Annotated in this window: 44 protein-coding genes, 1 pseudogene and 1 riboswitch (1 of these 46 running past the window's edge); of the genes and pseudogenes, 12 read left to right on the top strand and 33 right to left on the bottom strand. The window is 69.0% G+C overall.

Annotation, left to right across the window (positions count from 1 at the left end; all coding sequences use genetic code 11):
* On the bottom strand, positions 1 to 453 hold the 5' portion of the coding sequence (locus tag ACFU8Q_RS02755) for a DUF5998 family protein (RefSeq protein WP_384446993.1). Its footprint begins 144 nt before the window's first position; only the first 453 of its 597 coding nucleotides appear in the window; the start codon lies at positions 451 to 453; its stop codon lies off the left edge, out of view.
* A 141-nt stretch (positions 454 to 594) separates the two neighbouring features.
* Positions 595 to 3,567 carry a GNAT family N-acetyltransferase gene (locus tag ACFU8Q_RS02750; protein WP_384446991.1) on the bottom strand — a complete coding sequence of 991 codons (2,973 nt, stop codon included), beginning with the start codon at positions 3,565 to 3,567 and terminating at the stop codon, positions 595 to 597.
* A gap of 173 nt (positions 3,568 to 3,740) precedes the next feature.
* Here ACFU8Q_RS02750 and ACFU8Q_RS02745 point away from each other — a divergent pair, with 173 nt between their 5' ends.
* Complete coding sequence (locus ACFU8Q_RS02745; RefSeq protein WP_266749172.1) at positions 3,741 to 4,022, top strand: HPr family phosphocarrier protein; 282 nt, start codon at positions 3,741 to 3,743, stop codon at positions 4,020 to 4,022.
* 154 nt (positions 4,023 to 4,176) lie between these two features.
* Here ACFU8Q_RS02745 and ACFU8Q_RS02740 read toward each other — a convergent pair whose 3' ends face one another.
* From ACFU8Q_RS02740 to ACFU8Q_RS02725, 4 genes are all read right to left on the bottom strand, one after another.
* Positions 4,177 to 4,890 (bottom strand): GntR family transcriptional regulator, encoded by a 714-nt coding sequence (locus ACFU8Q_RS02740; protein ID WP_384446990.1) that lies wholly within the window; start codon positions 4,888 to 4,890, stop codon positions 4,177 to 4,179.
* Between the two features lie 276 nt (positions 4,891 to 5,166).
* Positions 5,167 to 5,958 carry a M23 family metallopeptidase gene (locus ACFU8Q_RS02735; RefSeq protein ID WP_384446988.1) on the bottom strand — a complete coding sequence of 264 codons (792 nt, stop codon included), beginning with the start codon at positions 5,956 to 5,958 and terminating at the stop codon, positions 5,167 to 5,169.
* A gap of 12 nt (positions 5,959 to 5,970) precedes the next feature.
* Positions 5,971 to 6,138: riboswitch (cyclic di-AMP (ydaO/yuaA leader) on the bottom strand.
* 328 nt (positions 6,139 to 6,466) lie between these two features.
* Positions 6,467 to 7,849: a M16 family metallopeptidase gene (locus tag ACFU8Q_RS02730; RefSeq protein WP_384447021.1), complete on the bottom strand. Its 1,383-nt coding sequence runs from the start codon at positions 7,847 to 7,849 to the stop codon at positions 6,467 to 6,469.
* A 26-nt stretch (positions 7,850 to 7,875) separates the two neighbouring features.
* Entirely contained in the window at positions 7,876 to 9,258 is a 1,383-nt protein-coding gene (locus ACFU8Q_RS02725) for a M16 family metallopeptidase (protein ID WP_384446987.1), read from the bottom strand.
* 279 nt (positions 9,259 to 9,537) lie between these two features.
* Between ACFU8Q_RS02725 and ACFU8Q_RS02720 the strand changes: the two genes are divergently transcribed.
* On the top strand, positions 9,538 to 11,991 hold the full coding sequence (locus ACFU8Q_RS02720; protein WP_384446985.1) for a DNA topoisomerase (ATP-hydrolyzing) subunit A: 2,454 nt from the start codon (positions 9,538 to 9,540) through the stop codon (positions 11,989 to 11,991).
* 55 nt (positions 11,992 to 12,046) lie between these two features.
* On the opposite strand, the gene ACFU8Q_RS02715 is transcribed toward ACFU8Q_RS02720, so the two are convergent.
* Together ACFU8Q_RS02715 and ACFU8Q_RS02710 are read right to left on the bottom strand one after the other, a co-directional pair.
* Positions 12,047 to 13,183, bottom strand: coding sequence for a CobW family GTP-binding protein (locus ACFU8Q_RS02715; protein WP_384446983.1), 1,137 nt, complete (start codon positions 13,181 to 13,183; stop codon positions 12,047 to 12,049).
* 22 nt (positions 13,184 to 13,205) lie between these two features.
* The gene (locus ACFU8Q_RS02710; RefSeq protein ID WP_384446981.1) at positions 13,206 to 14,363 is read right to left on the bottom strand and encodes a citrate synthase/methylcitrate synthase; all 1,158 of its coding nucleotides are present in this window, start codon (positions 14,361 to 14,363) and stop codon (positions 13,206 to 13,208) included.
* A 151-nt stretch (positions 14,364 to 14,514) separates the two neighbouring features.
* On the opposite strand from ACFU8Q_RS02710, the gene ACFU8Q_RS02705 reads away from it, so the two are divergent.
* The 3 genes from ACFU8Q_RS02705 (at position 14,515) to ACFU8Q_RS02695 (ending at position 18,436) form a co-directional block, all read left to right on the top strand.
* Positions 14,515 to 15,816 (top strand): citrate/2-methylcitrate synthase, encoded by a 1,302-nt coding sequence (locus tag ACFU8Q_RS02705; protein ID WP_384446979.1) that lies wholly within the window; start codon positions 14,515 to 14,517, stop codon positions 15,814 to 15,816.
* 248 nt (positions 15,817 to 16,064) lie between these two features.
* Positions 16,065 to 17,756, top strand: coding sequence for an ATP-binding protein (locus ACFU8Q_RS02700; RefSeq protein ID WP_384446978.1), 1,692 nt, complete (start codon positions 16,065 to 16,067; stop codon positions 17,754 to 17,756).
* A complete protein-coding gene (locus tag ACFU8Q_RS02695; RefSeq protein ID WP_384446976.1) occupies positions 17,753 to 18,436 on the top strand; it encodes a response regulator in 684 nt (227 codons plus the stop codon). Before ACFU8Q_RS02700 ends, ACFU8Q_RS02695 begins: the two co-directional genes overlap by 4 nt.
* A 31-nt stretch (positions 18,437 to 18,467) precedes the next feature.
* Here ACFU8Q_RS02695 and ACFU8Q_RS02690 read toward each other — a convergent pair whose 3' ends face one another.
* The 5 genes and pseudogenes from ACFU8Q_RS02690 to ACFU8Q_RS02670 all read right to left on the bottom strand — a co-directional run bounded on the left by ACFU8Q_RS02690 (position 18,468) and on the right by ACFU8Q_RS02670 (position 23,602).
* Positions 18,468 to 20,060: a cation acetate symporter gene (locus tag ACFU8Q_RS02690; protein WP_384446975.1), complete on the bottom strand. Its 1,593-nt coding sequence runs from the start codon at positions 20,058 to 20,060 to the stop codon at positions 18,468 to 18,470.
* Positions 20,057 to 20,500 carry a DUF485 domain-containing protein gene (locus tag ACFU8Q_RS02685; protein WP_384447019.1) on the bottom strand — a complete coding sequence of 148 codons (444 nt, stop codon included), beginning with the start codon at positions 20,498 to 20,500 and terminating at the stop codon, positions 20,057 to 20,059. Before ACFU8Q_RS02685 ends, ACFU8Q_RS02690 begins: the two co-directional genes overlap by 4 nt.
* A 131-nt stretch (positions 20,501 to 20,631) precedes the next feature.
* Positions 20,632 to 20,760, bottom strand: a pseudogene (locus ACFU8Q_RS02680) (DNA-binding response regulator); the annotation flags it as partial.
* Positions 20,761 to 20,835: 75 nt separating this feature from the next.
* On the bottom strand, positions 20,836 to 21,150 hold the full coding sequence (locus tag ACFU8Q_RS02675) for a hypothetical protein (RefSeq protein WP_384446973.1): 315 nt from the start codon (positions 21,148 to 21,150) through the stop codon (positions 20,836 to 20,838).
* 331 nt (positions 21,151 to 21,481) lie between these two features.
* On the bottom strand, positions 21,482 to 23,602 hold the full coding sequence (locus ACFU8Q_RS02670; RefSeq protein WP_384446971.1) for a type IIA DNA topoisomerase subunit B: 2,121 nt from the start codon (positions 23,600 to 23,602) through the stop codon (positions 21,482 to 21,484).
* 436 nt (positions 23,603 to 24,038) lie between these two features.
* On the opposite strand from ACFU8Q_RS02670, the gene ACFU8Q_RS02665 reads away from it, so the two are divergent.
* A complete protein-coding gene (locus tag ACFU8Q_RS02665; protein WP_024489001.1) occupies positions 24,039 to 24,272 on the top strand; it encodes a hypothetical protein in 234 nt (77 codons plus the stop codon).
* Positions 24,273 to 24,373: 101 nt separating this feature from the next.
* On the opposite strand, the gene ACFU8Q_RS02660 is transcribed toward ACFU8Q_RS02665, so the two are convergent.
* The 6 genes from ACFU8Q_RS02660 to ACFU8Q_RS02635 all read right to left on the bottom strand — a co-directional run bounded on the left by ACFU8Q_RS02660 (position 24,374) and on the right by ACFU8Q_RS02635 (position 32,769).
* Positions 24,374 to 25,204, bottom strand: a complete 831-nt coding sequence (locus tag ACFU8Q_RS02660; RefSeq protein WP_384446969.1) for a S1 family peptidase — start codon at positions 25,202 to 25,204, stop codon at positions 24,374 to 24,376.
* Positions 25,205 to 25,358: 154 nt separating this feature from the next.
* Complete coding sequence (locus ACFU8Q_RS02655; protein WP_384446967.1) at positions 25,359 to 26,906, bottom strand: RNA polymerase sigma factor; 1,548 nt, start codon at positions 26,904 to 26,906, stop codon at positions 25,359 to 25,361.
* A gap of 324 nt (positions 26,907 to 27,230) precedes the next feature.
* Positions 27,231 to 28,118 carry a FadR/GntR family transcriptional regulator gene (locus ACFU8Q_RS02650; RefSeq protein ID WP_384446965.1) on the bottom strand — a complete coding sequence of 296 codons (888 nt, stop codon included), beginning with the start codon at positions 28,116 to 28,118 and terminating at the stop codon, positions 27,231 to 27,233.
* A gap of 159 nt (positions 28,119 to 28,277) precedes the next feature.
* Positions 28,278 to 30,041, bottom strand: coding sequence for an ATP-binding cassette domain-containing protein (locus ACFU8Q_RS02645; RefSeq protein WP_384446963.1), 1,764 nt, complete (start codon positions 30,039 to 30,041; stop codon positions 28,278 to 28,280).
* A gap of 111 nt (positions 30,042 to 30,152) precedes the next feature.
* Complete coding sequence (locus ACFU8Q_RS02640) at positions 30,153 to 30,917, bottom strand: NUDIX domain-containing protein (RefSeq protein WP_384446962.1); 765 nt, start codon at positions 30,915 to 30,917, stop codon at positions 30,153 to 30,155.
* A 559-nt stretch (positions 30,918 to 31,476) separates the two neighbouring features.
* Entirely contained in the window at positions 31,477 to 32,769 is a 1,293-nt protein-coding gene (locus tag ACFU8Q_RS02635; protein WP_384446960.1) for a DUF4192 domain-containing protein, read from the bottom strand.
* A gap of 110 nt (positions 32,770 to 32,879) precedes the next feature.
* Between ACFU8Q_RS02635 and ACFU8Q_RS02630 the strand changes: the two genes are divergently transcribed.
* Positions 32,880 to 35,051 (top strand): RecQ family ATP-dependent DNA helicase, encoded by a 2,172-nt coding sequence (locus ACFU8Q_RS02630; RefSeq protein WP_384446958.1) that lies wholly within the window; start codon positions 32,880 to 32,882, stop codon positions 35,049 to 35,051.
* Between the two features lie 217 nt (positions 35,052 to 35,268).
* Positions 35,269 to 35,907 (top strand): hypothetical protein, encoded by a 639-nt coding sequence (locus ACFU8Q_RS02625; protein ID WP_384446956.1) that lies wholly within the window; start codon positions 35,269 to 35,271, stop codon positions 35,905 to 35,907.
* Between the two features lie 67 nt (positions 35,908 to 35,974).
* On the opposite strand, the gene ACFU8Q_RS02620 is transcribed toward ACFU8Q_RS02625, so the two are convergent.
* The 6 genes from ACFU8Q_RS02620 to ACFU8Q_RS02595 all read right to left on the bottom strand — a co-directional run bounded on the left by ACFU8Q_RS02620 (position 35,975) and on the right by ACFU8Q_RS02595 (position 42,902).
* The gene (locus ACFU8Q_RS02620) at positions 35,975 to 36,595 is read right to left on the bottom strand and encodes a hypothetical protein (protein ID WP_384446955.1); all 621 of its coding nucleotides are present in this window, start codon (positions 36,593 to 36,595) and stop codon (positions 35,975 to 35,977) included.
* Between the two features lie 60 nt (positions 36,596 to 36,655).
* Positions 36,656 to 37,366 (bottom strand): ribonuclease HII, encoded by a 711-nt coding sequence (locus ACFU8Q_RS02615; protein WP_384446953.1) that lies wholly within the window; start codon positions 37,364 to 37,366, stop codon positions 36,656 to 36,658.
* A gap of 327 nt (positions 37,367 to 37,693) precedes the next feature.
* Positions 37,694 to 39,451 (bottom strand): DUF4153 domain-containing protein, encoded by a 1,758-nt coding sequence (locus tag ACFU8Q_RS02610; protein ID WP_384446951.1) that lies wholly within the window; start codon positions 39,449 to 39,451, stop codon positions 37,694 to 37,696.
* A 240-nt stretch (positions 39,452 to 39,691) separates the two neighbouring features.
* A complete protein-coding gene (locus ACFU8Q_RS02605; RefSeq protein WP_384446949.1) occupies positions 39,692 to 40,594 on the bottom strand; it encodes an ADP-ribosylglycohydrolase family protein in 903 nt (300 codons plus the stop codon).
* Between the two features lie 12 nt (positions 40,595 to 40,606).
* A complete protein-coding gene (locus tag ACFU8Q_RS02600) occupies positions 40,607 to 41,266 on the bottom strand; it encodes a histidine phosphatase family protein (RefSeq protein WP_384446947.1) in 660 nt (219 codons plus the stop codon).
* Positions 41,267 to 41,291: 25 nt separating this feature from the next.
* Positions 41,292 to 42,902, bottom strand: a complete 1,611-nt coding sequence (locus tag ACFU8Q_RS02595) for an ABC-F family ATP-binding cassette domain-containing protein (protein ID WP_384446945.1) — start codon at positions 42,900 to 42,902, stop codon at positions 41,292 to 41,294.
* Between the two features lie 168 nt (positions 42,903 to 43,070).
* Here ACFU8Q_RS02595 and ACFU8Q_RS02590 point away from each other — a divergent pair, with 168 nt between their 5' ends.
* Positions 43,071 to 43,745 (top strand): TetR/AcrR family transcriptional regulator C-terminal ligand-binding domain-containing protein, encoded by a 675-nt coding sequence (locus ACFU8Q_RS02590; RefSeq protein ID WP_384446943.1) that lies wholly within the window; start codon positions 43,071 to 43,073, stop codon positions 43,743 to 43,745.
* A gap of 119 nt (positions 43,746 to 43,864) precedes the next feature.
* Here ACFU8Q_RS02590 and ACFU8Q_RS02585 read toward each other — a convergent pair whose 3' ends face one another.
* Positions 43,865 to 44,470 (bottom strand): YdbC family protein, encoded by a 606-nt coding sequence (locus ACFU8Q_RS02585; RefSeq protein ID WP_327258682.1) that lies wholly within the window; start codon positions 44,468 to 44,470, stop codon positions 43,865 to 43,867.
* 89 nt (positions 44,471 to 44,559) lie between these two features.
* Here ACFU8Q_RS02585 and ACFU8Q_RS02580 point away from each other — a divergent pair, with 89 nt between their 5' ends.
* Together ACFU8Q_RS02580 and ACFU8Q_RS02575 are read left to right on the top strand one after the other, a co-directional pair.
* A complete protein-coding gene (locus ACFU8Q_RS02580; RefSeq protein WP_384446941.1) occupies positions 44,560 to 45,516 on the top strand; it encodes a DUF1152 domain-containing protein in 957 nt (318 codons plus the stop codon).
* Between the two features lie 170 nt (positions 45,517 to 45,686).
* Complete coding sequence (locus ACFU8Q_RS02575) at positions 45,687 to 46,223, top strand: TerD family protein (protein WP_384446940.1); 537 nt, start codon at positions 45,687 to 45,689, stop codon at positions 46,221 to 46,223.
* 143 nt (positions 46,224 to 46,366) lie between these two features.
* On the opposite strand, the gene ACFU8Q_RS02570 is transcribed toward ACFU8Q_RS02575, so the two are convergent.
* From ACFU8Q_RS02570 to nrdR, 4 genes are all read right to left on the bottom strand, one after another.
* Positions 46,367 to 47,128 carry a GNAT family N-acetyltransferase gene (locus ACFU8Q_RS02570; protein ID WP_384446938.1) on the bottom strand — a complete coding sequence of 254 codons (762 nt, stop codon included), beginning with the start codon at positions 47,126 to 47,128 and terminating at the stop codon, positions 46,367 to 46,369.
* A 145-nt stretch (positions 47,129 to 47,273) separates the two neighbouring features.
* Positions 47,274 to 47,561 carry a hypothetical protein gene (locus ACFU8Q_RS02565; RefSeq protein ID WP_384446937.1) on the bottom strand — a complete coding sequence of 96 codons (288 nt, stop codon included), beginning with the start codon at positions 47,559 to 47,561 and terminating at the stop codon, positions 47,274 to 47,276.
* Positions 47,562 to 47,807: 246 nt separating this feature from the next.
* On the bottom strand, positions 47,808 to 50,711 hold the full coding sequence (locus ACFU8Q_RS02560) for a vitamin B12-dependent ribonucleotide reductase (protein ID WP_384446935.1): 2,904 nt from the start codon (positions 50,709 to 50,711) through the stop codon (positions 47,808 to 47,810).
* A 159-nt stretch (positions 50,712 to 50,870) separates the two neighbouring features.
* Positions 50,871 to 51,383, bottom strand: coding sequence for a transcriptional regulator NrdR (gene nrdR, locus ACFU8Q_RS02555; protein ID WP_384446933.1), 513 nt, complete (start codon positions 51,381 to 51,383; stop codon positions 50,871 to 50,873).
* Positions 51,384 to 51,959: 576 nt separating this feature from the next.
* On the opposite strand from nrdR, the gene lexA reads away from it, so the two are divergent.
* Entirely contained in the window at positions 51,960 to 52,754 is a 795-nt protein-coding gene (gene lexA, locus ACFU8Q_RS02550; RefSeq protein ID WP_093898912.1) for a transcriptional repressor LexA, read from the top strand.
* Positions 52,755 to 52,865: 111 nt separating this feature from the next.
* Here the strand turns inward: lexA and ACFU8Q_RS02545 are convergent, their stop codons facing one another.
* The 3 genes from ACFU8Q_RS02545 to ACFU8Q_RS02535 form a co-directional block, all read right to left on the bottom strand.
* Positions 52,866 to 54,836 (bottom strand): ATP-dependent DNA helicase, encoded by a 1,971-nt coding sequence (locus ACFU8Q_RS02545; protein ID WP_384446931.1) that lies wholly within the window; start codon positions 54,834 to 54,836, stop codon positions 52,866 to 52,868.
* Positions 54,837 to 54,886: 50 nt separating this feature from the next.
* The gene (locus tag ACFU8Q_RS02540) at positions 54,887 to 56,956 is read right to left on the bottom strand and encodes an IucA/IucC family protein (RefSeq protein ID WP_384446929.1); all 2,070 of its coding nucleotides are present in this window, start codon (positions 56,954 to 56,956) and stop codon (positions 54,887 to 54,889) included.
* A 78-nt stretch (positions 56,957 to 57,034) separates the two neighbouring features.
* Positions 57,035 to 57,671, bottom strand: a 637-nt coding sequence (locus tag ACFU8Q_RS02535; protein WP_384446927.1) for a GNAT family N-acetyltransferase, incomplete at its 5' end; no start/stop codon positions are given.

Below are 57,671 nucleotides of genomic sequence, written 5' to 3'. Positions count from 1 at the left end.
GTGGTCGGCCTCGCAGTTGGGGTCGCCACAGGCGGCCGGCTCCAGGTCGATACGGGAGACCGCGCCCCAGCCGATGGTGAGGACGACCTCGCGGGGCAGCGTGCCCGGTACGTACTTCTCCGGGTTGGCGACGACGCGGCTGACCACGACCGACGAGATCCGGTCGAGCTTGACCGACTCCGTGGAGGTGGTGGCGTACGGCGTCGGGGAGCTGGTGTCCGCGTTCTGCTCGTCGGTGTGGCTGACGATGAAGCGGGTGTCGGTCAGGACCAGGACCGTGACGTGGCGGCGCACCTCGTTGGAGTCGAACGTGGTCTCCTGGTGCACCAGGTACGAAGCGACCGGCTCACCGCCCACGGCGGCCTCCACCGCCTCGGCCACGAGGGCCGGGTAGTAGCCACTGCGCTCGATCGCCGCGCGCAGCCCCTGGGTCGTCGTACCGGTCTTAGCCATGAGGACCATCCTACGGGGGGCGGATGACTGCCGGGGACGATGTTCGGCAGGGCGACCTGGGCCCGCGCGGAGGAAGGACCGGCGCCTTCGGGCTCGTCCGGCGGCCGGGGACGAAGCAGTGCCCTTCCGGTCGGTGGCCGGTCAGTAGTTGGGCAGGCGGCGGGGGCCGAGGTCGGTGCGGGCCGGCGGCGGCGAGAGCCGGACGCTCGCGCCGAGTACGGTCAGCCCCTGGGGGGCGACCACGACCGGTTCCAGGGCGATGGAGACCACCTCGGGGTGGTCGTCGACCAGCCGGGACACCCGCAGCAGCAGCTCTTCGAGCGCGGCGGTGTCCACGGGCGCCGCACCGCGCCAGCCGAACAGCACCGGGGCCGCCCGGATGGACCGGATCAGCTCCGCGGCGTCGCGGTCGGTGGCCGGAACCAGGCGGTGGGCGGTGTCGCCGAGGAGTTCGGAGGGCGCGCCCGCGAGCCCGAAGGAGAGGACGGCGCCCGCCGCCGGGTCGATCGTCGCCCGTACGACGGTGTCGACGCCGCGCGGTGCCATGGCCTGGACGACCGGCCGGAGTTCGGCGGGCTTGCCGAGCAGGTCGGTCAGTTCGCCGTAGGCCCGGCGCAGCGCGCTCTCGTTGGCGAGGTCCAGCCGGACACCGCCGAGGTCGGCGCGGTGGCGCAGATGGGGTGCGGTGGTCTTGAGCGCCACGGGATAGCCGAGCCGCGCCGCCGCGGCTACGGCGGCTTCGGAGTCGGGGGCCGGAAGCGTCGGTCGTACGGTGATGCCGTAGCGGCCCAGGAGTTCGCGCGCCTCGTCGTGTGCGAGCGGCCTGCCCCTCGGGTCGGGATCCGGGCCGAGCAGGGCGTCGATCAGGTCGGCCGCGCCCTGCTCGTCGATGGTGTCGTCGAGGAACTCGGGCACCTTGCCGGGCACGGCGGCTTGTCGTCGCCACTGCGCGTACCGCACCGCTTCGGCCAAGGCGCGCACAGCCCGCTCGGCGGCGGGGTAGGCGGGGATCCGGCCAGTACGGGGGCGGGAGCGGCGCGCGGGTTCGGGGTGGTCCTTGCTGTCCGTGCCCGTGGTTGCGGTGACCGCGCCGCTACCGGGGGCGGAAGCGGCGTGCGCCGGGGCGGAGCCGGTCGCTGAAGGGGTGTGCGCCGGGGCGGGGCCTGTCGTGGTGGCAGCGGCTCCGGCGCGCGGCGACGCCGCGGACGCGGAGGGCTGCTTCGAAGGGCGCGGCTGCGCGACCGTGCTGGTGGCCGCGGCGAGAGCCTCGGCCAGGCCGCCGATCTCCACGTGGACCACGGCCACCGGCTTGGCGGGACCGGCGGTCGCGGCCGCGTGCAGGGCGGTCGCCAGTACCTCTCCGTCGCCCGGTTCCGCCTCGCCGTCCTCGCCCACCCACGGGATCGCCGTCACGATCACGGAGTCGCAGCCCTCGTCGGCGAGGGCCTCGGCCAAGGCGTCCCGGAAGTCCTGCGGGGTCGCGGCGGTGGTGAGGTCGAGGGGCCGGCGCGGACGGAGCCCCTCGGCCAGGCAGGCGTCGTACGTGAGCAGGCCGAGCGACTCGGAGTTGCCGAGGATCGCGACCCGTGGGCCCGCGGGGAGCGGCTGGTCGGCGAGGAGGAGACCCGCGTCGACCATCTCCGTCACCGTGTCGACACGGATCACGCCCGCCTGCCGCATGAGCGCGGAGACCGTAGCGTCCGGGATCCGGCTGACCGGCACCGCGTGGCCGGGCGGGGTGGAACCGCTGTGCCGGGCGCCCTTCACGACGACCACGGGCTTCACGGCCGCGGTGCGCCGGGCAAGGCGGGTGAACTTGCGGGGATTGCCGAGCGATTCGAGGTACAGCAGGGCGACATCCGTGTCCGGGTCCTCGTACCAGTACTGCAGGAAGTCATTGCCCGAGATGTCGGCGCGGTTGCCCGCGGAGATGAAGGTGGAGAGGCCGGCGCCGCGCCGGTAGAGCCCGGAGAGCAGTGCGATGCCGATCGCTCCGGACTGGGTGAAGAGGCCGATGCGTCCGGGAGCGGGCGGCTCGGGGGCGAGGGAGGCGTTCAGCCGGACGGCCTCGGAGTTGTTGATGACGCCGAAGGCGTTCGGTCCGATGATCCGCATCCCGTACGAGCGGGCCTGGCGGACCAGTTCACGCTGCCGCTCCCTGCCCTCAGCACCCCATTCGGCATATCCGGCGGAGAGGACGACCAGCCCCTGGACACCGTGCTCGCCGCAGTCGGCGACGGCCTCGGGAACGCGGTCGGCGGGGACGGCGACGACCGCCAGGTCGACCGGTTCGTCGATCTCGCCGATCGAACGGTGGGCGGGGACCCCGTCGATCGTGCCCAGGTCGGCGGCGAAGGAGCGGTTCACGGCGTACGTACGACCGGTGAAACCGGCCCCGAGAACATTGCGCAGAACCGTGCGGCCGACCCCGCCGGGAGTGCGGCCGGCGCCGATGACGGCGACGGAACCGGGCGCGAGCAGCCGTTGTACGGAACGCGCCTCGGCCCGCTGCTCACGCGCGCGCTGGACGGCGAGGGACTCGGCGGTGGGTTCGAGGTCCAGGGTGAGGTGGACGGAGCCCTCTTCGAAGCTGCGCTGCTGGGTATATCCGGCATCCCGGAACACCTTGATCATCTTGGTGTTGGCGGGCAGCACCTCGGCCGCAAAGCGGCGGATGCCGCGCTCGCGGGCGACGGCGGCGATGTGTTCGAGGAGCGCCGAGGCCACGCCCCTGCCCTGGTGCGCGTCCTGGACGAGGAAGGCAACCTCGGCCTCGTCGGCGGGTGCGGAGGCGGGTCTGCCCCGCTCGTCGATCCGGTCGTAGCGGACGGTCGCGATGAACTCGCCGCCGACCGTGACCGCGAGCCCCACCCGGTCGACGTAGTCGTGATGAGTGAAGCGGTGCACGTCCCTGTCGGACAGACGGGGGTACGGAGCGAAGAAGCGGTAGTACTTCGACTCGTCGGAGACCTGCTCGTAGAAGCTGACCAGCCGTTCGGCGTCGTCCGTGGTGATGGGCCGGATCCGCGCGGTTCCGCCGTCGCGGAGGACCACGTCCGCTTCCCAGTGGTCGGGATACGCGTGATGCGGACTCTGCTGCGACGAGGGCTGCATGGGCAAAGACTACGGCTCCGTCAGCGGTCGCGTAGGTCCTGGGGCCGGGGCAGTCTGAGGGGGGCCGAGCGGCGCTGCAGCACGGGCTGCGGGCCTGCCGCGGGTCGGCCGGAGCATCGCGCACTGCGTGAGAGACTGGTCTAGACAACCATTGATTCCTGAAGGGCAGAACCATGGCTGAGCGCCGCGTCAACGTCGGATGGGCAGAGGGCCTGCACGCCCGCCCCGCTTCCATCTTCGTCCGTGCCGCCACGGCCTCCGGCGTCCCCGTGACGATCGCCAAGGCCGATGGCAATCCGGTGAACGCCGCCTCGATGCTCGCGGTGCTCGGTCTCGGCGCGCACGGCGGCGAGGAGATCGTGCTCGCATCCGAGGCCGACGATTCGGAAGCCGCCCTGGACCGTCTGGCGAAGCTGGTCGCCGAGGGGCTCGACGAGCTGCCGGAGACCGTCTGACCCTTTTCCCGCGAAATAGCCGCGCCCCCTTGACGGGGTCCGCGGCTCTTTCGATTTCCCGGGCGGAACTTCGTGAGAAATGAAGAGCGACGACAATTCGGACAGCCCGAAGGGCGCCGCACTGAATGACAACTCTTTGTATACGGCGTAATCATTAATGCCGGATGCCCGTGGTGTTTACGGAATGTTGCGAAGCCCTCACCGGGCCGGTGCTTGAGGCCGCGGGCCGGCGGTCCGGCCGGTCGACGCGGCGCAGCCGGTGCGCGGCCGCGGCCCGTTCGGCGTGCTGAGCGGTCAGCGCCCTGGCCCGTTCCGCGTCACCGCGCGCGACCGCGTCCACGACGGCTCCGTGCTCGGCCCAGGAATCCGCCGGGCGGGCCGGCTGTTCGACCGCGTACATCCAGGCGATCTTGTGCCGGAGCTGGGTGAGCAGCGCGATCAGGCCGGGACTGCCGGAGGCCTGCACCAACGTCTCGTGGAACCAGCCACCCAGCGGGCGCAGATCCTCCCCCTCGCCCCGCCTGGCCCGCTCCTGGCCGAGCCTGACCAGACCGCGCAGCACCTTGAGATGCGCCTCGGTGCGACGCTGCGCGGCGCGCGCGGCGGCCAGCGGCTCCAGCAGCATCCGGACCTCCAGCAGGTCGGCGGCTTCCTGCTGGGTGGGCTCGGCGACGCAGGCACCCGCGTGCCGCCGGGTGACCACGAAACCCTCGGACTCCAGGGTGCGCAGCGCTTCCCGTACCGGGACGCGGGAGACCCCGTATCGACGCGCCAGCAACTCCTCGGTGAGCCGTCCGCCGCGTTCGAAGACACCGGAGACGATGTCGTCACGGATTGCCGTGCACACCGAATGCGCGGGAATGCGCATGTCCGAACCTCCGCCTTAATCCCCGTGAAACGCGGCCGACCGACGCCTGTTCTGCGACTCTATTGCAATGAGGCCGAATTTCCGATGCCGGGCGGAAATTCATGAATATCTTTTGGCCACGGGGCGACTCGGCGGCCAGGTACTGCAGGTGGGCTCCACGGACAAACACGGAGGCCGGGCACGGAGGTCGGGCACGACGACGGCCGGGCACAGCGAAGGCCCCGGTGTGTGCCAGGGCCTTCGAAGAGGTGCTGCGGGTGTGACGGGTGGCGCCGGTCAGGCGTTGACGCCGTGGGCGCGCAGGTACGCGACGGGGTCCATGTCGGAGCCGTACGACGGCGTCGTCCGGGCCTCGAAGTGGAGGTGCGGGCCGGTGGAGTTGCCGGTCGAGCCGGAGAGGCCGATCTGCTGACCGGCGCCGACGCTCTGGCCGACGGAGACGCCGATCGAGGAGAGGTGGCCGTACTGCGTGTACGTCCCGTCCGTCATCCGGAGCACGATGTTGTTGCCGTACGCGCCGCCCCAGCCGGCCTCGACGACCGTACCGGCACCGACGGCGACGACGGAGCTGCCGGACGCGGCGTGGAAGTCGATGCCCGAGTGGCTGCCGGACGACCAGAGCGAGCCGCTGGACTTGTAGCCGGTGGTGACGTACGAACCGGCGACCGGGAGCTGGAAGACGCCCAGGCGGGTGCGCTCGGCGGATCGGGCGGCACGCGCCCTCTCCGCGCGCGCCTCGGCCTGCGCCTTCTTCTTGGCTTCGGCCCGCTTCTTGGCCTCGGCCTTTCGCTGGGCCTCCGCCTTCGCCTTCGCGGCGGCATCGGCCTGGTGCTGCTGTGCGGCGGCCTGGGCCGCTATCTGGTCGGCGAGAGCACTGTCGATGGCGATGACCTGGTTCAGGCCCGTCTCGCTGGCGGAGGTGACCCCGGTGTCCGCCGCGAGGGCCGGAGAGGCCGCTCCGCCGATGACGCCGGTGGTGGCCAGGGCCGCGACGCCGGCGATCTTCGCGCTCGTGCGCGTCAGTCGGCTCGGGGCACGATGCTTCCCGGTGGCACGGGTGAACGCCATGAAGTGGCTGGTCCTTTCCTTCCTTCTCGCCTACCGGGTTAGCTGACGGGTTCGGAGCAGGAAGGTCTCCTACGGATGTCCCGGCCCCGGGGAGGCTCAGGCATCCGATTCACCCCAGGGACTTCGTGGGTCCCCGGCTCCCCAGGCTCGCGCCTGACGGGGACTCGGCGATGACTGTCCGGTACGTCGCGGATGCGGCATACGAGTGACGGACAGCCCGGCCGACGCTAAGCGGGGTCACTTTCATTCACCAAACGGACAGGCCGTTTTGTAGCGCATCCCACAGGGCAGACAGGCAACCTCGCCGCCAGAACGGACAAAAAGGAAGACCCCGGCGAGATCTCGCTCACAGGGGTCTTCCTCTTGTCCCTTTATGTGGACACACGACGGGACTGTGGACCGGGTGACCGTTGGACGGTCAGAGGTGAACCGTCACAAGCGAACTGTCGCGGGCGATGGTTCTGCCGGCCTGCGAGGCCGCCTCCCGCGTCCGCGACAGGTACGCCTGTCAGCCGGCCACCACCGACACCTCTCCGATGTCCAGGGCCCGGACCGGCTCCTCGATCTGCGCCGCGTCACCGACGAGGACCGTGACCAGCCGGTCGCCCGGGAAGGCGTTGACCACTGCCGCAGTCGCCTCGACCGTGCCGGTCTCCGCGAGCCGGGCGTACAGGTGTGCCTGGTAGTCGTCCGGGAGGTGCTGCTCGACCTGGTCGGCGAGGGTGCCGGCGACGGAGGCCGCCGTCTCGAACTTCAGTGGTGCGACACCCACGAGGTTCTGCACGGCCGTCTCGCGCTCCTCATCGGTCAGCCCCTCGGCGGCCAGGGTCCGCAGGACCGTCCACAGGTCCTTCAGCGCCGGTCCGGTGGACTCCGTGTCGACGGATCCGCTGATGGCGAGCATCGCGGCACCGGTCGCCCCCGAGGCGGAATCCGGGGCCGACGACCGCAGCACCTGGGCGAAGGCCCGCACGCCGTACGTGTAGCCCTTCTCCTCGCGCAGCACTCGGTCCAGCCGGGACGTGAGCGTGCCGCCCAGGCAGTACGTGCCGAGCACCTGGGCCGGCCATACGCTGTCGTGCCGGTCGGGGCCGATCCGGCCGATCAGCAGCTGCGTCTGCACCGCGCCCGGACGGTCGACGATCACCACCCGGCCGCTGTCGTCGGCGGTGATCGGCGGGGCGGGACGGGGCTCGGCGGTGTCGCCCGACCAGTCGCCGAGGGTGTCGGCGAGCAGGGCGTCCAGGTCGATGCCGGTGAGGTCACCGACGACCACGACGGTTGCCGTGGACGGCCTGACATGGGCGTCGAAGAAGGCACGCACGGCCGACGAGTCGATCCGCTCCACCGTCTCCTCGGTGCCCTGGCGCGGGCGCGACATACGCGCCGCGGCCGGGAAGAGCTCCTTGGAGAGCTGCTTGGCAGCGCGCCGGGCCGGGTTGGCCTGCTCGTGCGGGATCTCGTCGAGCCGGTTGCGTACCAGCCGCTCCACCTCGCTGTCGGCGAAAGCGGGTGCCCGCAGCGCCTCGGCGACCAGCGCGAGCGCCTTGGCCAGCCGGGAGGCCGGGACCTCCAGGGAGACCCGGATGCCGGGGTGGTCGGCATGCGCGTCGAGAGTGGCGCCGCAGCGCTCCAGCTCGGCGGCGAACTCCTCGGCCGTGTGCTTGTCGGTACCCTCGGACAGGGCCCGCGCCATGATCGTGGCCACGCCGTCGAGGCCCTCGGGCTCGGCGTCCAGCGGGGCGTCGAGGAAGATCTCGACCGCCACGACCTGCTGGCCGGGGCGGTGGCAGCGCAGCACCGTGAGGCCGTTGGGCAGGGCGCCGCGTTCCGGTGCGGGGAAGGCCCACGGGCGGGCGACGCCAGGGGCCGGCTGCGGGTGGAACTGCATCGAAACTCCAGTCGCGGCAGCGTCAGTCACTTGTCCGCTCCTTCGTGCGCGTCGGTGTCGTCGGCTTCGGTCTCATCGGTGTCCGGTGATTCCGCGGGCTCCGCCGATTCGACCGGTTCGTAGACCAGCACCGCCCGGTTGTCGGGGCGCAACTGGGCCTTGGCGACCGCCTGGACCTCTTCGGCGGTGACATCGAGCACCCGCTGTACGGCGGTCAGGGCGAGCTGCGGGTCGTCGAACAGCACGGTGAACCGGCAGAGTTCGTCGGCGCGGCCCGCCACCGTACCGAGCCGGTCCAGCCACTCTCGTTCCAACTGGGCCTGCGCACGTTCCATTTCCTCGGGCGTGGGGCCCTCGGCGGCGAACCGGGCGAGCTCCTCGTCGACCGCGGCCTCGATCTGCGGCACCTCGACGCCGCCGGACGTCTTGACGTCCAGCCAGCCGAGGGAAGGCGCACCGGCCAGCCGCAGCAGCCCGAACCCGGCCGCCACGGCCGTACGGTCACGGCGGACCAGGCGGTTGTGCAGCCGCGACGACTCGCCTCCGCCGAGCACGGTGAGCGCGAGGTCCGCCGCGTCGCACTCGCGGGTGCCGTCGTGCGGCAGCCGGTAGGCGGCCATCAGCGCCCGTGCCGGGACCTCCTCGTGCACCTCTTCACGCAGCTGCTCGCCGATGATCTCGGGGAGCGTGCCGTCCCGGGGCGGCTGCTTGCCGTCGTGGGACGGGATGGAGCCGAAGTACTTCTCGATCCAGGCGAGCGTCTGCTCGGGGTCGATGTCTCCGACGACCGAGAGCACCGCGTTGTTGGGCGCGTAATACGTACGGAAGAAGGTGCGCGCGTCTTCCAGGGTCGCGGCATCCAGGTCCGCCATCGAGCCGATCGGCGTGTGGTGGTACGGGTGGCCCTCGGGGTAGGCCAGGGCCGTCAGCCTCTCGAACGCCGTGCCGTAGGGGACGTTGTCGTAGCGCTGGCGGCGCTCGTTCTTGACGACGTCGCGCTGGTTCTCCATGGACTCGTCGTCGAGCGCGGAGAGCAGCGAGCCCATCCGGTCCGCCTCGAGCCACAGGGCCAGCTCCAACTGGTGCGTGGGCATCGTCTCGAAGTAGTTGGTGCGCTCGAAGCTGGTGGTCCCGTTGAGCGAACCGCCGGCCCCCTGCACCAGCTCGAAGTGTCCGTTCCCCTTCACCTGGCCGGAGCCCTGGAACATCAGGTGCTCGAAGAGGTGAGCCAGACCGGTGCGTCCCTTGACCTCGTGGCGCGAGCCGACGTCGTACCAGAGGCAGACCGCGGCGACCGGGGTCAGATGGTCCTCGGAGAGCACCACGCGCAGGCCGTTGGCCAGACGGTGCTCGGTCGCTGTCAAGCCGCCGGAGCCGGCCTGGGCTGTGGCCGTGTGACCCATGGGCATGTACGTCCCTTCGATCGCGATAATGGAATTCCTGCGAGACCTGCCACTGTAAGCAAGCGCGCAGACACCTGGCGAAGTTCCCATACCGCGGAAGTTCGCGTGAAAGAGGGGCACGTCCCCCGCGGGACGGGGCGTGAAACCCCTCGGCAGGGGCCGGGAACGCCTCTTGGGACGGGTCGAGGTCGGCGATGTCAGTGCGGCGGTCCACAATGGTCGGCGTCAGAACCTGAGGTTGTCCGGACAGAATCCGTCAGAATCCGTGAAGGAGTCGCAGCAGCGATGGCCCGCCGCAGCACGAAGACCCCGCCGCCGTCGGACGATTTCGAGGAGAAGATCCTCGACATCGACGTCGTCGACGAAATGCAGGGCTCCTACCTCGAGTACGCGTACTCGGTGATCTACTCACGGGCCCTGCCGGACGCCCGCGACGGCATGAAGCCGGTGCACCGCCGCATCGTGTACCAGATGAACGAGATGGGCCTGCGCCCGGAGCGCGGCTATGTGAAGTGCGCCCGCGTGGTCGGCGAGGTCATGGGCAAGCTTCACCCGCACGGTGACGCGTCGATCTACGACGCCCTGGTGCGGATGGCACAGCCGTTCTCCATGCGGCTCCCCCTCGTCGACGGGCACGGCAACTTCGGCTCGCTCGGCAACGACGACCCGCCGGCCGCCATGCGGTACACCGAGTGCCGGATGGCCGACGCGACGTCACTGATGACGGAGTCGATCGACGAGGACACCGTCGCTTTCCAGTCGAATTACGACGGCCAGGAGCAGGAGCCGGTCGTCCTCCCCGCCGCCTATCCGAACCTCCTGGTCAATGGCACGACCGGGATCGCGGTCGGCATGGCGACCAATATGCCGCCGCACAACCTGGGCGAGGTCATCGCCGCCGCCCGCCATCTCATCAAGCATCCGGGCGCGGACCTGGAGACCCTGATGCGGTTCGTCCCGGGTCCCGACCTGCCGACCGGTGGCCGGATCGTGGGCCTCGGCGGCATCAAGGACGCCTACGCGGCCGGCCGCGGAACGTTCAAGATCCGCGCCACTGTCGCCGTGGAGAACGTCACGGCACGCCGCAAGGGTCTGGTCGTCACCGAACTGCCCTTCAGTGTCGGCCCGGAGAAGGTGATCGCCAAGATCAAGGACCTGGTCTCGGCGAAGAAGCTCCAGGGCATCGCGGACGTCAAGGACCTCACCGACCGTTCGCACGGACTGCGCCTGGTCATCGAGGTGAAGAACGGCTTCGTTCCGGAGGCCGTGCTGGAGCAGCTCTACAAGCTGACGCCGATGGAGGAGTCCTTCGGCATCAACAATGTGGCGCTGGTCGACGGTCAGCCGCTCACCCTGGGTCTCAAGGAGCTGCTGGAGGTCTATCTCGACCACCGCTTCGAGGTCGTACGCCGGCGCAGCGAGTTCCGCCGGACCAAGCGCCGCAACCGGCTGCACCTGGTCGAGGGGCTCCTCGTCGCGCTGATCGACATCGACGAGGTCATCCGGCTCATCCGGTCCAGCGACAACTCGGCGCAGGCGAAGGAGCGGCTCATCGAGCACTTCTCGCTGAGCGAGACCCAGACGCAGTACATCCTGGAGACCCCGCTGCGCCGGCTGACCCGGTTCGACCGGATCGAGCTGGAGAGCGAGCGGGACCGGCTCAACGCCGAGATCGACGAGCTGACCGCCATCCTCGAATCGGACACCGAGCTGCGCAAGCTCGTCTCCTCCGAACTGGCCGCGGTCGCCAAGAAGTTCGGTACCGACCGGCGCACGGTGCTGCTGGAGTCGGCCGGTTCGCAGGTCGCCTCGGTGCCGCTGGAGGTCGCGGACGACCCGTGCCGGGTGCTGCTGTCGTCGACCGGCCTGCTGGCCCGTACCGCCAATGACGATCCGATCGTCTTCGCCGAGGACGCGAAGCGTGCGAAGCACGATGTGATCGTGTCGGCCGTACCGGCGACGGCCCGTGGCGACGTGGGTGTGGTGACGTCGACGGGGCGGCTGTTGCGGCTCGCGGTGATCGATCTTCCCCAGCTGCCGGACACCCACGCAGCACCCAATCTGTCGGGCGGGGCGATGGTTTCGGAGTTCCTCACGTTGGAGAGTGACGAGGAGGTCATCTGCCTCACCACGCTCGACGAGGCCTCGCCCGGCCTGGCGATCGGCACCCTGCAGGGCGTCGTCAAGCGAGTGGTGCCGGACTATCCGGCCAACAAGGACGAGCTGGAGGTCATCACCCTCAAGGACGGTGACCGCATCGTCGGCGCGGCCGAACTGCGCACGGGCGAGGAAGACCTGGTCTTCATCACGTCCGACGCGCAGTTGCTGCGCTACCCGGCGGCGCAGGTACGGCCGCAGGGGAGGCCCGCGGGAGGCATGACGGGCATCAAGCTCGCGGCGGACGCCGAGGTGATCTCGTTCACCGCGGTGGATCCGGCGGTGGACGCGGTGGTGTTCACGGTGGCGGGCTCGCACGGCACGCTGGACGACTCGGTGCTGACGTGCAAGCTCACCCCGTTCGACCAGTATCCGCGCAAGGGCCGGGCCACCGGCGGGGTGCGCTGTCAGCGGTTCCTCAAGGGCGAGGACGTTCTGGTGTTCGGCTGGGCGGGCGCGACGCCTGCCCGGGCCGCGCAGAAGAACGGCACGCCGGCCGAGCTGCCGGAGGTGGACCCGAGGCGCGACGGTTCGGGGACGCCGCTGGCCAAGCCGGTCGCGGTGGTCGCCGGCCCCGTCTAGTCGCCCCCCGCCGGGCAGCGGTGCTGGAAGCCGACCGGGCCGACGGAGCCCGCCGCTATGCGTCGTCGTCGGGCTGTTGTACGTACCGCAGGACGCCCCACATGCTTCGCTCATGTGCGGCGTCCTGCGTCGTGTCCGGTGCCGGAGCGGTGGCCTCGCGGCAGTCGGCCAGCTCCTTGCCCAGCTGCTCCGGGTCGATGCCCGAGCCGATCAGCACCAGCTGGGTGAGTCGCGGTTCGTCGCGCGCCCACGGCCGCGGGTCGAACCGCAGGAATCTGCCGACCGCATGCAGGACGTATTTGTTGCCGCGGTCGCCCGCGCCGAAGTCGACGAACCCTTTGATCCGGTAGAGGCCCTGCGGCCGGGAGTCGAGAAACTCCATCAATCGGCGGGGATTCACCGGTACGTCCGAGGTGAAGGAGACGCTCTCGTACGCGGCATGCAGATGGTGCTGGTGCCCGGCGTAGGCCTCTTCCTCGGCCCGCTCCGCCAGGAGCAGATCCTCGAAGGTGAGCTGGCGCGCCCTCTCCTCACCGTCCGGCCGCAGCGCCGGGTCGAAGAGCAGCTCGGGGTCGATGCGCCCGTATGCGGCGCAGATGACGGCGGCCGCGTTGCCGCCCGCCGCCGCGCCGCCCGCCGCCGCGCCGCCGGTCGCGGCGATGACGTCCCGGATTCGGGCCTGTTCCTCGCTTCCGACCCGGTCGGTCTTGTTCAGCACGACCAGATCGGCGACGCCGAGATGGCGGTCGATCTCCGGATGGCGAATTCGGGTGGCGTCGAACTCGGCGGCGTCGACGATCTCCACCAGGCCCCCGTACACGATGTGCGGATTGTCGCTGGCCAGGAGCATGCGCACCAGCTCCTGCGGCTCCGCCAGTCCACTGGCCTCGATGACGATCACATCGAGGCGGGCGGCGGACCGGGTCAGCGTCTCCAGGAAGGTGTCGAGCTCGCTCGCGTCGACTGCGCAGCACAGGCATCCGTTGCCCAGCGAGACCGTCGAGCCGACCTGCCCCGAGACCGTCATGGCGTCGATCTCGACGGAGCCGAAGTCGTTGACGATCACGCCGATCCGGTTTCCCGCACGGTTACGGAGGAGGTGGTTGAGCAGTGTCGTTTTGCCTGATCCCAGGAACCCCGCAAGGACGATGACCGGGATCTGCTGCTTGCGGGGCGGGGACGACGGGTTCAACGGGGACCTTCCTCGGTGGACGTCAGGGCGCCGGGACCGGCTGCGGCGGGGGCGGACCGACGTAACGGGCCGCCGGGCGGATGATCTTCGAGTCCGCCGCCTGCTCAAGGATATTGGCGCTCCAGCCGACCACCCGCGCCGCGCAGAACGTCGGAGTGAACATCTCGCGCGGCAGCCCGCACAGCTCCATGACGACTCCGGCGTAGAACTCGACGTTGGTGTGCAGCTCACGGCCCGGCTTGAGCTCGGCGAGAATCGCCTCGACCTGACTTTCGACCTCGACGGCGAAGTCGACGAGCGGGCCGCCGAAGCCCTGGGCGATGCCCCGCAGCATGCGTGAGCGGGGGTCCTCGGTGCGGTAGACGGGGTGTCCGAAGCCCATGATCCTCTCGCCCGCGAGCACCCGTTCGCGTATCCAGCCGTCGATGCGGTCGGGCGTGCCGATGGCATCCAGGGTGTCGAGGGCGCGGCTGGGCGCGCCGCCGTGCAGCGGTCCGGAGAGTGCACCGACGGCCGCAACCAGACAGGCCGCGACATCGGCGCCGGTCGAGGCGACGACCCGGCTGGTGAAGGTCGACGCGTTGAAGCCGTGGTCGATGGTGGAGATCAGGTACTGCTCCACGGCCCTGCCCCGTGCGGTGTCCGGTACCGAACCAGTGAGCATGTACAGGTAGTTGGCCGCGTGGGGCAGATCGTCGCGCGGCTCGACCGGTTCGAGTCCCTGGCCGAGGCGGTGCAGGGCGGCGAGCACGGTGGGGACGGCAGCGCAGGCGGCCAGGGCGTCGCTCCGGCGCCGGTCGGCATCGATGTCGTACACCGGCCGGAAGCCGGCCGAGGCGCCGAGGAGCGAGAGGGCGGTGCGCAGTCCGGCCAGGGGCCCGGAAACGGATCCCGCGCGGGCTATGGCCGGCAGCGCCGCACGGACTTCCGCGGGCAGCCGACGCAGTGCGGCGGTGCGGGCGCCGAATTCGGCACGGGCCGCGGAATCGGGCAGTGTGCCCTCGGACATCAGGTACCAGACGTCCTCGAAGCTGCGGGTCCGTGCGAGGTCGATCGCCGAGTACTGCCGGTAGTGATAGAAGCCCTCGCGCCCGCGGACATCGCCGAGGGTCGTGTCGGTGACGACGACGCCCGCGAGCCCTCGGGGTACATCGAGCGGGGTTCGGGTTCCGCTGTTCATGGTCGGCACCGTCAGCACCTCTTTCCTCCGTGAGCGTCTCGAAGGCGCGTCGAAGCCGCCTCGATATCTGCTCATCAATATTGATTCGACCATCTATGATTGACTCCGATGTGTCAACGTTGATTGAATCAATATGGATACGGTTGGCGGCATGAAGGATCAAGCAGCATCCGGTGGCGGCACCGGTGCAACGGCCGCGCAGCGGCTCAGCACCAGGGAGACGGCCGAACGGCTCGGAGTGAAGCCCGAGACGGTGTACGCCTACGTCAGCCGGGGCCAGCTGAGCAGCAGGCGCGCTCCCGGGGGACGTGGCAGCACATTCGACGCGGCGGAGGTCGATGCGCTGGCCCGGCGCACCGGGCGCCGGGACCCCTCCCCCACCGCCGATCCGGTCTTCCGTACGAGCATCACGCTGATCGAGAGTGACCGGTACTACTTCCGTGGCGTCGACGCGACCGAACTGGCCAAGCGGTACACCTACGAGGAGGTTGCCGAATGGCTCTGGACCGGCGGCCTGCGGCCTGGCATCCGCTTCACCGCACCTGATGAGGCGCTGGCCGCGGCACGCCGGGCGGTCGACGCGCTGCCCGTGCACGCCGGCTCCACGGACCGGCTGCGGGTGGCCGTGATCGCCGCGGCGACCGTCGATCCGCTGCGCTTCGATCTGTCGCGCGAGGCGGTGCTCGCCAGCGCGCGGACCCTGATTCCGACCCTGGTCGAAGCGCTGCCCCTGACCGGCGGCACATCGTCGACGGGCGACGTGGCTGACGTAAGCGGGGCCGGGCTGGCCCGGCGACTATGGCCGAAGCTCACCGCCCAACCCGCCGACGAGCCGTCAATCGACGCGCTGGACACCGCCCTCGCCCTCCTGATCGACCACGATCTCGCGGCGTCGACACTGGCCGCCAGGGTCGCCGCGTCCGCCCACGCCCATCCGTACGCAGTGGTCTCCGCAGGCCTCGGAGTCCTGGAGGGCCCCTTGCACGGGGCAGCGAGCGGTCTGGCACACCGGATGCTGACCGAGGTCCTGGAGCGGGGCAGCGCGGTCCCGGTGATCGCGGACCATCTTCGTACCGGGCGCAGGGTGCCGGGGCTCGGCCATCGCCTCTACGTCGCCGAGGACCCTCGGGCGCGGACGCTGTTCGACCTCCTCGTTGACATTCCGCAGGCGGCTCCGGCGCTTGCCGCGGCCCGCGACGTCGTCACCACGACCGCCCGCCACGCGCCCTTGCACGCCAATGTCGACCTGGCGCTCGCCGTGCTCTCCGTCTCCTCCGGCATGGCCGCGGAGGCGGGCGAGACGGTGTTCGCGGTGTCGCGCACGGCCGGCTGGATCGCGCATGCGTTGGAGGAATACGGGGAAAGGCCGCTGCGCATGCGTCCCACCGGCCAGTACGGAGGCCCCCGGCCCCCTCAGCCGCTACCGACCGTCACGGGAGAACCACTGCGATAGAAGGTCCGCACGGCGCAAGATGGCGACGGTCCTCCGGAAGCGTCGCGTGGCGGCCGGGCCGAGGAGCCCCGCATCACCGGCTCAGGCTCGAAGAACCGCTCGTCGGACGGCAGATCGCGTTCCGCGACTCGGTGAGAACGAGGAGAGTCCCGGGGAGCGGAGGAGAATCACGGAGCAGAGGGGAATCACACAGAGAAATTGCAGAGGGAATTTCGGAAAGCACCGGAATGCCCTCTACCGTTCATACGATGAGTGCCCCACTGCCCGCCGTCAGAAGAGCGCGCCGGCTCGGCTGGCCGCAGCGGGTCTTCTCCCAGGTCCTGCTGATGCAGCTGGCCATAGCCACCGGCGTCACCGTACTCGCCACCGGCCTCTTCCTTGCGCCCCTCAGCGCCCAGCTGGACGACCAGGCGATGCGTCGCGCACTGGCCATCGCGCAGAGCACTGCGGCCCAGCCGCAGATCGCCGAGGCGCTGCTCGCCACGGCTCCGGCCCCCACCGGTCCCGTGCAGTCCGCGGCCGAGCGGATCAGACGCGCCACCGGCGCCGAGTACGTCGTCGTCATGGACCGGCGCGGGGTGCGCTGGTCGCACACCGACACCGACCAGATAGGCAAGGTCGTCTCCACCGACCCGAGCGACGCACTCGCGGGTCGGAACGTCATGGAGATCGACAGCGGCACGCTCGGCCGCTCGGCCCGCGGAAAAGTACCGCTGCGCGACGAGGCGAACCGGATCGTCGGCGCGGTTTCGGTCGGTATCGCCTACGACAGTGTCCACGCCCGGCTGCTCGCGGCGATCCCCGGACTGCTCGCGTACGCGGGCGGGGCGCTCGCCGTCGGGGCGCTCGCCGCCTACCTGATCTCCCGACGCCTTCAGCGGCAGACCCATGACCTCGCCTTCTCCGACATCTCCGCGCTGCTCACGGAGCGCGAGGCAATGCTGCACAGCATCCGGGAAGGGGTCGTAGCACTCGACGGTCACGGCCGCATCCGACTCGTGAACGACGAGGCTCAGCGGCTGCTCGGGCTCGGCCCCGATGCCGCGGGCCGCCCGCTCGACACCGTCCTCGGCGAGGGGCGTACCGCCGATGTGCTGGCCGGCCGGGTGGTCGGCGACGATCTGCTGACGGTGCAGGGCACCCGGGTCCTGCTCGCAAACCGGATGCCGACCGACGACGGCGGCGCCGTCGCCACCCTCCGCGACCGCACCGAACTCGAACATCTCGGCCGCGAACTCGACTCCACCCGTGGCCTGATCGACGCACTGCGGGCCCAGGACCACGAGCACGCCAACCGACTGCACACCCTCCTGGGGCTGCTGGAGTTGGACATGCACGAGGACGCCATGGAGTACGTCACCGAGGTCGTCGGCGTCCACCGGGCGACGGCCGAGCAGGTCACCGAGAAGGTGCGTGACCCGTTGCTGGCCGCGCTCCTGGTCGGCAAGGCCACGGTCGCTGCCGAGCGCGGCGTCGCCCTGCACGTGGCGCCCGGGACCCTGCTGCCGGACCGGCTCGTGGACCCTCGCGGGCTGGTCACCGTCGTCGGCAATCTCGTGGACAACGCACTGGACGCGGCGGCCGGAACGGACGGCGCCCGGGCCGAGGTGGGCCTCCACGTCGAGGGCCGCACGGTGGTGCTGCGGGTCCGTGACAGCGGCCCGGGGGTTCCGGCCGCGCAACGCGCGGCCATCTTCACGGAGGGCTGGTCGACGAAGGAACTCCCGGCCCACGGCAGGCGCGGCCTGGGACTCGCACTGGTGCGGCGGCTTGCGGAACGGCAGGGTGGCAGCGTGACGGTCGACGGGCCCACAGACGGCGGCGCCGAATTCACCGTCGTACTGCCGGAGGCCCTCGCCGATCCCGAGATGACGGAACTGGAATCGACCGAACCGGAATCGACTGAACCGAACACCGGCATCGCGGGAGAAACTCAGTGATCGAGGTCTTGGTCGTGGACGACGACATCCGGGTCGCGAAGGTCAATGCGGCCTATGTCTCCAGGGCGCCGGGGTTCCGGGTGACCGCCCTGGCGCACTCCGCCGCCGAAGCCCTCGCGATGATCGAGGCACAGCGTGTGGACTTGGTCCTGCTGGACCACTACATGCCCGGCCGCAACGGCCTGTCGATGGTGCGGGAACTGCGCAGGCTTGGTCACCACACCGATGTGATCATGGTAACGGCGGCACGCGACGTCGCCACCGTCCAGGAGGCCATGCGACACGGCGCGCTTCAGTACCTGGTGAAGCCCTTCACCTACGCCGGGCTGCGCACCAAGCTCGCGGCGTATGCGGCGCTGCGCCGCACCCTCGAACGCGGCGGAGAGGCCGAGCAGGGTGAAGTCGACCGGCTCTTCGGTGCCCTGTGGGCGGTGGGCGAACCCGACCTGCCCAAGGGGCACTCACCGACCACGGCGGAACTGGTCCGCCAAGCGCTCCGCAGCGCCGAAGAGCCGCTCTCCGCGCAGGAGATCGCGGAGAGCGCCGGGATGAGCCGACAGACCGCCCAACGCTATCTGAAGCTGCTGGAAAGGACCGGCAGAGTGCGACTGACGCTGCGGTACGGCGAGACGGGCCGCCCCGAACACCGCTATACCTGGTCCACCGGCGGTCAGGCCTGAATGCCCCGCCCGGTACGGCGCGGGCGTGCGGCTACACCGCCCCGGCCCCCGTCAGCGCACGGACCTCGATCTCCGCATGCTTGGCGGTGTCGGGCGGTTCGGTGGAGGTGACCGTGCCTACCCAGCCGGCCAGGAAGCCCAGCGGAATGGAGACCAGGCCGGGGTTCTCGAGGGGGAAGAGCTGGAAGTCGGCGCCGGGGAAGAGCGAGTTCGGGCTGCCGGAGACGACCGGGGAGAGCAGTACGAGCAGCACGGCGGGGATCAGCCCGCCGTAGACGGACCAGACCGCTCCACGGGTGGTGAAGTTCCGCCAGAACAGGGAGTACAGCAGCACCGGGAGGTTGGCCGAAGCGGCGACGGCGAAGGCGAGCCCCACCAGGAACGCCACGTTGAGGTCCTGGGCCACCAGGCCGAGCCCGATGGCGGCCACCCCGATCCCGGCCGCGGCGACCCGGGCGACTGCGACCTCGCTGTACTGCTTGGAGCCCTGGCGTCTGAGCGAGGCGTAGAGGTCATGGGCCACGGAGGCGGACGAGGCGAGGGTGATCCCCGCGACGACGGCGAGGATGGTCGCGAAGGCGACAGCGGCGACTACGGCGAACAGAACCGTCCCCCCGGTGGACCCTTCGCCGCCGCCGAGTTCCAGGGCCAGCAGTGGCACCGCGGTGTTCCCCGCAGAATTCGACGCCCGCACCTCGGCCGAACCGACCAGTGCCGCCGCCCCGAATCCGAGCGCGATCGTCATCAGGTAGAAGCTGCCGATGAGCCCGATGGACCAGACGACCGAACGGCGGGCCGCGCGGGCCGTGGGCACGGTGTAGAACCGCGACAGGATGTGCGGCAGCCCCGCCGTACCGAGTACCAGGGCCAGGCCCAGGCTGATGAAGTCGATGCGCGCCGTCCAGGTTCCGCCGTACCGGAGACCGGGCGAGAGGAACCGGCTTCCGTGCCCGCTCCGTTCGGCGGCGGAGTTGAGCAGGGCGTTGAAGTCGCCATGGAAGCGGACCAGGACGAGCACGGTGAGCACGACCGCCCCCACCATCAGCAGAACGGCCTTGATGATCTGGATCCAGGTCGTAGCGCGCATTCCGCCGAGCGACACATAGATCACCATGAGCGCCCCGACACCGATGACGGTCCAGGAACGAGCGGCACCGCTCGTACCGCCGAGGAGCAGCGCGACCAGGCTGCCCGCGCCGACCATCTGTGCCACAAGATAGAGCACGGAGACGGTGACGGACGACGTACCTGCAGCGATCCGGACCGGGCGCTCCGCCATCCGCGCCGCAACCACGTCGGCGAGCGTGAACCGGCCGCAGTTGCGGACCAGTTCGGCGACCAGCAGCAGGACGACCAGCCACGCGACGAGGAATCCGACCGAGTAGAGCATGCCGTCGTAGCCGAAGAGGGCGATCAGCCCGGAGATACCGAGGAAGGACGCGGCCGACATGTAGTCCCCGGCGATGGCGAAACCGTTCTCCATGGGAGAGAACAGCCGGCCTCCCGCGTAGAACTCCTCGGCCGAGCCGTGCCGGTCACGGCTCACCCAGGTGGTGATGGCGAGCGTCACTGCGATGAAGGCGCTGAACAGCAGGAGCGCCGGCGTCTGGTGGTTCCCGTTCAACGCCCGATCCCCCGCGTCATCTCCTGTGTCTCCCAGCGCAGATCGAGCGCGGCCCGGTCCCTGCGCAGCCGCGCGTGCCGCGCGTACGCCCCGGTGAGAAGAAACGTCGTGAGGAACTGCCCGAGCCCCGAGACCATCGCGACATTGACCGCTCCGGCCACCGGACGGGCCATCAGTCCGGGTGCGGCGATCGCGACGACGACGTAGGCGAGGTACCAGACGAGGAAGGCAATGGTGGCCGGAATGACGAATCGCCGGTACCGACGGCGCACTTCCTGGAAGGCCTCGCTGCGCTGCACCTCCAGATAGATCTCGGCCGCACTGTGGCCGCGCTGCGGGTCCGCCGGCCCCGGATGCCCGGCGGGAGCAAAGCTCCCCGCACCATCCAGCTCGCCCCAGCCGGAAGCCAGCGCGTCGTACCACGGGTCGTCGAGCCGCACCGCTGCGGCCTCACGCCCTGCTTCCTTCTCCACCGAACAACTCCCCTTGTCCACGGACCACTTCGGCCGCGTACCCAAGAATGGGCAGATCGGGAAGATCCCGGGCACTTCATTCGTCCGTCTTCACCTCTTCAGGTGAAGGTCGATCCGGGCGACTGTGCGAGGCCCCGAACGTACGCATAACGAACGGCCTGTGCCCGGTCGCGCACTCCGGCCTTGGCCAAGAGGTTGTTGATGTGGCTTTTCACGGGACCAGGCGATCAACGCCCGCGGGCGGGTGCGGTTCCCCGCGGAGAGAGGCTCCTGGGACGGCCGGCTCGCCCAGGTCGTGCCAGTCACACGCGGTCCTTCCACGTCGGCTGCGACGCCATCCCGTCGGCGGGGCCACCGTACGCCGGACGCATCTGCCCGGCCCGCCACATCAGCACATCGCTGCGCACCGCCAACGTCACCGCGAGAGCCGACATCAGTGCCGCGCTGCCGTGGTGTATGCCCACCAGCACGGCAGCCCCGAAAAGAGCCGCACGCAGCGCCAGTCCCCCTGTCCGGACAAAGACGGTTGCGCTGGTTCCCTTGGTCCACAGCGAACCATCCGCCTCGCGCCACAGCCGCGAGGTCCAGCCCCAGCCGGCCCCGGTTGCGGGCCCCACCGCCGTTCCGCGCCCAGGACGGCCCCCGACAGCGACTCGTGACGCGGATCCACAAGCCCGTGCTCGCGCAGTGAAGCGGCGAGGAGAACGCCCGGCAGGATCCGCCAGTACTCGTCATCGGAGATCCGCTGTGCCGAGCACTGGTGGACCACGACAGCAGCGATGACGGCGACGATCACCAGGACATTGAGGAGCCCGGACATGGCTGCCTCCGAGACGCGGGAAGATTGAACGCCTTCGACGCTACGGAAACGACCGGGGCAGGGGATCGGCTCAGGGGTTGATCACGGGTGGAGACGCCGTCTCCACCCACGGGTGGAGACGGCAACGCTCAGACGTCGATGCGCGAGCGGTCCAGGGTCGCGGCCGAGCTGGCGATGAACTCCTTGCGCGGTGCCACGTCATTGCCCATCAGCAGATCGAAGACATGCTCCGACGATTCCAGATCACCGATGTTGATCCGCCGCAGGGTGCGGTGCCGGGGGTCCATCGTGGTCTCTGCCAGCTGGTCGGCGTCCATCTCGCCCAGACCCTTGTAACGCTGGATCGAGTCCTTGTACCGGACGTTCTTCCGCTGGAGCTCCAACAGCCGTTGGCGCAGCTCATTGTCGGAGTACGTGTAGATGTACTTGTCCTGGCCCTTCTTGGGCTGGACCAGCTCGATCCGGTGCAGCGGGGGTACGGCGGCGAAGACCCTGCCCGCCTCCACCATGGGCCGCATGTAGCGCTGGAACAGGGTCAGCAGCAGACAACGGATGTGCGCACCGTCGACATCGGCGTCCACGAGCAGGACGATCTTCCCGTAGCGGGCGGCGTCGATGTCGAAGGTTCGCCCCGACCCGGCTCCTATGACCTGAATGATCGCACCGCACTCGGCGTTCTTCAGCATGTCCGAGACGGACGACTTCTGGACATTGAGGATCTTGCCTCGGATCGGCAGCAGCGCCTGGAACTCGCTGTTCCGCGCAAGCTTGGCCGTACCGAGCGCGGAGTCACCCTCGACGATGAAGAGCTCGCTGCGGTCCACGTCATCGCTGCGGCAGTCGGCGAGCTTCGCCGGCAGCGAGGAGGACTCCAGCGCTGTCTTGCGGCGCTGTGCGTCCTTGTGCTGGCGGGCCGCGATGCGCGTGCGCGCAGCCGCCACGGCCTTGTCCAGGACCGCTCTGGCCTGGGCCTTGGCATCGCGCTTCGTCGAAGTCAGGAACGCCTTGAGCTCCTTGGAGACGACGCCGGCAACGATCCGGTTGGCCGCCGAGGTGCCGAGCACCTCCTTTGTCTGGCCCTCGAACTGCGGCTCCGCCAGCCGTACGGTGACGACCGCGGTGAGGCCCTCCAGCGCGTCGTCCTTGACGATGTCGTCCTCGGCGACGCGGAGAAGCTTGGCCGACCGCAGTGCCTCATTGACCGTCTTGGTCACGGAGCGTTCAAATCCGGTCACATGAGTGCCGCCCTTGGGGGTGGCGATGATGTTGACGAAGGACTTGAGATTGGTGTCGTATCCGGTGCCCCAGCGCATAGCGATATCGACGACGAGTTCACGGGTGACCTCGGTAGCCGTCATGTGACCGCGCTCGTCCAGGACCGGGACGGTCTCCTTGAACGTGCCATGGCCGGTCAGACGCAGGACGTCACAGACCGCCTTGTCCTGGGCGAGGTACTCGCAGAATTCGCTGATTCCACCGTCGAAGCGGAAGGTCTCCTCGGTCTTGCCCTGGCCGTCGAGGCCGCGCTCGTCGCGAACGACGATCGTGAGGCCGGGGACGAGGAAGGCCGTCTGCCGCGCACGCTGGTGGAGCGTCTCCAGGTTGAGCTTGGCGTCCTTGAGGAAGATCTGCCGGTCCGCCCAGTAACGCACTCTGGTTCCGGTGCGCGCCTTCGGCACCCGCTTGCCCTTGAGCAGGCCGTTGGCCGGGTCGAAGGGGCTGTCCGGCCCCTGCTCGGTGAAGATGCCCGGGACTCCGCGGCGGAAGCTGATCGAGTGGGTCGCGCTGCTGCGGTCGACCTCGACGTCGAGCCGGGCGGAGAGCGCGTTGACCACGGAGGCGCCCACGCCGTGCAGACCGCCTGACGCGGCGTACGAGCCGCCGCCGAACTTTCCGCCGGCATGCAGCTTGGTCATCACGACCTCGACGCCGGACAGGCCCGTCTTGGGCTCGACATCGACCGGGATTCCGCGCCCGTTGTCCCGGACCTCCACGGAATTGTCGTCGTGGAGGACGACCTCGATGTGATCGCAGTAGCCGCCCAGAGCCTCGTCGACGGAGTTGTCGATGATCTCCCAGAGGCAGTGCATGAGGCCGCGACTGTCGGTGGACCCGATGTACATCCCGGGACGCTTGCGAACCGCTTCGAGCCCCTCAAGTACGAGCAGGTGCCGCGCGGTGTAGTTGGAACCGTCTCGGTCTGCTCCGGTCAGCAGCGCAGTGGACGGCACGGACGTATCGGCGGTCACGCGGTTCGCTCCTCGCTGAATTTCATTTGAGGCCCAAGTGGGTAATGGGCTCGGCTTCGGTCGCCGCTGAGAGGGTACCGAGGCCTGGTAGAGCGGTTGTAACGCCACCCTCCGAGAACCCTCACACTAGTCCAGCCTCGCATACACGTTCGATCCGTGGCAGGAGTGACGTGCACATCACGTTCCCTTCCAGGCATGAACCATTTAGGCTCCGGGCACGTCCTCATGAACAAACCGGCAAGCCAGCCGGGAGGATCCACACAAGACAAGCAACGCGAAACCGTAGCGCTACGCAATACGGCACATTCGCCGCCAACCGGCAACAGACAGCCATCTTGAGAAGAAGTTTCGAAGAAAAGCCACGAGCGGGAACGTTTTCGGCCTGGTTGGATGTTGACCCTGGTACGACAGCTCGTCGAGCTAGAGAAGAGGCGACGTGACTACTGTTCTGACCCCCGCGAGCCCGCTGACCGCAGCAGACCGCTGCGACCGTTGCGGCGCCCAGGCATATCTGCGCGTCGTCCTGATCAGCGGCGGTGAACTGCTCTTCTGCGCCCACCATGGTCGCAAGTTCGAGCCGGAACTCAAGAAGATCGCCGCGGAAATACAGGATGAGACGGACCGGCTGACGGCCGTGCAGGCCCAAGCCGCCGAAGAGGAACAACACTGACACCTCGCATCCACGACGAGCCAGGGCCAGGTTCCGGACCGGCCGATGGGCGGCTTCCCAAGAGGAAGCCGCCCGTTCTCGTACCTACGCGGTGTTGTCGTTCAGCTACCGACCGGCATCCAGTCGACGGCGGCCGAGATCCGGGTGTACACGCCGGGGCTCCCCACCCTGCCACAGCCGTTCCCCCAGGACACCAGCCCAATGAGCCGCCCACGGGCCACCAGCGGCCCTCCGCTGTCGCCTTGGCATGCGTCATGCCCACCCTGGAGTTCGCCCGCGCAGAGCATCGCTGAGGCGTCGTACGTGCCATTCCTGCCGCCCGGGTACGCCTGCGCGCACAAGCTGTCCGGCAGGACGCTCACTTTGGCGGCGCGGAGTGACGACGCATAGTCGCTGTTACCGGTCGTGTCACCCCACCCATAGACGACGGCACCCGTACCCGGCTGGTATGCCGCGTCACCGGATTCGGCCATCGGAATCACGCTCGTCGCGGGCAGCGCGTCGGCCAGAGTGAGCACCGCCAGGTCTCCCGCGTTCGTGACAGGGTCGAATCGAGGATTGCTCCATGCCGCCTGAACCGGCACCTCCTTCCCGTCAGTCCCGGGCAGGGCGTCCCGGCCTGAGATGATCCGCAGATCGCGCACATTGCCGACGTCGACTCCGAGCGCCTCCCTGCTCAGGCAGTGCGCAGCGGTCAGCACCTTCTTCGGCGCGACCGCGACGCCGCCGCAGAACTGGCCGGCGCGCGTATCGCCGAACCGGTCCCGACTGGACAGCGCCACGACCCAGGGGCTGTCCTTGACGTGTGCGGGCTGACCACCGATGACGATGTTGTCCGCAACAGCCGGAACGGAGGATCCGGGCGGTACCGCGGCCGTGGTGGCCACCAGGGCGAGCACCCCGGTCATGGCGCGGAAGACGGTACGGGACATGCGCACTCCTGACTCTGTGATGAACCATTTTCACCCAGAGTCATCCGACCTGCCGTGTATCGCACCCGCAGATAGGCCGAGGGCCCGGCTCCCTTGCGGGATCCGGGCCCTCGGCCTGTGTTCTTCTGCGACCTGGTCCGTGTACTCCTGCGGCCTAGTCGAGGTAGTCGCGCAGCACCTGCGAACGCGACGGGTGGCGCAGCTTCGACATGGTCTTCGACTCGATCTGACGGATGCGCTCGCGCGTCACGCCATAGACCTTGCCGATCTCGTCCAGCGTCTTCGGCTGGCCGTCGGTGAGACCGAAGCGCATCGAGACCACACCGGCCTCACGCTCGGAGAGCGTGTCGAGCACCGAGTGCAGCTGCTCCTGGAGAAGCGTGAAGCTGACCGCGTCGGCCGGAACGACCGCCTCGGAGTCCTCGATCAGGTCACCGAACTCGCTGTCCCCGTCCTCACCCAGTGGGGTGTGGAGGGAGATCGGCTCGCGTCCGTACTTCTGGACCTCGATGACCTTCTCGGGGGTCATGTCGAGTTCCTTGGCCAGCTCCTCCGGCGTGGGTTCGCGACCCAGGTCCTGGAGCATCTGGCGCTGCACGCGGGCGAGCTTGTTGATGACCTCCACCATGTGCACCGGGATACGGATGGTGCGGGCCTGGTCGGCCATGGCGCGGGTGATCGCCTGACGAATCCACCAGGTGGCGTACGTGGAGAACTTGTAGCCCTTGGTGTAGTCGAACTTCTCGACCGCGCGGATCAGACCCAGGTTCCCTTCCTGGATCAGGTCCAGGAAGAGCATGCCGCGGCCGGTGTAGCGCTTGGCCAGCGAAACCACGAGACGGAGGTTGGCCTCCAGCAGGTGGTTCTTGGCGCGGCGGCCGTCCTCGGCGATGATTTCCAGCTCGCGCTTGAGCTTCGGCGCGAGCTTGTCCGAGTTCGCCAGCTTGTCCTCGGCGAACAGGCCCGCCTCGATGCGCTTGGCGAGCTCGACCTCCTGTTCGGCGTTGAGAAGGGGAACCTTGCCGATCTGCTTCAGGTAGTCCTTGACCGGGTCGGCGGTGGCGCCGGCGACGGCGACCTGCTGCGCAGGTGCGTCGTCCTCGTCATCGTCGGAGAGGACGAAGCCCTTGTTCTCGCCCTCGCCCTCCTCTTCCTCGCCCTTGCCGGCCTTGACTTCCTCGGCCACCTCGTCGCCGTCGAGGAGCTCGTCGTCCTGCTTTCCGGACTTCTTCGTTGTTGCCTTCTTGGCCGCCGTCTTCTTCACGGCGGTCTTCTTGGCAGCCGTCTTCTTGACCGCTGCCTTCTTCGCAGGGCCGGCCGCGGCAGCGTCGTCAGCCACCACGTCCACGGTCTCTGCCGACGGGGCGGCAGAGGCCGCGACCGTCCTGGTCACGGTTGTCTTAGCCGCGACAGTCTTGGTGGCGGTGCGCTTGACCGGGCTCTTTGCTGCGACGCTCTTGCGGGCGCGTTTGGACGGCTCCGCGGCACTGACCATCAGCGTCACACCCTCTTCCTCGAGGATCTGGTTGAGGCTGCGCAGAACATTCTTCCACTGGGTTGGCGGAATCTGGTCAGCCTCGAAGGCCCGACGCACGTCATCGCCGGCGATCTGCCCATCAGCCTTTCCCCGCTCGATGAGCGCCATCACAGACTCGGACTCGGCGATCTCCGGCGGGAGCGTACGGGATGTGCTGGCCGACACGAACAACCTCTCGGAACGATGGAAACGGCTTCCGGTCCGGCCCTGGAGAGGGCTGGAACCGACGACCGCCGGGCTGGGAATGTACCGACGGCGCGGGTTTGGCCTCAGAACTGCACAGCGCACTGAACGGCTGCTGTATTCCTTCCGCGGCGGTCACCTCTTAAGTCATCGCACTGTTTCGAGGAGTGTTACGCCCAATCCGCGTGGCCCGAGTCACACCTCATTTGCGACGAACGTGTCCACGGGTGACATCCCACCACAATTGTGCCGCCGGACCGTGGGGGCCCGGCGACACGTGGTTCGTACACCCTGGCCGTGCTGCGCTCAGTGCTCGCGGGGGGCGGGCACCACCCGCTCCACCTCGGGGTGGACGACGAGCAGTTGACGCATGGCCGCCTCGGCGCCGGCCGAGTCACCCGATGCGAGCGCGTCGACGATGCGTGCATGGTGACCGAGGGACGCCTCGGTGGGGCGGTCACAGCCCGTGACAGGACCACCCGAGACCTGCAACGCCGCGGAAACGATGCCGGAGAGGTGCTCGAGCATGCGATTGCCCGCTGCCTGAATGAGCAGGGAGTGGAATTCCACGTCGGCCCGGGAACACGTGACCCCATCCCCCTGCCCGAGCGCATGCCCCATGATCTCCACCATGTCGCCGAGGCGCTGCTGGATATCCTCACGACCATGGCCTGCGGCGAGACGGGCCGCGAGCGGTTCGATCGTCCACCGGAGCTCGCCCAGCTCGCGGCGCTGGTCCTCACGCTGAGGGCCGAAGGCGCGCCATTCGATGATGTCGGGGTCCAGTAGGTTCCAGTCACTGACAGGGCGCACCCGGGTACCCACATTGGGCCGGGCACTGACCAGACCTTTCGCCTCAAGAACGCGCAGCGATTCGCGTACGACGGTGCGAGAGACCTCGAAACGCTGACCGATCTCTTCCGGCACGAGGGGCCGGTCGGCGCCCAGATCACCGGAGACAATCATCTGACCCAGCTGCTGAACGAGTTGGCCGTGGAGGCCACGGCCCCGACTGGCGGAGCCCCGTCGGCCCGCACGGCCGAGGTCGGCATCGGGACCGTCCCATGAGCGAAGAGGGGCGCGCTCGCCGGCCGGCGCCTCCGCATACGGGTAGCGGTCGAGTTCACCCGGGCCGGCGAGGCCGGAATCGGCGGAGCGGGCGGCGGTCATCATGGTGTGCGCAAGGGTACTCACGCATCCTTTGTCGGCGCGGCTCAGCCGACCCTTGAGGTCTTTGGTGAAAAGCACACGAAAGGGTGATCGGCACCGGCCCCCCAATTGACGCCTTATTAGTGGAAATCGGGCACCTTTAAGGAAGTTGCCAGGCTCGAAACGGCCGACGCAACTCCGTGGTCACCAACGAACCCTGCTGCGAAGGCTGGTGAACAGATACGCACAGATCAGGGCCAACAACGACAATGACAGCGCGGTGCCCACGGGGTGCGCCACCACGCGCACGACAGCCGCCACCCATCGATCCGTCTCGTACGGCCAGCGCGGCCACACCAGTTCGCGAAGCCTGCCCGGAAGTCCGGCGACCGGACGGGAGGCCGACCCTGCCAGCACATGCTGGACAAACGGAACGACGAGTGCGGGAACGGCTAGTACGGCGGCGACTCCGGCCGCCGTCGCCCTGAACACTCCGGCAGCCAAGAGGCCCGCCCAGGCGCAGCCGACAGTCAGTCCCGCCCAACCCGCGCCCAGGAATGCCGAATTCGGTGACAGCCTGATCAAATCTTCGCCGTACACCAGGTGAATGGCTTCGGCGGACGCCGTCACGACAAGCACGGCGAGCACCAGGGCGACGCCTGCTGACACCACCAGCTTGGCAAGAAGCATTCCCAGACGCCGGGGTACGGTGCCTCGGCCCGCCGCGAGTGCGGGGTAACGGAACTCGTCGCCGAAGGAGAGGGCCCCGATCAGTCCGGCCCCGACTGCCGCGGGTGGCAGCGGCAACAGCGACGGCCAGCCCGCCAGCACCTTCGGCAGCTGAGCGTGGCCGGAGCGGGCGAGGAGAAGGGAGAGCCCGGCTGAGGCCACAAGAACGGCGACCATGACCAAGGTTGTTGTTCTGACACCGAAGAGGCGGCGCAGTTCGTAGCGCAGCGGGTGGAGCGGACCGCGGGCCGAGCGGCGGCGGATCCGCGGGAGCAGTTCCGGACCGGATGCCTGCGCGGCCGGTCGGGGTTCGATCCCCCTTTCGCCGGAGTCCGCTGGATCCGTGGGCTCTGCGGGATGTGCGGGACCGGCGTCGGCCACCTCGTCGGCGAGTTGGTGCACCGGAAGCCCGTGCCGGAATGCCGCGTCACCGATTTCCGCGCAGGTGGAACCGTAGACGGAGAGGCGGCCGCTTGCTTCGGTGACCACCTCGACCGAGCGCCTGGCCGCTTGGGCCTCACGGGCGAGGACGGCGGCGAGGCGAGCTGCGTGCGGGGTCCGGATCGCGACCCGGGGGCGGAGGCGGGTCCGCGAGAAGTCGTCGGCGCTCTGGTCTGCGACGAGACGGCCGCCGTCGATGGTCACCACATGGTCGGCGGCCCGCGCGGCTTCCTTGGGATCGGCGGTGGTGTAGAGAACGGTGCCGCCCTGGGTGGCGTGCGCCCGGAGCAGGCCGTGCATCCAGCACTCCTCACGCGAAGAAAGACCTTCTGCGGGATTGTCGAGGATGAGCGTGTGCGGGTCGCCGAGCAGAGCCGAAGCCAGGGCGAGCAGGCGGTCCATGCCGAGCGAGAGTGTGCCGACGCGCTGATCCCGGAGCCCGGCGAGGCCTACGGCCTCGAGCAGTTCGTCGGCCCGGGATGCCGGCACACCTGCGGCGGCGCAGAGCATACGGAGCTGACCGCGGACGGTGCGGGCGGGATGACCCGGTACGTCCCCGAGGAGCACTCCGACCTCCCGCGCCGGGCGCGGAATGCGGTGCAGCGGTCTGCCCCGGAAGTAGGTGACCCCTCGCCCCGGGTCGAGTCCGAGCATGAGACGGAGGGTGGAGGTCTTACCCGAGCCGGGGTCACCCAGAAGTACGGTGACGTGGCCTGGTCGGGCCTCGAAGGTGAGGTCGTGCACGGCGGCCGGAAGGCCGCGGCGGGGGGCACTGGTGAGTCCGATGGCCTGGAGCATCGCTTCTCTCGCGGAAGGTGAGACCGCTTGGCGGCAGGGCGGTACCGCAGCAAGATAACGCGACATATCCGATTTTTGGTGCAGCATCGACCTTGCGGGCGTTCCGCAGCGTCAGACTTCCGGCCTCAGCATCGGCGGGTTGAGCACCGTGGCCGCGCCGGCCCGGAAAAGCTGGGCAGGACGACCACCCTGCCGAGTGGTCGTGCCGCCGGCAGGCACCAGGAAGCCTGGCGTACCTGTCACCTTGCGGTGAAAGTTCCGCGGGTCGAGAACCACGCCCCACACCGCCTCATACACCCTCCGAAGCTCACCGACCGTGAACGCCGGCGGGCAGAAAGCGGTGGCCAGGGAGGAATACTCAATCTTGGAACGCGCCCGTTCCACCCCGTCGGCAAGGATCTGCGCATGATCGAAGGCGAGCAGGGTCTGGTCTTCGCCCTCATGACCGAGCCCGCCCTCCGGCCCGAGCAGATCCTCGACCGGTGCCCAACGCGCACTGTTCGCATCGCCGCCGGCCCGCGGCGCCGGCAGATCGGGGGCCAGGGCGAGGTGAGCGACGCTGACGACCCTCATCCGCGGGTCACGCCCCGGGTCACCGTAGGTGGCGAGCTGTTCAAGATGGGCACCATTGCCGACCGCCGGGGCTGCAGGATCCTGGGCGCACAGTCCGGTCTCCTCGACGAGTTCGCGCGCTGCTGCGGCTCCGAGATCCTCATCGGCTTTGACGAAGCCGCCGGGCAGCGCCCATCGCCCCTGGAATGGCGGCTCGCCTCGGCGCACCACCAGTGCACAGAGCGCATGACGGCGCACCGTGAGCACAACCAGGTCGACGGTGACAGCGAAGGGCGGGAAGGTCGACGGGTCGTAGGGCGGCATGCGGTGATCATAGTCGTCTGCCTGACGATAAACACTCCCTTCGCCGTGCTCGTAGGCACAACTGCGTTGCCGCGCACTTCGGCACGACTGCTGCTACCGGACTACTTCGGCATGATCACTCCACTCACCGCCCGGGAACCTCCGGGGCGCCGACCACCGTCCCCCCGGAGATCACCGGGTCCTGCACCACCTCGATTCCTCTTGCGCCATTACCTTGCGGCACGGGCGTCGAACCACAGTCAGCCCTCAGTACGCCACCGACCTCGTCTCGGTGGATTGCGTGCCGCTTCAAGCCGTGGCCGTACGGAGTGCCTGCCGACCGCAGCCCACGGCCGACGGCCGACGGCCGACGGCCGACGGCAATGATCACGACACCGTCGGCCCCCATACGGTCCGCGGTCATCAGGCGTGAAGCGGCGCGGGGCGAAGCGACGGGAGCGAGCCCGGGCTGCTGCGCACGCCGGCACCCTCCGGGCCTGCGCGCCCCGCACGACGGGGAGCGATGATCTCGGTGCCGGACCACCGAGGAGAGGTGTCGCGGAGCGACGAGGGGCGGCAGTCATCGACCGCTCCTGGACCCTCGACGGCTCGGAGAGACTTGCCCTGACCGGCGTCGGCCAACAGCCGCTTCGGGGCGAGTGGAGCCCGAAGAGGTCTTCCTTCGCCGAGTGGCGGTCGGGCGTACGCTGCGGGGCCGCGTCCGGTCCGGGCGTGGGCGCCGCCCCGTCCGGGCATTGCGCTCGCCCCGGAGACAGCGGCGTAGCGTCTCCGGGTCGAGACCCTGGTTGCACGCCTCGTGCAAGAGCTGAGCGAAGGTGTACCCAGGGTCCACCCGCAGAGCAAGACCCAGCGCGACCCGTGCACCCGGTTCATCGCCTGTCGACCAGGAGACCCACCCGGCCAGGGTCAGCGGCGCCGCGGCGTGCTCCTCGTACGGCGCGACACAGCGACGGGACAGCGCCCGCCAGAGCCGCAACGCGGAATCGGCTTCGGGCCCTTCCATCCATTCCGCGGCCTTGTCGCGGGTTTCCCGGTCCTGCAGTCCAAGGATCACCGCAGCGGCCTCGTCATGGCTGATCAGCCGGTCGTCATTGATGTCCGACACGGAGGGTGTCGCCGCCGGCGCCTCCCTGAGGCGCTTCATGAGCCTTCGGGCGAGTCCCAAGGTCTCCCGGGCCACGTCCTTGCGTCCCGCCTCGTCGAGGATCTTCGGCACCAGTTCGGCACCGGCCGAGTCGAGTGCCCGTTGCTGATCTGCCGCCGCCCCGGTGTTCAGTGGTTCGAGCCTGGCCTCCATCTCCCGCAGCGTTCCGCGCACTTGAATGCCCGCGTACGCAGCGGCAGCCGCCATCACAGAGGTGCCGGGCAGAGCCATCTGGTTCCCTTCGGTCGGGCAGCAGCGGCTGTCCGGGCAGCAGTACGACCAGTACCGGCCGCCAGAGATGCAGAGTGCTTCGAGTACGGGTACGTCGAGGGCGCCGCAAGCCGTGCGCAGGCGCTGGGCAAGGGGACGCAGCCGCTCCATCGTCTGGCTGCCGCTCTCGCCCTGGGCCGGATCCTGGCAGAGGAAGATGACGATCGCGTCAGGGCGCTCCCCACGCCGCTCGCTTCCCTTGATCAGGCATTCGGCAAGCTGCTCGGCGACGGACGGCCATTCCTGGGGTGACTGAGGGATGCCGAGCCTGAGCCGCCCGCCGAAGCGGCCCCGGCCGCCATGCAGGGCGACCATGACCACGCTGTCGTTCGGGTGGAACCCCATGAGATACGGGAGGGCGTCGGCGAGCTCGGCAGGGCCCCGCAGGGTGATCTGCTGCTCGTCGACCGGACCGCTGGATTCGTGGTGCTGGTTCATGGCATGACCGTCCCGCGGGCGGCCAAATTCCGCGACCCCTGTGGATAACTTTATCCACAGGGGTGCGGGGTCGTTCGCGGTTTGTCGTAGTCATCGGGTTGCATGGGGGCATGACCAACGCAGACCGCGCAGAGCTCAGGGCTTCGGCCGATTCCGTACTTGCCCGACTCGTCGGGGACACCTCAGGTGCTGCACGGCTGCGGGAGGACCAGTGGCGGGCCATCGAGGCACTCGTCGCCGACAAACGCAGGGCCCTGGTCGTCCAGCGAACCGGCTGGGGCAAGTCCGCCGTCTACTTCGTCGCGACATCGCTGCTCCGAGCGCGGGGCGGCGGGCCGACCGTGATCGTCTCGCCGCTGCTGGCGTTGATGCGCAACCAGGTCGCAGCGGCGGCCCGGGCAGGAATCAGCGCCCGCACGATCAATTCGTCCAACACCGAGGAGTGGGACACCGTCCAGGCCGAGGTCGCGGCCGGGGAGGTGGACGTGCTGCTGGTCAGTCCCGAGCGGCTCAACAATCCCGATTTCCGGGACCAGGTCCTGCCCCGGCTTGCCGCCGCGACCGGGCTCCTCGTGGTCGACGAGGCGCACTGCATTTCCGACTGGGGTCATGACTTCCGGCCCGACTACCGACGTCTGCGGACCATGCTGGCCGATCTGCCCGCCGGCGTACCCGTGCTGGCGACCACGGCCACCGCGAACGCGCGAGTGACCGCGGATGTCGCGGAGCAGTTGGGCACCGGTGCGGGCACGGATGCTCTCGTACTGCGTGGCCCGCTGGACCGGGAGAGCCTCAGCCTCGGCGTCCTTCAACTGCCCAATGCCGCACACCGGCTGGCCTGGCTGGGCGATCACCTCAAGGAACTCCCCGGCTCGGGCATCATCTACACGCTGACGGTCGCGGCCGCCGAGGAGATCACCACGTATCTGCGCCAGTGCGGGCACACGGTGGCGTCCTACACCGGCCGCACCGAGAACGCCGACCGCCAGCAGGCTGAGGACGACCTCCTTGCCAATCACGTCAAGGCCCTGGTGGCAACGTCCGCGCTGGGCATGGGATTCGACAAGCCCGACCTGGGTTTCGTCGTTCATCTCGGCTCCCCCTCCTCCCCCATCGCCTACTACCAACAGGTGGGGCGCGCGGGCCGCGGCGTCGAGCATGCGGAGGTGCTGCTGCTCCCGGGCAGGGAGGACGAGGCGATCTGGCAGTACTTCGCATCGGTTGCCTTCCCTCCGGAGGAGCAGGTCCGGCGGACGATCGATGCTCTTGCCCGGGCGGGCCGTCCGCTTTCGCTGCCGGCTCTGGAGCCCTTGGTCGACCTGAGACGCACCCGGCTGGAGACCATGCTCAAGGTGCTCGACGTCGATGGCGCCGTCAGGCGGGTGAAGGGCGGCTGGATCGCCACGGGTGAGCCCTGGGTGTACGACTCCGAGCGCTATGCCTGGGTGGCCCGCCAACGGGCCTCCGAGCAGCAGGCGATGCGCGAATACGCGACGACGACCGGCTGCCGGATGGAGTTCCTGCGCCGCCAGCTGGACGACGAGAATGCAACCGCATGCGGACGTTGTGACAACTGCGCGGGAGCCCGTTTCGACGACCGCGTCTCGGGTGCGGCACTGGACGGCGCCCGGGGCGAACTCGCCAGGCCCGGCGTGGAGGTGGAGCCCCGCAAGATGTGGCCGACCGGTCTCGCCGCTGTGGGTGTCGATCTCAAGGGCCGTATTCCTGCGGGAGAGCTGTCGTTCCCCGGCCGTGCGCTGGGTCGGCTCTCCGACATCGGCTGGGGCAACCGGCTGCGTCCGATGCTGGCGGCGCAGACGGCAGATGCCCCCGTTCCGGACGACGTGACGAACGCGGTCGTGAGTGTGCTGGCCGACTGGGCCAAGGGTCCCGGGGGCTGGGCCTCCCGGGGTGAGGACGCCGCACCCCGACCGGTCGGAGTGGTCACCGTCGCCTCACACAGCAAGCCGCAGCTCATCCAGTCGCTCGGCAGCCGCATCGCCGAGGTCGGCCGGATGCCTCTGCTGGGCAGTGTCACCTATGCGCCGGAGGCCGATGGTGTGCGGGTCTCGCAGACCAATAGCGCACAGCGGGTTCGGGCTTTGCACGAGTCGTTGGTCGTGGAACCCGAGCTGGCCGACGCCCTGGCCACGGCGAGCGGTCCCGTACTGCTCGTGGACGATCTCTCGGACACCGGCTGGACACTGGCCGTGGCGGCGCGACTGCTGCGACGGGCCGGGGCACAGGGGGTGTTTCCGCTGGTCCTCGCCGTTCAAGGGTGACGGGAGGCGTCATCCGGGCACGGCGTGGGCAGGGATATCAGAGTCATTCCGGCTGATTCCCGTCAGCTGCGCCATTTGCTCGTTGCCGCCCGCCGATACGCCAGGAAGAATTGGACTCGCTCCCCGCACGGCCCTTTCGCGGCCCTGAAGGGCTGTGCCGCGGTGCGCCCTCACTCGACCCTGCCCGCACCATGGGCGCGTATGCGAAGGGAGGACCGTGACCTTCGGATTCGCTCCGTCCGCAGCCACTTCGATATCGGCGTCTTCGGTATCCGCCGACTCCGCCAACCGCCTTGCCAGGATGCTCGAACCGGCCGAGTGGGCAGAAGCGGGCATACCGTTGCTGCGCAACCCCCGCGAGGTGGTCAGCGGCTTGCACGCCCGGCACCGGCCCGCACCGGAAACCGCTGTAGTCGCCGTACTCGACCATGAGGAACGCCTCACGGCCAGCGCCTCGTTCGCCCGCCGCTCCATAACCGCGGACGGCTGGGAGTTTCGCAACGCGCTGCTGGCGCACATACGCCGGGTGATTCCGCACGACCTTCGCCGCCGCACACCTGTCCGCACCGCCGTACTGCTCTACTGCCGTGAGGGCGACGAGCGTTGGACGGAGGAGGACGGGGCGTGGATGTGGGGTCTGCGGGACGCGTGCACACTGCACGGCCTGCGGTGCGGTGCGTACATCACGCTGACCCACGGCGGCTGGCAGGTGTTGGGCGAGGGCCGGGGCGGGCGTCGGCCCAACTCCACATCGCAGCCGTCCGCGCTCGCCGAAACGTCGCTGGACCCTGATCCGGTCCCGCTGCGCACCGGCGGCGGTGCGGTTCAGACGCTGCGGCGCACCGCAGCACGCTGATCCGCGGTCGCGGGCCCGGCCGCCCTCTCGGGCAGCCGGGTCACCACGGTCCTCTGTCCCCTACGGATCAGACGCCGGCGCCGAGCTCTGCGTTGATCCGCTGCGGGTCCCCGCACACGATCAGCAGGGCACCTGCTCGTTCACGGGCACCGGACAGCACACCGGTAACGGCGTCACCGCCGTCGCCGTTGACAGCGACGACCACTACAGGTCGGGGCTTGAGCCGGTCCGTGGCCGCGGCACCGGCGAAGAAGACATCGTCGCCGGCTTCGTGCTGCGCCCAGTAGGCGGCCTCACCGAAGGTGAGTTCGTGCGCAGCCCACGGGTGCTGTTCTCCGGTGGTGAGCACCAGGATGTCGCCCGGCGCGCGCCCGGAGTCGAGCAGCAGATCCACCGCTTCGTCGGCGGCGTCGAGCGCGCCGGCGGCCGAGGCGGGGATCAGCTGGATCTGGGGTGCGGAACGATTCTCCGACCGTGCCGCCTTCGGCTGGCCGGCGGCGGAGTGCGGGCGCTGCGCCAGGGGCGCGGGCCTCGCGGGGCCGGGTCCCGGGCGACCCGGGCGCGGCATGGCCGCTGAACGCGGACCGGGTACAGGACGAGGGGTCGACGCGGTGCGGCCTGTGGCCGGAGTGACGCGGGGACCCTGGGCGCTCTCGTGAATCTGAGGCTCCTCGGGGGTGAGAGGCATGGGTGGTTGTCTATCAAACGCTGACGCGCAAGGCATCAGCGGGTGGGTACATGTGCGCGATCAGAAGTCGAAGCCGAGTTGGCCCCCGCTTTCCAGTGCAGCCGCCTCGGCGGAGAAGCGGACCTTCTTGAGGTGCTGCCACCTGGGCAGCGCGTCGAGGTAGGACCACGAAAGGCGGTGCAGGGGTGTGGGCCCCCACTCCTCCAGCGCGGCCCGGTGCACGGGCGACGGGTAGCCGGCGTTGGCGTCGAAGGCGAAGGCGGCGTACTCGCCGGAAGCCGATCCCAGTTCGGCCATCATCGTGTCCCGCCGAACCTTCGCGATCACCGAAGCTGCCGCGACCGCGATACAGGACTGGTCGCCCTTGATCACAGTGCGGACCCGCCAGGGCTCTCCCAGGTAGTCGTGTTTGCCGTCGAGTATCACCGCGTCGGGTCGGACCGGCAGGGCTTCGAGGGCGCGCACGGCGGCGAGGCGGAGTGCAGCTGTCATGCCCAGGTCGTCGATCTCCTGCGGAGAAGCATCTCCCAGAGCGAACGCGGTGACCCAGCGCTCCAGCAACGGGGCCAGCTCCGCACGGCGCTTGGGGCTGATCAGCTTGGAGTCGGTGAGTCCGGCGGGAGGTCTGCGAAGGCCGGTGACGGCTGCACACACAGTGACCGGTCCCGCCCACGCTCCGCGTCCGACCTCGTCGACACCGGCGACGGTCTTGGCACCAGTGGTCGCGCGCAGTGAGCGCTCGACGGTGTGCGTGGGTGGTTCGTACGGCATGGCGCCTGTCAGCGTACGCCGATGGGTACGCCGACAACACCCCGGGGCGCCCGTCGGCCGACCCGGCCGCACGCCGGGCCGCGCAATGGTTTGCGGCACGGTCGTGGCCCTCGTTGTTCGGTTTGCTCCGGTACACGCACCAAGCGAGTCATATGTACGCACTCGGCGGTCGCGAACGCTTGTACCGAAGCCGGGAGAACTCCACTGAGGATCACGGACTGGAGGTGCTCCCCGGGTGCCTGCGTCACATTCGTGAAGCACGGAACGCGGCGCGGAACGGTGCGCTGCCTGGACCTGTCGGGCCAGATCCGTCCGGCCCGGCCCACCTCAGTACGGGTCGTAGGGGTCGTAGGGGTCGTCTTCGTCACCGCCGCGGTCGCTGCCACCGCCGCTCGTACGCGAAGCTTCGCAGCTCTGTGCCGGGTTGTTCGAACTCCGCTTTCTCAAAATGTCCCGGGCCCGCGCCTCGCCCCAGCTCGTGGCGTACCACGGGGTGTCCGAGGATCGCAGCGCCCGTTCAATGTCCTTGAGGGCGCAGGAGCGCAGTGGTTCGGGCAGCGTGTCCAGGGCCGGTACGGCGTCGGCCGAGAGGCCCCGGAGGTAGTCGATGTCTATCGAGTGGTCGTTGCGGTACCGCTGGACGTTCTGCTCCGCGATCAGGCCGTCGGGCGAGACCAGTCCGAACGCGAGGACGGCGACGGCTGCGCTGGCGGCGACGGCGCGCGGCAGCAGGCGGGCACCGAACACGCCGGCCGCCATGATCAGGACGAGAACCACGCCGAGCCAGAGTTCCATCGCAGCCACGGATATACGCAGCCGTGTCAAACCGTACGCATCGACGTACAGGTCCATACGCCTGAGTGCGGACGCCACGACTACGAGGGTGAGCAGGCACAGCGTGCCGAGCACGCTCCGTACGAGAGCGCGGTCGCTGCCCCGTCCGCGAGGAGCCCAGCGCAGAGCGATCGCGATCACCAGCAGCGTGAGGAGCGTGGCCCAGAGAAGCTGCCAGAAACCCTGACGGGCGTATTGGGAGTAGCTCAGATCGGTTTCGGCCATCACCTTGTCGTATCCGCCGACCAGCACGGTGAGCTGGATGGCGATGAAGACGGCGAACAGCAGATTCAGCACGATGAGCGGAAGGGCCCATTCCAGCCGTCCGCGAGCCTTTCCCGGACGAACGGTGATGCCGTCCCACCGCACCGGTGCGGCTGCGCTGTACGCGGCGGCGAGCGCACCGACCAGGCCGATCACGAAGAGGAACAACCGCCAGGGGCTGTCGCCCACCGACACATCCGGGATCAGGTTGCCGAGCACGTCGGCGAAGGCGGCATCGGCGCTTGCGAACAGAGCCCCGAACACGATGAGCAGGACGACCGCCACACCAGTGGTGCGGAATACGACTCCGAGCCGGCCCCGGGAGCCTGCCATCCGTTCGCGCACTCCTTGCCCGCCCCAGGCCAGGCTGCCGGCGATGGAGCTGAACAGGCCCAGTGAGCCGAGGAACACCCCGAGCCAGCTGCGACTGCCGTGCAGGGCGAGTGAGCCCAGCGCCACAGCCGATACGACGGCCAGGAAGGTGGGCCATCCGGCGTCCCGAAGGGCAGGGACGCCGAGGAGCGCAAGGCCGCCGACCGCCCAGACAGCCGTCCATGGACGGAGCCGGCGACCGGCCGCCCGTGCGGCGAAGTAAGCCGCGAGTGCTGCGGGAACCGCGACCATCAGGAGGTTCGGGCCGAGGCCGTCACCCAACAGAAGGGCGCTCAGTATCGCGGTGGCCAGGACGGAACAGAGTGTCGTGCTCCGGATGGCGGCGGGCTTGGCCGGGCGCAGTCGCGAGACCGCCGAGGCCTGAGGTCTGCCCTGCTGCCACGGGTTGGGCGGGCGCTGTTGTCCATCCTGTTGCGCGTAGGCCGGCACCTTCGGCGGCTCGGCGGCTGTGCCGCGCGGCTCCGGCATCGGAGCCTTCGGCATCGCGGCCGTCGCGGATCTCCCGGCTCGCTCCGACAGCTCGGACCCGTCAGACCGCTCGGGTCCCTCGGGGGCATCTTCCGGCCGAGGTGTTTCTGACGTGTGATCGGACATGGGACCCCTCCCCCACCGGGGTCTGCACGCACCGCCACTGGGCAGCACGGGGGCACCCCGGCGTCTCATTTCGGTGCGCGCCCGTCAGGGTGATCACCGAGGGCTGCGTGGCCGAAAGGGTAACTTCCCCTCACGGTTACCGGCAGTGCGAGGAAGGGCTGTGGCAGTACCGTGACAGTCGCGCGGTCCGATCCACGCACCGCGTCATCGTCGTCGGCACCGCCGACGTCGCCCTTCGCCCTACCGCGGGAGCCAGTCCGGCAGTTCCTCCGTCTGTGCCGCCCAGTCGGGAGGCGGTGCGCCCGACTTGCCCGCCGCGATGATCCCGCCGACGATCGCGCAGGTCGTGTCGACATCACCGCCGGCTTGGGCCGTCACCCAGAAGGCCTGCTCGAAATCGCCGAGACTTCGCGCTGCCGACCAGAGGGCGAACGGAACGGTGTCGTGTGCACTGGTGCGTCGGCCGTTGCCGAGGACCGCGGCGACCGTGCCGGCATCGCCGTAGTCGAGCATGTCGCGTGCCCGGCGCAGCCCGGCGCCGACCGCGCTGCGCGGTACGAGCCCGATCACACCGTCGAGAAGTTCTGTCGGGGTGGGCGGTCCCGCGGGCGCCGCCGCCAGCGAGGCAGCGGCCGCAACAGCCATCGCGCCCACGACTGCCTCGCGATGCTGATGCGTGGTGTATGAGGAGATCTCGGCCTGGTGTGTGGCCTGCTCCGGGTCGTCCGCGTACCAGGCACCGAGTGGCGCGATGCGCATCGCCGAGCCGTTGCCCCAGGAGCCCTGTCCGTTGAACAGCGCGGACGCCAGCTCCCGCCAGTCGCCGCCTTCCCGCACCAGCCGGAGCAGCCGGTTCACGGCGGGGCCGTATCCGCGGTCGAAGTCGTGGTGGTCGGCGAAGGAATGAGCGAGCGCGTCCTGATCGATTCGCTCGTGCCTCACCAGCACGGCCAGCACCGAGGAGGCCATCTCGGTGTCGTCCGTCCACTGCCAGGGGCCCGGTGGGAGTCCGCGCTGCTTCAGTAGCGGATAGTTGGCCGGCACAAAAAACTGGGAACCCAGGGCGTCTCCCACAGCCAGTCCACGCAGGCTGGCCAGGGCGCGCTCGAGACGTTGCTCGGAGGCAGAGTCAGCGGTTGTCATCGCCCTTCCACTCTATCCGGTGATGCCGTACGGCTCAGGGGTGCGCCAGCGTTCGAACGGTCGGTCAAGGGTGTAGCGCCCGTCCGCTCCGAGTATCAGTGCCCTGGTCTCGCCGTTGCCCGGATTGGACAGCGATTCGAACTCGGCCACCGACCAGTGGAACCAGCGCATGCAGAACAAACGCATAGTCAGCCCGTGCGTGACCAGCAGAACATTCGGCGGGTGGTCAGGGGCTTCGAAGCTCCGGTACAGACTCTCCAGAAAGGCCCCGACCCTGTCGTACACATCGGCCCCGGACTCGCCTTGCGCGAAGCGGTAGAAGAAGTGCCCGTAAGCATCCCGGTACGCCTTCTGCAGCCTCACGTCCTCCCGGTCCTGCCAGTTCCCCCAGTCCTGTTCCCGCAGCCGCGGCTCCTCCCTCACCCGCACCCGCTCGAGGTCCAGCCCGAAGGACCGGAAGGTCTCGTGCGTGCGGCGGTAGGGCGAGATGTACACGCTGACCCGTTCGCCGTCGAACAGCTCGCGCAGCCGCACGCCCGTCTCCCTGGCCTGCCGCAGCCCTGTCGCGGTGAGCCTCAGCGCGTGGTCGGGCTCACGCTCGTACACCGAGTCATCGGCGTTGCCCTCGGACTCCCCGTGCCGGACGAGGACAATGCGTTGCGGTCGTGCCATGTACCGAGCCTAGATCGACTGCGGCTCATTCGAGCAATTGTCCGGACTCCATCCGACGGATGTCGCCCGTGAAGCGGCGGCGCAGCGCCCTGTCGTGGGAGACCACCACCAGCGCGCCCTGCCAGTGGGCCAGCGCCTCTTCCAGTTCCTGCACCAGTCCGAGAGCCAGGTGATTCGCTGGCTCGTCGAGCAGCAGCAGGTCCGCGGGTCTGGCCAGCAGGCGGGCAAGGGCGAGACGTCTGCGCTGTCCCGCGGACAGCGATCCGACCGGCACCTGGAGATCCCGGGACCGGAACAGTCCGTACGAGAGAAGCAGTTCCGCCTGTTCGCCATCGGTGAGCGGCAGTCCCCGGCCGAATGTCGCGAGCACCCGCTCCGCGGGTCGGTGCGCCGGTATCTCCTGCGCGAGGTAGCCGATTCCGCCCCGCCGGATCACGCGGCCCGCGTCCGGTTCGAGCACCCCCGCCATGACGCGGAGCAGAGTCGATTTCCCCGCTCCGTTGCCACCGTGAATCAGCAGTCTGTCGCCCGCCGCCACGGAGAGCCGGTCGACAGCGAGCCGATCACCCACCCGTACACCCGTCAGGGACACCAGCACCCCTTCGGTCGCACCTGCCGTGGGCCGAGCGGTGAAGCGCAGCGGGTCCGGGGGCCTGGGGACGGGCTCCTCCCTCAGTCGCTCCAGACGCTTGCGGGCATTGCGGATCCGCCCGGACACCGAGGCCTGGACCCGGCCTGCGGCCCGGTCGTACGCCATCTTGTTGTTGTCCTTGATGTCGCGGCCGACCGCGACATCGTGAGCGGTGGTCGATGTGTACTCCTCCAGGTGCGCCGTCTCCTCGCACCACTGCGCGTAGGACTGCTCCCAGCGTCGCCGTGCGGCGGTCTGTTCGGTCCGGAAACCCTCGTATCCACCGCCGTAGCGCACGACGGTCCGGCGGTCGGAGTCGACCTCCAGCACCGCTGTGGTCACGCGCTCAAGGAAGATCCGGTCATGGGACACGGCGATCACCGTGCCGGGATGGGACAGCAGTGCGCCCTCCAGCCAGTCGAGAGCGGCTCCGTCCAGGTGATTGGTGGGTTCGTCGAGCAGCATCACCTCGGGGGACGCCGCGATCAGGCAGGCGATGCCGAGCCGTGCCTGCTCGCCGCCGGAGAGACTGCCGAGCCGCCGGGCCGGGCCGATGCGTGCCAGACCGAGGCCGTGCATCGCTTTGTCGACACGCGCGTCCGCTTCGTATCCCCCGCGAAGTTCGAAGGCCGTGAGCAGGTCTCCGTAGGCGGCAAGAGCGGCGTGACCGGCCGTACCGAGTTCCGCTTCGACCTCCCGCAACTTCTGCTCCATGGTGCGCAGTTCCGCAAGGGCGTCGTCGATCACGTCCTGGACCGTGCTGTCCGGCGGCAGTCTTGGCGTCTGCGCCAGCAGCCCCGCACCCCCGTCGGCCGCCATGAACGCCTCACCGGAATCCGGCCGTTCCAGGCCGGCGAGCAGGCCGAGCAGGGTCGTCTTCCCCGCGCCGTTCTCTCCCACGATGCCGATCCGCTCACCTGGGCGCACCGTCAGTGAGACATCATCGAGCAGCAGCCTTTCACCGCGCGTCACGGTGACATCGCGCAGTGAGATCTGCGTAGGCAAGGGCACCTCCGAACTCGGACGGCCAACAGGCAGCGGAAACAGCAGCGACAGCGGGGAACTGCGGGAAACAGTCCCGAGCCGCCCGGCGACTAACCTTAAAGCAACCACTGTCGTATTAGAGGCATGAGTGTGACACACTGAAGTGCACTAACGCAACAGGAGTAGCAATTGACTGAACGTAAAGCCGCCCCGGAGTCCGCCGTTCCGGCAGCCCCGCTCGCTCCTGGCAGCCGTCGCCCCGGAGGTCGCACCGCTCGCACCCGCGCGGCGGTCCGCGATGCCGTCCTCAGCGGGCTCGTCGAGCACGGCTACCCGGGCCTCTCCGTCGAATACGTCGCCGAGCATTCCGGCATCCACAAGACGACCCTCTATCGCCGCTGGGGAAACCTCGAAGGACTGGTCGTGGATGCCCTGGATCTGGCCGGCGAGGACAGCTGGACACCGCCCGACACCGGAACCCTGGAGGGAGATCTGCGTGCCCTGGCGCACACGACGGCCGCCGCCTTCACCGACCCCGCCGCAGCGGCCGCGCCAACCGCGTTCATCGCCGCGGCCTTCCAGTCCCGACGCGCCGCCGAGGCGCTGCGCGACTTCTACGCCGAGCGGTTCGCCCGCTGCGAGGTCATCGTCGCGCGTGCTGTCGCGCGCGACGAACTGGACGGGCACACGGACACAGGAGCGCTGGTCAGGGCAGTGACCTCACCCTTGTTCTTCAGGCTGTTCATCACCCGTGAACCCATCGACGAGAGGCTGGCCGACCAGGCCGCAGAAGCGGCGCTGGCCGCTGCCCGAGCGGGCGTCTTCAACACCCCGCCCACCTCGGCCTCGGCCGAACCCACCTGATCAGCGGCCCGATCGCCCACGTGCACAGCCGCGACCGCGCCGGTCATCCGATCGAACCCGGATCGGCCGACCGCCTGCCCCGCCCGGCCGCCCCCGCACCCATCCGGCCGGCCGGCCGATCACACCGTCCAGGACGGCTCGAGCTGCACCACGTCTCCCGCCACGGCCGCCACATCGTCCTCGGTCTGCGCCCGTTGCGTCAGCCGCTCGATGCTCCCCGCCCGGTACTTGCCGCGCTCAGCGCTCGACTGCCACATGGACAACACAAGAAACTCGTGCCCCGGCGCCTCCCCGAACACCCCCCGCAGCATCCCCGGAGAGCCGGCCATCGCCGGGTTCCACACCCTCTCCTGCATCAATGCGAAATGCTCGACCCGGTCCTCGTGCACCTTGCTGTGCGCCACCCTGACGACATCCGCATCGGTGAAGCGCGGCTCGAAGCCGGTCTTCACATCGAAGCGGTACTCGAACAGCTTGACCTGGATGCTGCTGTACGTGCCGGACTGCGCGGCAGCCAGCCCGTCGTGGGCACGCGCCATGAACGAGTCGTAGAAGACGCGGTTCTCCCAGAAGGCGAAGACATGCGCCACTTCCGGACGCCCTCGGCTCCACCCACCGCCCTGTCCCCTGAATCCCGGCTCACCCAGCAGCCCCGCCCACTTTCGCTGTCCCCGTTCAAAACCTCGACGGTCCACCACGGTGCAACGAATCCACTTGACCAGCACCGCGCCATCGTACGGTGCGGAACATGGCGCGGGTCACGCTCTGATGGAGTACACCCGAAGCGATCGCCGAGAAACGCAGAATGATCTCCATGGCCTCGCTGCACACCAACCCCCTGTTCTCCCGGCTCGAATCCGCGCAACGCGTCCTCGTCACCGGGGCCGGGGGCGGGTTCGACATCTATGCGGGACTCCCGATCGCACTCTCCCTGTTCCACCAGGGCAAGCAGGTCCAACTCGCCAATCTGTCTTTCAGCGCTCTCGAAGGACTGCCCCTCGAGGCCTGGCTCGCGCCGGACGTCGCCGTCGTCACCCCCGAAACGGCCCTCCACCAGGACTACTTCCCGGAACGCACTCTCGCCCAGTGGCTCGCCCTGCACGGCTACCCGAGCAATGTGCATGCCTTCTCCCGAGTGGGCGTGCAACCGCTGCGAGCTGCCTACCGGGCGTTGATCGAGAAGCACGACATCGATGCGGTCGTCCTGGTCGACGGCGGGACGGACATCCTGATGCACGGTGACGAATCCGGCCTCGGCACGCCGGAGGAGGATCTGGCCAGCGTCGCGGCGCTCGTCGCAATCGACGTACCGGAGCGCCTGGTTGTGTCCATCGGCTTCGGCGTCGATGCGTATCACGGGGTGAGTCACGGCCTCGTGCTGGAGAACATCGCCGCTCTCGAACGCGACGGTTCATGCCTCGGCGCGTTCTCCGTATCCCGAAATTCTCGCGAAGGAGCCCTCTTCGTCGACGCGGTGGCGCACGCGCACCACCACACCCCCGACCACCCCAGCATCGTCAACGGATCGATTGCCGCCGCCATCCAAGGGGCCTTCGGGGACGTACAGTTCACCTCGCGCACCCGTGGCAGCGAACTCTTCATCAACCCTCTGATGACGCTCTGCTTCGCCTTCGAACTGGACGGAGTGGCCCGCAACTGCCTCTACCTCGACCGCATCGAGCACACCCATCTCATCCGTCAGGTCAGCAGCGCCATCGAAAACTTCCGCGAGGAGGTCCGGCAGAGACCGCCTCGCCGCATTCCGCACTGAACCAGCGAACCGACGAACGCCGAACCGTCGAGCCGTCGAGCCGTCGATCGACACAGTGGCCCGATTCCGTCCCTGCCGGCCAAGCCGGTTGGATCCACAATCCGTTACGGACATGATCGGGTCGTATGAACGGTCCGACGACCCAACGGCGAACCAAGGAGGGAAGTCCGATGAGCACGCCCAACAAGGACATCGAGAGGGTCGAAGTCAGGCTCAAATGGGATCCCAGTCCTCCGGGTGCCCCGGCCCATGACCTCGACATCATCGCGGCGACCTACCTCGCGGATGCGCCGTACGGCAGTCCCGCGTACCTCGTGCACTTCGACAGCCGCTCGCCGGACGGCACCATCACCCTCAACCGCGACAGCAGGACCGGCCAGGGATTCGGTTTCGACGAGGTGATGACGCTGGAACTGGGCCGGTTGTCGACCGCGTTCACCCGGGTCGTCGTCGGAGTCGCCATTCAGCAGCGCGACGGCCACAAGACATTCGCCGAGATAGCGAATACCGGCGTACAGGTCCGGGAGGGCTACACGAATCTGGCGGAGGACGACTTCTCCGCGGTCGGCACCGCCACCGCGGCAACCGTCGCGGAGTTCGCCCGGAGCGCCTCCGGTGTCTGGGAGTTCCACGCCACGGTCCGGGGCTTCGACGGCGACCCCGATTCGTTCGCCGGAATGATGGGAAGCCGTACGCCCGGAGCCTGACGCCTCACGGGACACGGTCCGCACCGCATCCGGCCGAACGGTCCCGGTCCCGGCCGCTGCTGCACGACGGAGGGGACCGGCCGTCGGTCGATCCCCTCCGTACAAGCCATCGACGGCGAGGCACGGAATCGAGTGTCTCGCAATCAGCCGCGTTCGAAACAGTGCGAGTGGCCGATGACGGAGAAGCCGCGGCGCTCGTACCAGTGGCGCGGCCAGTCCGCCGCATCGGCGGTAAGAAACCGGATGCCGCAGTCCGCATCGGCGGCCAGGCGCAGGGCGGTGGTCACGACGGCGTCGGCGTAGCCGCGCCTGAGGTGGGCCTCCGAGGTGATCAGGTCCTCGATCTGGGCCGTGCCGGTTGCCGGGTCCAGATAGAGGTCGGCCCATGAAGCGACCTCGCCCTCCTCCGTGCGGGCACCGATGAAGTGAACGACATCGGCCCCGCGCCGGCGAACCTCGCGTCGGTCGACGAGGTGGCGTATGACCTCGTCGTCGACGTTCGGAAGGAAGCCCCGCCATCGCCGGGTGAGTGGGGTACGTATCGCGTCGAGGTCCATCTCCTCCGCGGGTCTGCCGGTCGGCACCGGGCCTGCGTGCAGCATGACCAGGTGGGTGCAGTGGGTGTAGCCGGCCCGGATCAGCGGTTCTGCGCACGCCATTCCGACTTCGTCGTCAAGGACGGAGATCATTCGGTGCGGCAGATGTCCCAGTGCCTGCTCCGCGATGGCAGGCAGTGCTTCGGAGTCGACGGCGGTGTCGATGACGACCTGGTTGTTCGCGCGGGAATGGGCGAAGGCGTCGTCATATACAGCGAACCCGCCAGGAAGGTCGACGATGCGCGCGGCCTGGCGGCGGGCGAAGGCGGACAGGAAGGCGTTGATCCGCTGAAGTTCCGAACTTGGCATGTCGGGAGCCTATGCAGCCGTGAACCATGGCCGCCTTCGAATTGCCCCCACGGGGAACGCTTCCCGAGGTCCTCAGGCCACTTCGCCTTCGGGACCCTCCTGGCTGCCGAGCCACGGAACGTGGGGTTTCGGAGCGAGGCACCGGCTATCGGCCCGACGCAGGAAGTCGCGGAGGCGAAGCTGGTTGGCAGTGCCGGAGTCCTGCCCGGACGGCCGAGACCACGGCGGGGCGCTGTCCCGACCGCAGGTGGTCGATGAACGCCTCGACCTCTGCGGCCTGCCACTGCCACGGGTACTCGTTGGCGAAGACCGCGAAGCACCGTATGGGATCGATGAAGCGCCGTACGAGATCGATACCGGACTGGATCGTCTGCGCCCTGCGGAACCGGGTCCGCGGCTGCATGGCCCAGCCGTCCAACACCGTCTCGAACACGGCTGGAGCCGCATCGGGACGCACGACGCCAGAGGCCGGCAGGACGCAGAACCTGGTGGATCAGCTGCTCTCGTCACGAGGCGTTGAACGCGACGTTGATGCATCGCCTACGCGACGTCCTTCGTCTCCGCAGATCCAGGACGCGAGAGAGGGCGCCGACCGATGGTCGGCACCCTCTCTCGAGTGGAGCTCAGCGTCCTCAGCGGCAGATGCTCAATGTTGCATCAGACGCAGTTCCGCTCATTTTCAGCTGCAACCGCTGGTCGAGCCGCAGCCCTCGCAGATGTAGCAGGACCCGGCGCGCTGCATCTTCGTACCGCAGGAGAAGCAGAGCGGTGCGTCCGCGCTGATGCCCAGCTGCATCTCGACGAGCTCCGCCGAGGTGTGTGCCGTCTTCGGCGCCGGCTTCACGGCCTCCTGCACAGGGGCCACCGCCTTCAGGGGCTCCGTCCGCACCGGGGCGGACTGTGCCAGGGCTTCGACGTCCAGCTCGTCGTCCTCCAAGGAGGGCTCGTACGAACCGGTGTCGAGGTGACGCTGACGCTCCTCGGCCGAGTGGATGCCGAGTGCCGAGCGGGTCTCGAAGGGCAGGAAGTCCAGCGCGAGGCGGCGGAAGATGTAGTCGACGATCGACTGCGCCATCCGCACGTCCGGGTCGTCCGTCATACCGGCCGGCTCGAAGCGCATGTTGGTGAACTTCGAGACGTATGTCTCCAGCGGGACGCCGTACTGCAGACCGACCGAGACGGCGATGGAGAAGGCGTCCATCATGCCCGCGAGGGTGGAGCCCTGCTTGGACATCTTCAGGAAGACCTCGCCGAGACCATCGTCCGGGTAGGAATTGGCGGTCATGTAGCCCTCGGCGCCGCCCACCGTGAAGGAGGTGGTGATGCCGGGACGGCCCTTGGGAAGGCGCTTGCGGACCGGGCGGTACTCGACGACCTTCTCGACCGCGCTCCGGATGGTCTCCTCGGCCTTGGCCGTGACCGCATCCGTTGCGGACTTTTCCTTCTCCTTGGTCTTCGCGGAGAGCGGCTGGCCGACCTTGCAGTTGTCGCGGTAGATCGCGAGCGCCTTGACGCCCATCTTCCACGCCTCGAAGTAGACCTCTTCGACGTCCTCGACGGTGGCCGTCTCCGGCAGGTTGACCGTCTTGGAGAGCGCGCCGGAGATCCACGGCTGGATGGCGGCCATCATGCGCACGTGGCCCATCGCGGAGATGGAACGCTCGCCCATCGCGCAGTCGAAGACCTCGTAGTGCTCGGTCTTGAGACCGGGGGCGTCGATCACATTGCCGTGCTCGGCGATGTGGGCGACGATCGCCTCGATCTGCTCCTCCTGGTAGCCCAGGCGGCGCAGGGCCTGCGGGACGGTGCCGTTGACGATCTGCATCGAGCCGCCGCCGACCAGCTTCTTGAACTTGACCAGGGCGAGGTCGGGCTCGAGGCCGGTGGTGTCGCAGGACATCGCGAGACCGATGGTGCCAGTGGGTGCGATGACCGAGGCCTGCGCGTTGCGGAAACCGTTCTTCGCGCCGAGACGGATGACGTCCTGCCAGGCCTCCGTCGCGGCGGCCCAGATCGAGTTGTCCAGGTCGTCCATGTGGACGGCTGCGGCGTTCGCATCGGCGTGCTGCTTCATGACGCGCTGGTGCGGCTCGGCGTTGCGGGCGTAGCCGTCGTACGGGCCGACGACCGCCGCGAGCTCCGCGGAGCGCTTGTACGAGGTGCCGGTCATCAGCGAGGTGATGGCACCGGCGAGGGCGCGGCCGCCGTCGCTGTCGTACGCGTGGCCGGTCGCCATCAGCAGGGCGCCGAGGTTGGCGTAACCGATGCCCAGCTGGCGGAAGGCGCGGGTGTTCTCGCCGATCTTCTGCGTCGGGAAGTCGGCGAAGCAGATGGAGATGTCCATCGCGGTGATGACCAGCTCGACCACCTTGGCGAAGCGCTCGGACTCGAAGGACTGGTTGCCCTTGCCGTCGTCCTTGAGGAACTTCATCAGGTTCAGCGAGGCCAGGTTGCACGAGGTGTTGTCCAGGTGCATGTACTCGCTGCACGGGTTCGAGCCGTTGATCCGGCCGGACTCCGGGCAGGTGTGCCACTGGTTGATCGTGTCGTCGTACTGGATGCCCGGGTCGGCGCAGGCCCAGGCGGCCTCGGCCATCTTGCGGAAGAGGGACTTCGCCTCGACCTCTTCGATGACGTCACCGGTCATCCGGGCACGCAGCCCGAACTTGCCGCCGGACTCGACGGCCTTCATGAACTCGTCGTTCACACGGACCGAGTTGTTGGCGTTCTGGTACTGGACGGACGCGATGTCGTCGCCGCCCAGGTCCATGTCGAAGCCCGCGTCGCGCAGGGCGCGGATCTTCTCTTCTTCCTTCACCTTGGTCTCGATGAAGTTCTCGATGTCGGGGTGGTCGACATCGAGAATGACCATCTTGGCCGCGCGTCGGGTGGCGCCGCCGGACTTGATCGTTCCGGCGGAGGCGTCGGCGCCGCGCATGAAGGAGACCGGTCCGGAGGCGTTGCCGCCGGAGGACAGCAGCTCCTTGGAGGAGCGGATACGGGAGAGGTTCAGGCCGGCGCCGGAGCCGCCCTTGAAGATCATGCCCTCTTCCTTGTACCAGTCGAGGATCGACTCCATGGAGTCGTCGACGGCCAGGATGAAGCAGGCCGAGACCTGCTGCGGCTGGGGCGTACCGACGTTGAACCAGACCGGCGAGTTGAAGCTGAAGATCTGGTGCAGGAGGGCGTACGCCAACTCGTGCTCGAAGATCTCGGCGTCCGCGGGAGAGGCGAAGTAGCCGTGGTCCTCGCCGGCCTTGCGGTACGTCTTCACGATCCGGTCGATGAGCTGTCGCAGACCGGTCTCGCGCTGCGGAGTGCCGACAGCCCCGCGGAAGTACTTGCTGGTGACGATGTTGACCGCGTTCACCGACCAGAAGTCGGGGAACTCGACGCCACGCTGTTCGAAGTTGATCGAACCGTCGCGCCAGTTGGTCATGACGACGTCACGGCGCGCCCACGTCACCTCGTCGTACGGATGCACGCCGGGAGTGGTGTGGATGCGCTCGATACGCAGACCCTTGCTCGACTTGGATCCCTTGGCTCGGGAACCTCGTGCCGGGCCGCTCGCCGTCTCTGTCATGCCGCCTCCCATATGTGGGCAAAAACGCCCTGAAGTGCCCAGAACTTCCCGGGGCACAGTCTGTCTCTGATGCTCCGTGTGCCGCGCACAGCACCCGGAGCAGGTCTATACAGCCGCCTGCCGCCGATCCACGGAACCGCGTCGATCGGCCGGTGTCGCTCAGTCGACGGCGACGGCGGGCACGGGGACCTCAAGGGTCTCGCCGGTCCCGCGCTCCTCCACGGGAGGCTGCCGCTCGCGGAGCTCCGCGATGGCGGCCTCGAAGTCCTCAAGTGTGTCGAACGCCCGGTACACGGACGCGAAACGCAGGTACGCGACGAGGTCGAGTTCCCGCAGGGGGCCGAGGATGGCCAGACCCACGTCATGGGTGGTCAGCTCGGCGCTGCCGGTGGCGCGCACCGCCTCCTCGACCCGCTGGCCGAGCTTGGCGAGGGCGTCCTCGGTGACCGGCCGCCCCTGGCATGCCTTGCGCACGCCGGAGATGACCTTGGTACGGCTGAAGGGTTCGGTCACACCGCTGCGCTTGACCACCATCAGCGAGCAGGTCTCCACCGTCGTGAAACGGCGGGAGCAGTCGGGGCACTGCCGGCGACGGCGGATCGACGTGCCGTCATCGGTGGTGCGACTGTCGACGACCCGGCTGTCGGGGTGCCTGCAGAAGGGGCAGTGCATGGCTCCCAACCCTCCTTCACAGCACGACTGAATGGCCTCTTCAGGGCCCGCCAGGGCCCCTCGAAGCAGTCTCAAGCATAGGCGATGGCCGCACTCCCGGCGGACCGGGGACCACAACTTCTGGGCGGCTGGAGCAATCCAACCACTAGATCTTGGGTTTGGTCGCGCATTCGGCCCTAGCGCGTGTCGCGCGCCGATGGCGGCCAGCAGGCAGCGTACGGCCGACCACGAGGTTACGGGAACCGCGCGGCTGCCAGGATCGCGGGGCCCCGCCTGTCGGACCCCGACAACGCCCCCGCCGGAACCGGACCACACCCCTCGTCGACCCCGGACGCCGACCGGAAGACGGCCCCCGCATGGCGACGCCGCAGCGGCGGACGCTAGCGTATTGATCCGAATCGCCGCCCGGGCCGACCGGCCCCGACCGGGGCCACAGCCACTTGGTCGTCGCGCATACACCCAGCAGTGAACACACGACAGACTTTTATTAGTTTTTCACTCGAACGTGTGTTTGGCGCAACCTTTCGAAAGCTACTACCGTTGTCCAGCTAGGGAGACCATTCGAGAGGGGCCGACGTGACCACCACCGCAGACAGTGCCACCATCACTGCCCAGGACCGCTCCCAGAGCCGACTCGAGCCGGTGCATGCCATGAATGACTCAGTCACGAACACGGAGGGACCGGAACCCGTGCGCCCAGCGCGCTCGCTGCCCGGCCGACCTCCAGGAATCCGGGCGGACAGCTCGGGGCTCACGGACCGGCAGCGGCGCGTGATCGAGGTGATCCGGGATTCCGTGCAGCGGCGCGGGTACCCGCCCTCGATGCGGGAGATCGGTCAGGCGGTGGGCCTGTCCAGCACGTCCTCCGTCGCCCATCAGCTGATGGCCCTGGAGCGCAAGGGCTTCCTCCGTCGCGACCCCCATCGCCCGCGGGCGTACGAGGTCCGTGGCTCGGACCAGCCCAGCTCGCAGCCCACCGATACGACCGGGAAGCCCGCGGCGTCGTACGTGCCGCTCGTCGGCCGGATCGCAGCGGGTGGCCCGATCCTCGCCGAGGAATCGGTCGAGGACGTCTTCCCGCTGCCCCGCCAGCTGGTCGGTGACGGTGAGCTGTTCGTCCTGAAGGTCGTCGGTGATTCGATGATCGAGGCGGCGATCTGCGACGGCGACTGGGTCACCGTGCGCCGCCAGCCCGTCGCGGAGAACGGCGACATCGTGGCAGCCATGCTGGACGGCGAGGCCACGGTCAAGCGCTTCAAGCGGGAGGACGGCCACGTGTGGCTGCTTCCGCACAACTCCGCGTACCAGCCGATTCCTGGCGACGAGGCGACGATCCTCGGCAAGGTGGTGGCGGTGTTGCGGCGGGTGTGAAGGCTCGCCGACTCCGGCCGGGGCCCCGGGATCCACTGCGCCGATCCCGGGGCCCTTCTTGTGCCATTGTCCGCCCCGGGCCCACGGACACCCGATCCCGGGGCGGACGGGCTACTGGCCGTTGGCCTTGGCCGCCGCGTCAATAGCCGCGAGTGAGCGGCGCGCCTGGTTACGGTCGGTGGTGTACCAGAAGTCGGGCAGCGAGGCTCGCAGGTAGCTGCCGTACCGGGCGTTCGCCAGCCGGGGATCGAGCACCGCGACGACGCCCTTGTCGCCCGTGGCCCGTACCAGTCGGCCGGCGCCCTGAGCCATCAGCAGCGCGGCGTGCGTCGCCGCGACAGCCATGAACCCATTGCCACCGGCCTCCTCGACCGCCTTCTGGCGTGCGCTCATCAGCGGGTCGTCGGGGCGTGGGAACGGAATCCGGTCCATGACCACCAGCTGGCAACCGGGCCCGGGCACATCGACGCCCTGCCAGAGCGACAGCGTACCGAAGAGGCAGGTCTCGGGATCGGCCGCGAAGTTCTTGATCAGCTCTCCGAGGGTCTCCTCGCCCTGCAGCAGGATCGGCTTGTCGAGCCGGCCGCGCAGTTCCTCGGCGGCGGCCTGAGCCGCCCGCATGGACGAGAACAGCCCGAGCGTGCGCCCGCCCGCCGCTTCCACCAGTTCGGCGAGCTCGTCCAGCATGTCGGTGCGGGAACCCTCGCGACCGGGCGTGGCCAGATGCCTGGCAACGTACAGGATGCCCTGCTTCGGGTAGTCGAACGGCGACCCTACGTCGAGCCCCTTCCACTGCGGAATGTCGTCGCCTGCGGTGCCTTCGGGAGCGAGTCCGAGCGACGCCCCCACTCCGTTGAAATCCCCGCCGAGCTTGAGCGTGGCCGAGGTGAGGACGACGGATCGGTCGGCGAAGAGCTTTTCGCGCAGCAGTCCGGAGACGGAGAGCGGGGCGACCCGCAGGGACGCGCCGAAACGGTCGTGACGTTCGTACCAGACGACGTCGTACTCCGAGCCCTGGGTGATGCGCTCGGCGACACCATGAATCGTCTCCACCGACGCCAGGGCCTGCTTGCGGACGGCGTCCTCGTCCTGGACGGACTTGTCGCGGGTGGCGCCGATGGCCGAGATCACCGTACGCGCGGCGTCGCGGAGCGCCAGCAGTGCGTAGCCGAGGTCCTCGGGGACCTCCTCGAGACGGCCGGGCAGCGCCAGCTCCATCACCCGCTCGAAGCCCTCCGACGCGGTCTGCAGGGCGTCGGCCGCCTTCTCATTGACCAGCTTCGCCGCACGGCGTACGGCGCGGTTGACCTGGCCGGGGGTGAGCTCGCCGGTGGCGACTCCGGTGACCCTGGAGACCAGCTCGTGCGCCTCGTCGACGATCAGCACCTCGTGCTGAGGGAGCACCGGAGCGCCCTCGATGGCGTCGATGGCGAGCAGGGCATGGTTGGTGACGACGACGTCGGCGAGCTTGGCCCGCTCACGGGCCAGCTCCGCGAAGCACTCCGCGCCGTACGCGCACTTGCTTGCGCCCACGCATTCGCGGGAGGACACCGAGATCTGCGCCCAGGCACGGTCGGAGACGCCCGGGGTGAGGTCGTCACGGTCGCCGCTCTCGGTCTCGTCCGACCAGTCCCGCAGGCGCAGGAGATCCTGACCGAGCTTGCTCGACGGGGCCGCGGCCTCGAACTGGTCGAAGAGCCCCTCCTCCTCGTCCTGCGGCACACCTTCATGGAGCCGGTGAAGGCAGAGGTAGTTCGACCGGCCCTTGAGCATGGCGAACTGAGGGCGTCTGCGCAGCAGCGGATGCAGGGCGTCGACCGTGCGCGGAAGGTCGCGCTCCACGAGCTGGCGTTGCAGCGCCAGGGTCGCCGTGGCCACCACGACGCGCTCCCCGTGCGCCAGCGCGGGCACCAGGTAGCCGAGGGACTTGCCCGTGCCGGTACCGGCCTGGACGAGCAGATGGGCGTTGTCGTCGACAGCCTCGGCAACGGCCGCGGCCATGGCGGCCTGGCCAGGCCGTTCCGTACCGCCGACGGCGGTCACGGCGGCGTGCAGGAGCTCGGGGAGGGATGGCTTCGTCATAGCTCGACCACCCTACGGGGCACCACCGACAAGGGCGATCACTCCCGGACTCAGACGGAGGGGTGGAGCGGGTTCGGCACAGTCCCGTGGATCGCCGCGTGCGGGCGACGGGGACGGTCCCGGTAGCCGTCCACATGCAGACGGTTGCGGTTCAGACAGAGACGTTGGATGCGGGGTGTCAGCATGTCGAACAACTCGAACCTCTCCTTGAGCTCGGGAAATCGGGCGTGATGCCGCAGGATCTCGGCCCGCACGAGTGACCAGAAATCGGCCTCCGGAACTCCGAGCTGTTCCTCGCACAGCGGGGAGAGGAACCGGAAGACACCGATGAACAGTCCGGCGTGAATGAACTGGGTGAGGAAGGAGGGCTCCTCCGTGAGGAGGATGTCGCGTACGTCCTGCGGCATCGACTCGTGCTCCGGCAGCGGCCGGGAGCTGATGTTCACATCGTCCACGAAGTCCTTGATCGCCAGGCGCACCGGTACGTCCTGTTCGTCGAAGACGACGATGGCGTTCTCGCCGTGCGGGGAGAACACGGTGCCGTAGCGGTAGAGGAAGTGCAGCAGTGGCGGGAGCAGCGCCCCGAAGAGCCGGGTCAGCCAGGCGGTGGGAGCCAGTCCGGAGCGGGCGACGAGCTCGGCCGTGAAGGCGCGGCCCCGGGGATCGATGTGGAGCAGCGAGGCGAGCGTCCGGGCCCGTTCGCCCGCCGCGAGCCGGGGCTGGAGGGGCTCTCGCCAGATCGCGCCGAGGATCTCCTTGAACTGGTACGGCGTCTCGGGGAGGCGGTCGTAGAGCGGATGCTCGACGGTCACGGAGGCGACCTCCCCGAGCAGGATGACGCCGCAGGTGTCGCGCAGAAAGGTGTCCCCGTCGCGCAGGCCCTGGACCCAAGTGGTGACGGCGGGGGCCGCGAGGGTGCGTTCGGTCGGAAGGCCTCGCCAGACCAGAGTGTTGAGGATCGACAGGGGCAGTTTGACGGTGTGCCGTTCGGGACGGGTCACATTGGCGAAGGTGCGGATGGACTGCTGCGGCAGCCGGAGGTCCGCGTCGGCATGGAGCGGGACGATGTCGCCTGCGGCGATGGCCGGGGCGAAGACCGGAACGATCCATTCATCCCATTGCCAGGGGTGCACGGGAAGACAGAGGTAGCCGTCGGGGTCGAAGTTGCGGGCGCGGAGCACGGCGGCGAAGGAGTCGCGGACCGACGGGTCGAGTTCCTGTGCGTACAACTGCTCGGGAGCCGCCAGGCCGGGCACTCCGCGGTAGGCGGCGATCCGGGTGGAGACAGCGATCCACGGCAGCCCGACCGGCCTGCGAGCCTCGGGCGTGTAGCGGGCGGCGTCGGTGGCGGAGAAGCCGAGGCGCCCTTTGTTGGCGACGAGCCAGGGGTGGCCGGTCTGGTGCCCTTCCAGCTCGGCGTAGTCGAGGTCGGCCAGCCGGGCGGCGGAGATCGCGGTGTGGTCCAGCCGGGCGTCCGCGGCGAGGGTGGTGGTGATCTCGCGGATGAGGTGGCCGAGGGTGGCGCCGTCGATCCCGAGAAGGTGGCGAGCCCGGGCGAGGAACTGCAGCGGATCCCGGAAGGGGACGGCATCGGCGTTCCGGTCCTGCAGCGGATCCCGGACGGGGACGGCATCGGCGTTTCGGTCCTGCAGCGGATCGCGGACGGGAACGGGCACGGCGTTCCAGTCCTGCAGCGGATCGCGGACGGGAACGGGCACGGCGTTCCAGTCCTGCAGGGGATCGGCGGGCGCGCCGCGGCTGCTGTCGCCCGTCTGTTCTGTCGCTCCGGCCGGTGCCTCCCGGGCGCCCCCGGACGTCTCCAGGATCGACTCGGGGGCGATGTGCCAACCGCCGTACACACCCCGCCGGGCGCTGAAACTCAACGTTCCACCGTCGTCGAGTGTGAGTGTGTACGTATCGCCGCCGTCGGTCTGCCCGAGCGGTTCGGTGGCTTCCCGTTCGACGGCGTCCGGCTCGATGACTTCCTCGTAGGCGAATTGACCGAGCATCTTCGCGAGCAGCCGGGCGGCGGCTCCGTCCCAGACCGTCCGGTTCAGTTCTGGCGTGCTGAGCAGCGCGTCGGACTCCGCTGAATCATGGCTCGCAGGATATTTCGGCACGGGGACTCCTCCGGGTGGAACCGATGGGGTTCGAGCGGTGTACGCGTTGCAGCGATTCGTTCAGTGCGTTCAGTTCGTTCACAGCTGGGCACGGTGGGTTCGGTCGCGGACCATCAGGGCAGCTCGTTTGTCCGGGAGTTCGACCTCCGCAAAGAAACGGAAGCCGGCACTCAGGAAGGCGGAGACGGACGGGGTGTTACGCAGATCGGGCTCCGCGACAACCCGCGCGCACAGGGGGCGGTTGTCGAGTACGAGGTCGGCGACGGCCCGGAGCAGGGTCGTACCGACACCGCGTCCACGGTCGTTCACGCCACCGATGAGGAGGTGGATTCCGGTGTCGTGCGGGCGAGCGGGGTAGTGGCGCGCCAGTGGATCGAGATCCGCGCGATAGATCTCCCAATAGCTCATGGGGACGCCGGCCAGCACGCCGAGGCACGGGACGCTGCGTCCGTCACCGTCGAGTTGAGGACGCAGATGATCGGCCGTGACGGCTTCGGATCCGGCGAGCTCCCAGAACGCGGCGACCGCCGGGTCGTTCATCCAGCGGCTGATCACGGCGAGATCGCGTTCCAGCCGCACGGGGACGAGTTGGAACGCGCCGGCCGGGGTGGCCACCGGTCCCCAGCCGGCCGGATGGTCGAGCAGAGCGGAGGAGGCCGCCCTGCTCACGGTCGCCCGCGTGCCCGCGGCCGGGCCCGCGCCATCCGGTGCGGAT

The sequence above is a fragment of the Streptomyces sp. NPDC057543 genome, from assembly GCF_042801895.1.
Lineage (GTDB): Bacteria > Actinomycetota > Actinomycetes > Streptomycetales > Streptomycetaceae > Streptomyces.
The sequence above is the reverse complement of the archived record's forward strand: the minus strand, read 5'-3'. Positions and strand labels throughout refer to the sequence as shown.

Excerpts from the sequence above, each read along its gene's own strand:
- ACFU8Q_RS02750 (WP_384446991.1), bottom strand. The coding sequence starts at position 3,567 with ATGCAGCCCTCGTCGCAGCAGAGTCCGCATCACGCGTATCCCGACCAC.
- ACFU8Q_RS02745 (WP_266749172.1), top strand. The coding sequence starts at position 3,741 with ATGGCTGAGCGCCGCGTCAACGTCGGATGGGCAGAGGGCCTGCACGCC.
- ACFU8Q_RS02740 (WP_384446990.1), bottom strand. The coding sequence starts at position 4,890 with ATGCGCATTCCCGCGCATTCGGTGTGCACGGCAATCCGTGACGACATC.
- ACFU8Q_RS02735 (WP_384446988.1), bottom strand. The coding sequence starts at position 5,958 with ATGGCGTTCACCCGTGCCACCGGGAAGCATCGTGCCCCGAGCCGACTG.
- ACFU8Q_RS02730 (WP_384447021.1), bottom strand. The coding sequence starts at position 7,849 with ATGCAGTTCCACCCGCAGCCGGCCCCTGGCGTCGCCCGCCCGTGGGCC.
- ACFU8Q_RS02725 (WP_384446987.1), bottom strand. The coding sequence starts at position 9,258 with ATGCCCATGGGTCACACGGCCACAGCCCAGGCCGGCTCCGGCGGCTTG.
- ACFU8Q_RS02720 (WP_384446985.1), top strand. The coding sequence starts at position 9,538 with ATGGCCCGCCGCAGCACGAAGACCCCGCCGCCGTCGGACGATTTCGAG.
- ACFU8Q_RS02710 (WP_384446981.1), bottom strand. The coding sequence starts at position 14,363 with ATGAACAGCGGAACCCGAACCCCGCTCGATGTACCCCGAGGGCTCGCG.
- ACFU8Q_RS02705 (WP_384446979.1), top strand. The coding sequence starts at position 14,515 with ATGAAGGATCAAGCAGCATCCGGTGGCGGCACCGGTGCAACGGCCGCG.
- ACFU8Q_RS02700 (WP_384446978.1), top strand. The coding sequence starts at position 16,065 with ATGAGTGCCCCACTGCCCGCCGTCAGAAGAGCGCGCCGGCTCGGCTGG.
- ACFU8Q_RS02660 (WP_384446969.1), bottom strand. The coding sequence starts at position 25,204 with ATGTCCCGTACCGTCTTCCGCGCCATGACCGGGGTGCTCGCCCTGGTG.
- ACFU8Q_RS02645 (WP_384446963.1), bottom strand. The coding sequence starts at position 30,041 with ATGCTCCAGGCCATCGGACTCACCAGTGCCCCCCGCCGCGGCCTTCCG.
- ACFU8Q_RS02640 (WP_384446962.1), bottom strand. The coding sequence starts at position 30,917 with ATGCCGCCCTACGACCCGTCGACCTTCCCGCCCTTCGCTGTCACCGTC.
- ACFU8Q_RS02635 (WP_384446960.1), bottom strand. The coding sequence starts at position 32,769 with ATGAACCAGCACCACGAATCCAGCGGTCCGGTCGACGAGCAGCAGATC.
- ACFU8Q_RS02630 (WP_384446958.1), top strand. The coding sequence starts at position 32,880 with ATGACCAACGCAGACCGCGCAGAGCTCAGGGCTTCGGCCGATTCCGTA.
- ACFU8Q_RS02620 (WP_384446955.1), bottom strand. The coding sequence starts at position 36,595 with ATGCCTCTCACCCCCGAGGAGCCTCAGATTCACGAGAGCGCCCAGGGT.
- ACFU8Q_RS02615 (WP_384446953.1), bottom strand. The coding sequence starts at position 37,366 with ATGCCGTACGAACCACCCACGCACACCGTCGAGCGCTCACTGCGCGCG.
- ACFU8Q_RS02610 (WP_384446951.1), bottom strand. The coding sequence starts at position 39,451 with ATGTCCGATCACACGTCAGAAACACCTCGGCCGGAAGATGCCCCCGAG.
- ACFU8Q_RS02605 (WP_384446949.1), bottom strand. The coding sequence starts at position 40,594 with ATGACAACCGCTGACTCTGCCTCCGAGCAACGTCTCGAGCGCGCCCTG.
- ACFU8Q_RS02600 (WP_384446947.1), bottom strand. The coding sequence starts at position 41,266 with ATGGCACGACCGCAACGCATTGTCCTCGTCCGGCACGGGGAGTCCGAG.
- ACFU8Q_RS02580 (WP_384446941.1), top strand. The coding sequence starts at position 44,560 with ATGGCCTCGCTGCACACCAACCCCCTGTTCTCCCGGCTCGAATCCGCG.
- ACFU8Q_RS02575 (WP_384446940.1), top strand. The coding sequence starts at position 45,687 with ATGAGCACGCCCAACAAGGACATCGAGAGGGTCGAAGTCAGGCTCAAA.
- ACFU8Q_RS02570 (WP_384446938.1), bottom strand. The coding sequence starts at position 47,128 with ATGCCAAGTTCGGAACTTCAGCGGATCAACGCCTTCCTGTCCGCCTTC.
- ACFU8Q_RS02560 (WP_384446935.1), bottom strand. The coding sequence starts at position 50,711 with ATGACAGAGACGGCGAGCGGCCCGGCACGAGGTTCCCGAGCCAAGGGA.
- nrdR (WP_384446933.1), bottom strand. The coding sequence starts at position 51,383 with ATGCACTGCCCCTTCTGCAGGCACCCCGACAGCCGGGTCGTCGACAGT.
- ACFU8Q_RS02545 (WP_384446931.1), bottom strand. The coding sequence starts at position 54,836 with ATGACGAAGCCATCCCTCCCCGAGCTCCTGCACGCCGCCGTGACCGCC.